The following is a 57,222-nucleotide window of genomic DNA, read 5'->3' on the forward strand; positions in this document are numbered from 1 at the left end:
TCCACGGCCGTGGTGAGCTGGCTGACCGCGGTCCCGCTCGCGGGGACCTCCAGCCGGACCGTCATCGAGTACGAGACGCTTGGCGCCGTTGCCATCGGGGTGGTACTTCCTTCTGCTTCAGGTGGTGGTGCTGATGTGGGGGGAGTGGGGCCGGGGCGGCCGGTGTTCAGGACGCGGTGGCCCGGGCGTGCGGGCGGGCGAGGCTGTCCGGGTGGAGGATCTGCTCGAGCCGCTCGGGGGTGAGCAGGCCCTTGGCCAGGACGAGGTCCTGCACGGAGGCACCGGTGGTCAGGGCCTCCTGGGCGACCGCGGTGGCCTGTTCGTAGCCGATGTGCGGGTTGAGCGCGGTGGCCAGGCCGATCGACTGGCCGATGAGCCGCGCCAGGTGCTCGCGGTTGGCGGTGATGCCGTCCACACACCGCTCGGCCAGCGTCAGGCAGCCCGCCCGCAGGTGTGTGAGGCTCTTGAGCAGGCTGTGCGCGATGACCGGTTCGAAGGCGTTGAGCTGGAGCTGGCCGGCCTCGGCAGCGAAGGTGACGGTCACGTCGTTGCCGATGACCTCGAAGGCGATCTGGTTGACCACCTCGGGGATCACCGGGTTCACCTTGCCGGGCATGATGCTCGAACCCGCCTGCACGGGCGGCAGGTTGATCTCGGCCAGGCCCGCGCGGGGGCCGCAGGAGAGCAGGCGCAGGTCGTTGCAGGTCTTGGAGAGCTTGACGGCGATCCGCTTGAGGACGCCGGAGAGCTGGACGAACGCGCCCACGTCCTGGGTGGCCTCGACGAGGTCGCCCGCCACGGTGAGCGGGATGCCGGTGATCGCGCCGAGGTGGGCGCAGGCCGCCTCGGCGTACTCCGGGTGGGAGTTGAGGCCGGTCCCGATGGCGGTGCCGCCGAGGTTGATCTCGCGCAGCAGCGCACGGGCCTCCTCCAGGCGCGCCCGGTCCTCGGCCAGCATGACGGCGTATGTGGCGAACTCCTGGCCGAGCGTCATGGGCACCGCGTCCTGGAGCTGCGTGCGGCCCATCTTGAGGACGTCCGCGAACTCCTCGGCCTTGGCCCCGAACGCCCGCCGCAGCACCTCCATGGCATCGAGCAGACGGTCGGCGGCGAGCTGGAGGGAGAGGCCGACGGCGGTGGGGTAGACGTCGTTGGTGCTCTGCCCGGCGTTGACGTCCTCCAGCGGGTGGAGGCGGTGGTAGTCGCCCTTCGCGTGGCCGAGGATCTCCAGCGCCCGGTTGGCGACGACCTCGTTGGCGTTCATGTTGGTGGACGTGCCGGCGCCGCCCTGGATGACGTCGACGACGAACTGGTCGTGCAGCCGCCCGGCGCGGATCTCCTCGCAGGCCCGCACGATGGCGTCCGCCTTGCGTCCGTCGAGCAGCCCGAGGTCGCGGTTGGCCTGCGCGGCGGCCTGCTTGACACAGGCCAGGGCGACGACGAGGTCGGGGTAGGCGGCGATCGGGGTGCCGGTGACGGGGAAGTTCTCCACGGCCCGCAGGGTGTGGACGCCGTAGTACGCGGCCGCGGGGACGTCCCTGTCGCCGAGCAGGTCGTGCTCGGTGCGGAACTCGGCGCGGTCGAGGGGCGAGGCGGGGGCGGGAACGGGTGCCGACATGGGAATCCGATCAGGGTGCGTGGGGGAGAGAGCGGGAGGAAGGGGGAAGTCAGACCTGCGCGGCGGCCACGGGCGGCGTGCCGAGCACATGGCGCAGCGTGCGGACGCGCTCCGCCGGGTCGGTGGAGGCGAGGGCCGCGGCGAGCACGGCGATCCGTGCCTGGCCGCCGCGCAGGGTGCCGGTCAGCACCGCTCCGGCGGCGGCGAGGTCCACCGCGCCGCCGTGGGTGTAGATCTCCGCGACCGGACCGGTGGACACGCGCGTGGTGACGGCGACGAGCACACCGCGGGCGGCCGCCGCTTCGACGGCGGCGCTGATCTCGGGGGTGGCGTTGCCCGCTCCGGTCGCCACCAGCACGATGCCCTGGGCGCCCGCCCGGACAGCGGTGTCGAGGAACAGTGTGTCCGCGTCGCAGTGGTGCATGACGACGTCGATCCGGGGCAGCGGCCCGTCGGCCGACGGCAGGGGGAGCGGCGCCGGGCGCTCGGGGCGCCGGTGGACGAGGACGCCGTCGGCGCCCACGTCGGCGACGCGGCTGCCGGAGGGGTCGGCGAACGCGTTCGCCGCCAGCGTCTGCACCTTCACGGTGCCGCGCGCGGCGTGCACCTGGCCGTCGAAGACTATGAGGACGCCGAGGTCCCGCACCGAGGCCGCCGTCAGCAGCGCGTCGTGGAGATTGCGCGGTCCGTCGCCGTCCGGGTCCTCGAGCGGGCGCTGGGCGCCGGTGAAGACCACCGGACGGGGGTCGTCGTGGTGGAGGTCGAGCAGGAAGGCGGACTCCTCCAGTGTGTCCGTGCCGTGCGTGACGACGATGCCGTCCACGCCCGGGTCGGCCAGCACCTCGCGCACGGTGCGCAGCAGCGTCAGCTGGTGGGCGGTGGTGAGCCGGGCGCTGTTCACGCTCATCAGGTCGACGACCCGCACGGTCACGCCCTCGGGCACGGCGGCCGTGGCCAGCACGTCCGCGCCCCCGGCCTCGGCGGCGAAACCGGCCCCCTGCCAGCGGCTGGCGATCGTCCCGCCGGTGCTGATGACGACGACCTGTCCCATGTCTGCCCGCTCCCTCTGCCGATGATCACTGCCTCGCGGGGCGACACGTCGCAGGGCGGATACCGCCGTGTGCCGTCCACCGCGGTCACGCTCCCGTACGTCGGTTGGTGCGACGCTCGGGGCGGGAGCAACCATAGGACGAATCGCGCGCAATCGGGTCGCCGATTCGGGCGGGCGGGCCGGGAGAGTGTGGTGGATAATTGCGCCGTGGACGAGATCGACAGAAATATCTTGCGTGAGCTCCAGGAGGACGGCCGGCTGACCATCCAGGAGCTGGCCCAGCGGGTGGGCCTCACCTCCTCCCCGTGCATGCGCCGCGTCCGCCAGCTCGAACAGGACGGGGTCATCCAGGGCTACCGCGCGGTCATCGACCCCGAGGCCGTCGGGAGGAGTTTCGAGGTGCTCGTCTCCGTCGAGGTCAGGCGCGACCGGGAGGCGGTCGAGGCGTTCGAGGCGGCGCTCCAGGACATTCCCGATGTCATCGAGGCGTACCGCCTCTTCGGCAGCCCCGGCTGTCTGCTGCGCATCGCGGTCGCCGACATCACCGCCTACGAGCGGCTGTGGATCGAGCGCCTCACCACGCTGTCGGGCATCACCGAGGTCAACTCGCAGATCATCATGAAGCGGGTCAAGGAGCCGCGGGGCCTGCCGGTCGGCTGAGCCCCGCGACCGCCCCCGTGGCACGGTCGCGGGGCCCGGGCACGTCAGCCGCGCAGCGGGCCCTCGCAGCTGTAGTCCGCCGTTCCCGCGGGGCGGTCGGACCAGAGGTCGACCTCGCCGAAGGAGCAGTTCATGTCGGCGAGGTTGTTGTCGCCCGCCTTCGCGCGGTCGAGGAGGAAGTAGTCGACCGTCCCGGACATGTCCTTGAAGACCAGGTCGGCGCTGCCGGGGTCCCTCAGGTTCGCGGTGACGCGGCCCGTGCAGACGAACCGCGGCCGGTCGGGCGACCCCGCCGCCGAGCAGTCGGGCGCCGCGCCGGTGGTGGCGGCGAAGGACGAGCGGGCCTCGGCGGCCGAGGAGTCCTGGAGCCGGTCCACGGGCGTGAAGGTGGTGCTGGGCACGTACAGGTCGTCCACCTTCGCGATCTGCTGGTCGAGGAAGGTGTCGTACGCGCTCTGGAGGCCGCTGTCCCGGCCGGTCCGGTCGCGCCAGGCGTCGAAGCCGGCCGGGTCGTTCGCCCGCTCGTAGCCGTACATCTCGCGCAGCAGTGAGGGGTGCTCGGCCCACAGGAACTCGAAGAACGTGCCCGCGTAGGAGTAGAAGCGGAAGCCGTCCCTTTCGTACTGCGCGTGCAGCAGCTGGTCCACGGTCATGCGCGGCTTGCCGCCGGCGGTGTCGTTGATGACGCTCTGCACCAGTGACTTGCGGACCTTGATGCCTTCGTCGCGGGTGGCGCCGTCGAAGAACTCCGCCGTCCCCTCGTCCATCGCGGTGGTGCGGTCGCCCTGGAACCAGGGACCCTCGCCGAAGAGGCCGGGCACCGCCCAGCGGCCGTTGAGGTAGTGGGTGTACTCGTGGCGGAACAGCTCCTCCAGCGTGAGCGTGGAGTCCTGCGGGACGCGGCGCTGGTACGTGTAGAAGGTGGCGCCCTTCTCGATGTAGACGCCGCCGTTGTTGGTGCCCATGCCCGTCAGCAGCGGGTGGTAGACCTCGTAGTCCGAGCGCGAGGCGTACAGCACGATGTTCAGCGACGTGTTGGTGTCGTCCGCCAGCGGCCGGTCGGTGCCGAGCACGCGGAAGAACTGCGTCTTGACCTGCTTGCTCGCGTAGTAGAGCTGGTCGACGGTGGCCCGGTCCAGCGCGGTGCGCACCTTGATGCCGCCGTTGTCGTACGTGTAGGTGTGCGGGAAGAGGCGGCGCTCGATGTCTTCCTTGCACACCCCGTACCGCTGACAGGCGCCGAACTCGTTCAGCCAGGTGACGACCTTCGCCCATGGCTCGCTGCCCTCACCGAAGGTGTGGGCCGTGGTGGTCAGCAGCTCGCCGAGGGCGCTGGTGACCTCGCTCTTGAGCGCGTCGATCTGGCCCATCCGCCCGTATTCGCCCACCGCGTCGCGGGCCACCCAGGCGTTGGCCGTCCCCTTGAGGTGGGTGTAGCCGGCGAACGCCTTGAAGGCGGCCCGGTAGGAGGTGTCGGCGGTGACGGCCGTGTGGAAGGCGTCGTCGTGGTTGCCGGGGTAGACGCCGAGGTAGTTCAGGGTCAGCGCGGCGAGCGCGGCGCCGCCCCACGAGGTGTCCGTGGCCGTCGCCGGGTGCGCGGCGTCCATGGTCGCGAGGACGCGCTTGATCAGCGGCAGTTGGTGCTGGCGCAGGCCCGGCGCGCTTCCCGCGTCCAGGGCCTCGCGCAGTGTCTCGGCGTTGGTGCGGGTGGTGTCGAAGGTGTGGGCGGCCGCGGCGAAGCCGTCGATCGCGCGGCGCATGGCCTCCACGGTCGGTGCGTCGGTGATGTCGATCTCGTCGTGCGAGAAGTCCTGATAGGCCACCGCGTGGAGATAGGTGAACATCTCCAGCAGGTGGCCGCCGTTCTTCCCGTCGTGTGCGGCGGCGAGGCTCTCGATCCGCCGGGAGACGGCCTGGACGTGGGCCCTCGACATGACGGGGACCAGCCGCTGATCCCAGTTCCACAGGACGGTCCGCAGGCATCCGTCGGCGGTGACGGCGGGGTCCGCGAGGAAGTCGGCGAACTGCTCGGGGGTGAGTCCCGTGATGCCGTCGAGCGTGCACGGCACGGCGGTGCCGCCGAGGTGGGCGGCCGGGGCCGAGCCCTTCGCGCCCTTCGGCTTGTCCGTACGGGGGCCGGGTACGCGCCCGCCGGTCAGGCCGTCCGGCGCGGTGGGTGAGGCGATCGCGGGCCGCGGGGCCTTCGCGAGGCGGGTGACCTCGTCGAAGGGGTTCGGTGTGGGGGTGTCCGGACGCGCGGCCGGTGCCGCGGCGGAGGGCCTGGCGGACCTGGGGGAGTCCGCGTGACCCGGCTGTACGACGGTGGCGCAGAGCGCCGTCGCTATGGCGGCGGTCAGCAGGGACGCGCGCAGGGATCTGGAGCGATACACGGATGGGCTCCTGTGGGGAGGTGTGGGGTAGCGCGCACGGGGAGGTGGTGTGCGCGTGGAACGGTGGCGTGAGCGGTGCGTCAACTGCCGTCGGGTGGGCGGCCGGTGGGGGCCACTCGGGTGCCACGTGATGTGTAACGTAGTAATGTGAAATGTTACTGACAACCCCTCAGGCGCCATGGATTGCGCGGGACATGAAGTGGAGGGACGCCCTCCGACCGATGGCGGCTGACGGGTTGTCGCTCCCGTGCCCCGCCCACTCGCGCCCCAGGAGGAAGTGCCGTGAAAGAACCCGCTGTTCGGACGGTGAGTCATGACCTGCCGGTGCCGGCGGAGCTCCAGGAGTCCATGGCGGGCGGCTGGGCCGCGACGCCGCTGTCCGGCGACATCCGGCTGCCGGTCGCCGGCCTCGCCGCGGTGCGCCGGGCGAAGCTGTCGGCACGCTTCCCCGGCGAGCGGCTGGTGGTGCCCGCGGGCGGGCTCACGGTCCGTTCCAACGACTGCGACCACCGCTTCCGCCCCCACAGCGCGTACGCCTGGCTCACCGGGCTGACCGGCGAGGAGCAGGCCGGGCACGTGCTGGTCCTGGAGCCGGACGGCCCGCACCGGCACGAGGCTGTGCTGTACGTCCGGCCGCGTTCCCCGCGGACCGGCGCGGAGTTCTACCGCGACCGCCGCTACGGCGAGTTCTGGGTCGGCAGGCGCCCCGACATCGCCGAGGCCGAGCGCGTGACCGGCATGCGCTGCGCGCACATCGGGGCCCTGGGGAAGATGCCGCCCGGCCGCGACGCCTCCCGCGACGAGGGACTCGCCACCGCGCTGAGCGAGCTGCGCCTGGTCAAGGACGCCTGGGAGGTCGAGCAGCTGCAACTGGCCGTGGACCACACCGCCGCCGGGTTCGAGGACGTCGTACGGGCGCTGCCGCGTGCCCTGGACCACCCGCGCGGCGAGCGCTGGATCGAGGGCGTCTTCGGCCTGCGCGCCCGCGCGGAGGGCAACGGCACCGGCTACGAGACCATCGCCGCCTCCGGAGCCCACGCGTGCGTCCTGCACTGGATCCGCAACGACGGCCGCCTGGACCCCCGTGAACTCCTCCTGCTGGACGCCGGGGTGGAGACCGACACCCTCTACACCGCCGACATCACCCGCACCCTCCCACTGTCGGGCCGCTTCTCGCCCGTCCAGCGGCAGGTCTACGAACTCGTCCTCGCCGCCCAGGAAGCGGGCATGGCCGCGCTGAAGCCGGGGGCGAGCTTCCGTGACTTCCACCGGGCCTGTATGCGGGTCATCGCCGAAGGGCTCACCGAATGGGGCGTCCTCAAGAGCGCCGAGGGCGACCTTCACCGCCGGTACACCCTGTGCAGCAGCGGCCACATGCTCGGCCTCGACGTCCACGACTGCGCCCAGGCGCGCGCGGACACCTACCTCGACGGCGTCCTGGAGGAGGGGCAGGTGCTCACCGTCGAGCCCGGCCTCTACCTCCAGCCCGACGACGAGACGCTGCCGGCCGGACTCCGCGGCATCGGCGTGCGGATCGAGGACGACCTGGTCATCACCGCCGAGGGGGCGCGCCTGATGTCGGGGGCGCTGCCGCGCACCCCCGACGCGGTCGAGGCGTGGATGGGCGAACTCCTCGGCGGTCGGCGGGACATGGGGGAGCGGTAAGTCCGGACCAGCTCTTGGCAGGCATAGTGCAATGTGAAATATTACTGATGTGCCCATGAGTAACCTCACGGACGTCATCGTCGTCGGAGCGGGTGTGACCGGCGCCGCGTGCGCCTATTACGCCGCCCGCTCCGGCCTCTCCGTCACCGTGCTCGACCGCGGCCCCGTCGCCGGCGGCACGACCGGATCCGGCGAGGGCAACCTCCTGGTCTCCGACAAGGAACCCGGCCCCGAGCTCGAACTGGCCCTGCTCTCCGCCCGCTTGTGGGGCGAGCTGGCCCAGTGCCTGCCGCCGGGCGTCGAGTACGAGGCCAAGGGCGGCCTCGTCGTCGCCTCCGACGCCACCGGCATGGCCGCGCTCCGGAAATTCGCCGAGTCCCAGACCGGCGCGGGCGTCACCGCCGAGGAGATCCCCGCCGACCGGCTCCACGACCTGGAGCCGCACCTCGCCCCCGCCCTCGGCGGCGGCTTCCACTACCCGCAGGACGCCCAGGTCCAGCCCGCCCTCGCCGCCGCCCACCTGCTGCGCGCCTCGGGCGCCCGGGTGCGCACCGGCGAGGAGGTCACCGCCGTCCTCACCGACGCGCACGGAAGGGTGCGGGGCGTCCGCACCGCGGCGGGTGAACTGCACGCCCCGCGCGTGGTCAACGCGGCCGGCACCTGGGGCGGCGAGGTGGCCCGGCTCGCCGGGGCCCACCTGCCCGTGCTGCCCCGCCGCGGCTTCGTGCTCGTCACCGAACCGCTGCCACGCCTCGTACGGCACAAGGTCTACGCCGCCGACTACGTCTCGGACGTCGCCAGCGACTCCGCCGCGCTGCGGACCTCCGCCGTCGTCGAGGGCACACCGGCCGGCCCGGTGCTCATCGGCGCCAGCCGCGAGCGGGTCGGCTTCGACCGCACCCTGTCGGTGGACGCGATCAGCGGCCTCGCCGCCCGGGCCACGGCACTCTTCCCCGTGCTGGCCGGGGTGCGGGTCATGCGGACGTACGCCGGATTCCGCCCCTACCTGCCCGACCACCTGCCCGCCATCGGCCCCGACCCCCATGTCCCCGGGCTGCTGCACGCCTGCGGGCACGAGGGGGCCGGCGTCGGACTCGCCCCGGCCACCGGCCTCCTCGTCGCCCGCCTGCTCACGGGTGGTCAACCACCGCTCGACGCGGGCCCGTTCCGCCCGGACCGCTTCGCCTGAACCGCTTCCGCCGCTCCCCGAAAGGAGGCCCGCAGTGGCCCGTACCCCCGCCGGCCTGGTCAGGGCGGAGCCCGGCCCGCCCTTCGAGATCACCTTCGACGGCCGCGTGGTCACCGCCCTGCCCGGCCAGTCCCTCGCCGCCGCGCTGTGGGGCGCGGGCATCCTCGCCTGGCGCACCACCCGGCACGGCGGCCGCCCGCGCGGCGCGTTCTGCGGCATCGGCCAGTGCTACGACTGCCTCGCCACCGTCAACGGAGAACCCAACCGCCGCGCCTGCCTGGTGCCCGCCCGGCCCGGGGACGCGATCACCACCCAGGAGGGACACGGCCGTGCCGACCTCGCCGTCTGAGCCGTACGACCTCGCGGTGATCGGCGCCGGCCCCGCCGGACTCGCCGGAGCCGCCACCGCCCGCGAACTCGGCCTGTCCGTCGCCCTCCTGGACGCCGCCGCGCAGACCGGCGGCCAGTTCTTCCGCCACCCCGCCCCCGGCCTGGGCGCCGGCCGGCCGCAGGCCCCGTACCACGACTGGGCCGCCTTCGCCGAACTGCGCCACCGCCTCGACGCGAGCGGTGTCACCCACCTCGCCCACCACCACGTGTGGACCCTCGCCCGGCAGGACGACCGCACGTGGACCGCGCACGCCCTCACCGGCGCCGACGGCGAGGCCCCCGCCCGCGTACGGGCCCGCGCGGTCCTCCTCGCCACCGGCGCCCACGAGCGGCAACTGCCCTTCCCCGGCTGGACCCTGCCCGGTGTCGTCGGCGCCGGAGGCGCCCAGGCCATGCTCAAGTCCGGGCTCGTCCTGCCCGGAGCCCGCGTCGTCGTCGCCGGCAGCGGTCCGCTGCTGCTCGCCGTCGCCTCCTCACTCGCGGCCGCGGGCGCCCACGTGCCCGCGGTGGTCGAGGCGTCCGGCTACGCCGGCTACGCACGCCGGCCGCTCACCCTCGCCGCCAACCCGCACAAGCTCCTCGAAGCCACCGTCCACGGCTCGGCCCTGCTGCGCCACCGCGTACCGCTGCGCACCCGCGGCGCGGTCACCGAAGTCCACGGCACCGACCGCGTCGAAGCCGTCACCGTCTCCCGGCTCGACCGCGACTGGCGGCCCCTGCCCGGCACCGGCCGCCGCGTGGCCTGCGACGCCCTCGCCGTCGGCCACGGACTCGTGCCCCAGACCGAACTCGCCACCGGCCTCGGCTGTGCCACCCGCCGCACGCCCGACGGTACGCACGCCCTCGCCCTGGACGCCCTCCAGGAGACCTCGGTGCCCGGGCTGTGGGCCGCGGGGGAGACCGGCGGCACCGGCGGCTGGCAACTGGCGCGCACCGAGGGCGAACTGGCCGGCATCGCCGTGGCCGCCCGGCTGCGCGCCCTGCCCGCCCTCACCACCACCCGGCGCGTACGTGACCTGGCCCGGCGCCGCGACCGCATGCGCGCCTTCGCCGCCACCATGGCCGCCGCACACGCGCCCGGCCCCGGCTGGACCGGCTGGCTCACCGACGACACCGAGGTGTGCCGCTGCGAAGAAGTGACCGCGGGCAGCATCCGCGAGGCGGTCACCGGCCTCGGCGCCCGGGACACCAGGACCGTCAAGCTCCTCACCCGGGCGGGCATGGGCTGGTGCCAGGGCCGGATGTGCGGGGCGGCCGTGGCCTGCCTGGCCGCCGGCGGTACGGCGCAGGGGACCGTACCGCCGGCGGCCGACCGCCGCCCGCTCGCCGTGCCCGTGCCCCTCGGGGCCCTGGCCGACCGGCCCGCCACCCCCTGACCCAGCCACTCAGCAGAAAGGTTCACCGACATGACCACGGACTCCTGGACCGCCGAACGCCCCTGGCGCGGCATCATGGTCGCCACCACGCTCCCGCTGCGCGCGGACCTCTCCGTCGACCACGACGCCTACGCCGAACACGTCCGCGGGCTCCTCGGCAACGGCTGCGACGGCGTCGTCCCCAACGGCTCCCTCGGCGAATACCAGACCCTCACCGCCGAGGAGCGCGCCCGGCTGGTGCGCACCGCCGTCGAGGCGGCCGGTGACGGGGCGCGGGTGATGCCCGGCGTCTCCGCCTACGGCAGCGCAGAGGCCCGCCGCTGGGCGGAACAGGCCGCCGAGGCCGGCTGCGGCTCCGTCCTGCTGCTGCCCCCCAACGCCTACCGCGCCGACGAACGGTCGGTCCGCGCCCACTACGCCGAGGTCGCGCGGGCAGGGATACCCGTCGTCGCCTACAACAACCCCACCGACACCAAGGTCGACCTGACCCCCGGCCTGCTGGCCCGGCTGCACGCCGACGGCAGCATCGTGGCCGTCAAGGAGTTCAGCGGCGACGTCCGCCGCGCCTACGAACTGGCCGAACTCGCACCCGGACTCGACCTGCTGGCCGGCGCCGACGACGTCCTCCTGGAGCTCGCCGCCGCCGGAGCCGTCGGCTGGGTCGCGGGCTACCCCAACGCCTTCCCCGCCGCCTGCGCCGAGCTCTATCACGCGGCCGTCGCCGGGGACCTGGAGACGGCGCTGCCCCTCTACCGTTCGCTGCACCCCCTGCTGCGCTGGGACTCCAGGACCGAGTTCGTGCAGGCCATCAAGCTCTCCATGGACATCGTCGGCCACCACGGCGGCCCCACTCGCCCCCCGCGCCTCACACTCACGGGCGAGGCCGAGGCCGCGGTGCGCGCCGCCACCGAGAAGGCCGTCGCCGACGGCCACCACTGACCACCCGACGGCACCGCCGAAAGGACGTCCGTGCGCACTCGCCATGTCTTCCACGCCGTCGACTCGCACACCGAGGGCATGCCCACCCGCGTCATCACCGGCGGCGTCGGCGTGATCCCCGGCGCCACCATGGCCGAGCGCCGGGCCCACTTCACCGAGCACCTGGACCACCTCCGCACGCTCCTGATGTACGAGCCGCGCGGCCACGCCTCCATGAGCGGCGCGATCCTCCAGCCCCCCACCCGGCCCGACGCCGACTACGGGGTCCTCTACATCGAGGTCTCCGGACTGCTGCCCATGTGCGGGCACGGCACCATCGGCGTCGCGACCGTCCTCGTGGAGACCGGCATGGTGCCGGTCACCGAACCCGTCACCACCGTGCGCCTCGACACCCCCGCCGGCCTCATCACTGTCGACGTCCAGGTCGAGGACGGAACGGCCAGGTCCGTCACGCTCACCAACGTGCCCGCCTTCTGCGCCGCACTCGACCGCAAGACCGACGTCCCCGGATTCGGCACCGTCACCTACGACCTCGCCTTCGGCGGCAACTTCTACGCCTTCGTCGAACTCGACGCCCTGGGGCTGCCCTTCGACCGGTCCCGCAAGGACGACCTGCTCGCCGCCGGGCTCGCCGTCATGGACGCGATCAACGCCTCGCCCGACCGCCCCGTCCACCCCGAGAACCCCGGGATCAGCGGACTCAAACACGTCCACCTCACCGCCCCCGGCTCCGACGCCCACCGCTCGCGGCACGCCATGGCCATCCACCCCGGCTGGTTCGACCGCTCCCCGTGCGGCACGGGAACCTCCGCCCGGATGGCCCAGCTGCACGCCCGCGGCGCGCTCCCGCTCGGCCGCGACTTCGTCAACGAGTCCTTCATCGGCACCCGGTTCACCGGCCGCCTGGTGGGGGAGACGCGGGTCGGCGGCCTCCCGGCGGTCGTGCCCACCGTCACCGGACGCGCCTGGATCACCGGCACCGCGCAGTACTTCCTCGACCCGGACGACCCCTTCCCCGGAGGCTTCCTCCTGTGACCGCCGACCAGACCCCCCTCCTCTCACGGAACCCGGCCGACCCCGACGACATCGTCACCGAGGTGCCCGCACCCGGCGCCTTTGCCGCCGTCGAGTCCGTCCAGCGGGCCCGCGCCGCCCAGCCCGGCTGGCTGCTCGGCGGCGCCGCCGCCCGCTCCTCGGCGCTCTCCGCCGTCGCCACGGCCGTCGAGACCGCGGCCGGGGAACTCGCCGCCCTGGCCGTACGCGAGGTGGGCAAGCCCCTCGCCGAGGCCCGGGCCGAGGTCGCCCGCACGGCCGCGATCTGGCGCTACTACGCCCAGGCGCCCTACGAACCGGTCGGCGCCGTCCACGAGACGGCGGGCGGCCCCGGACTGCTGCTCACCCGGCGCCGCCCCTACGGTGCCGCCGGCCTGATCACCCCCTGGAACTTCCCCTTCGCCATCCCCTCCTGGAAGGCCGCGCCCGCCCTCGCCACCGGCAACACCGTCGTCCTCAAACCCGCGCCCGAGGCCACCGCGTGCGCCCAGCGGCTCGTCGAGATCGTCCGACAGGCCGTGCCCGACGGTGTGTTCACCCTCGTGCCCGGCGGCGCGCCCGAGGGCAACGCCGTCCTCACGGCAGCCGACGTCGTCTCCTTCACCGGCTCCACCGCCGTCGGCGGCGCCGTCGCCCGCGCCGCCACCGCACGGGGCATCCCGGTCCAGACCGAGACGGGCGGGCTCAACGCCGCGATCGTCCTGCCCGACGCCGACATCGAGCGGGCCGCCGCCCATATCGCCGCCGCCGTCGCCGGATACGCCGGACAGAAGTGCACCGCCACCAGCCGCGTGATCGCCGTCGGCGCGGCCCTCGGCCCGCTGCGCGAGGCCCTCGCCGAGGCACTGCGCGCCCTGCCCGTCGGCGACCCCGCCGACCCGGTCACCGTGTGCGGGCCCCTCGTCTCGAGCCGGGCCCGCGACCGGTTCGAGGCAGCCCTGGGCGGTGTGTCCGTCCTCGCCGCGGGCACGGCTCCGGAGGCCCCCGGCTGGTACGCGGCCCCCACCGTGGTCGAAAAGGTGCCGACCGGCCACCAGTTGCTCACCGAGGAGGTCTTCGCCCCCGTCGCCGCCCTGCTGCCCGCGGACGATCTGGCGCACGCCGTGCGGATCAGCAACGCGGTCCCGTACGGGCTGGTCACCTCGGTCCACACCGCCGCGCTGGAGGCGGCGCTGCACGGTCTCGACCGGCTCGACACCGGAATGATCCGCGTCAACGCCCCGTCCACCGGCGTCGATTTCCACCTGCCGTTCGGCGGGACCAAGGCGTCGGGCCACGGGCCACGCGAACAGGGCCGTGCGGCACTGGACTTCTACACGTCCAGCCGGACCTACACCCTGGCTCCCTGAGAATGATGTGACATTGTACGCTCGTTGGACCGTCCAGGTACGGACCAGCCGGGCAGCATGGCCGCGACCGTGCCGAGGACGCGGCGGCCCCTGACAGGCCGCCGCACCACGACGACAGCGACACGGGGGAGACCATGGGCCACCTCAAGCAGCGCAACCTCATCACCGCGACCGAGCGGCTGCGCGACCAGGTCGCCCATGCCCTGCGGGCCGCGCTCATCTCCGGCGAACTCCGGCCCGGCGAGGTCTACTCCGCACCGCAGCTCGCGGAGGACTTCGGCATCTCCGCGACCCCGGTGCGCGAGGCCATGCTCGACCTCGCCCGCGAGGGCTTGGTCGAGCCGGTCCGCAACAAGGGATTCCGGGTGACCGAGGTCAACGAGCGCGACCTCGACCAGTACACCGAGATCCGCACCCTCATCGAGGTCCCCACGACCGGCCGCGTCGCGCGCACCGCCGCCCGGGAGGACCTCGAAGCGCTCCGTCCGGTCGCCGAGGAGATCGTGCGCGCCGCACGCGACCACGACCTCATCGGCTATCTCGAGGCCGACCGGCAGTTCCACCTCACCCTGCTGGCGCTCTCCGGCAACGAACGCCTCGTCGAGACCGTCGGCGACCTGCGCAAGCGCTCGCGCCTGTACGGGCTGACCGCCCTCGACCGGCGCGGCGAACTCATCCCCTCCGCCGAGGAGCACGTCGAGCTCCTGGACCTGATGCTCGCGGGGGACGCCAAGGGCGCCGAGAAGTGCATGGCCCGCCACCTCGGCCACGTGCGCTCGCTGTGGGCGAAGGGCGCCGAAGTCCGCTGACCCGGACGGTCCGCCGGGCGGGCCGAAGTGCGGACGGCGGGACCCGGGTTCGGCCCCGGCGACGTGACCCGCCGTAGCCGGATTTCGTCGAAGTCGGGTAGGTTCCCAGGTGGAGTGCCGGGAAGTCTGGTCGGCGACAGGGCTTCATCAGCCGCGCCTCGGCACACTCTCGGGGGAACGACCACATGACCGGCCTGACTGCTGTGCTCTTCCTCGTGGCGGTGGCCACCGCGGTCGCCACCGGGGCGCGCCACTGGCGCATACCGGCCCCTTCACTGCTGGTCGTCGCGGGAGTCGCCCTGGGGACGCTGCCCTGGATGCCGGGTGTCCACGTCGAGCCCGAAGTGATCAGCGTGCTGGTGCTGCCGCCCCTGCTGTACGCCTCCGCCGAGGAGATCCCCTGGCGGGACCTGCGCGAGGTGTGGCGGCCGGTCACGGTCCTCGCCCTCGGCCTGGTGCTGGCCTCGGCGGCGGCCGTGTGGGCGGTGGCCTCGCTGGCCACTCCGCTGACCGGACCCATGGCCTTCGTGCTCGGCGCGGTGCTCGCCAGCACCGACCCGGTCGCGGTGACCGCCCTCGGCCGCCGCCTGTCCCTGCCGCCGCGGGTGCAGGCCATGGTGCAGTCGGAGAGCCTGTTCAACGACGCGACGAGCCTGGTGCTCTTCAAGGTGGCCGTGGGGTCGGCGGTCGTCGGCGGCGCGGTCTCGCCCCCGGCCGCGGCGGGCGAGTTCGTGGCGCTGGGCGGTGGGGGCGCACTCGTCGGTGCCGCCGTCGCCGGCCTGGTGGTGCTGATACGCAAGCGGACCGAGGACCCGGTGCTGGAGACCGTGATAGCGCTGGTCACCCCGTACGCGGCCTACGTACTGGCCGAGGACCTGCACGCCTCCGGGGTGACAGCGGTCGTCTTCGCGGGCGTACTGCTCGGGAGTACGGGCCACAAGCTGGACAACGCCCCGATACGCCTCCAGGTGCACGCCGTCTACGCCACGGTGGTGTTCCTGCTGGAGAGCGTCGTCTTCGCGCTCATAGGGCTGGAGCTGCCGTCGCTGGTCCGTGCGCTGGAACCGGGCGAGCGGGGCTGGCCGCTCGGTGTCCTCGCGGTGGCCGGCACCGTCGTCGCCGTACGGCTGCTGTGGATCTTCCCGCTCTCGGCGGTGATGCAGCACCGGCGCGGCGCGGGCCGGATCTCCTGGCGGGTCCCCGTGGTGGCCTCCTGGGCCGGCACCCGCGGTGTCATGCCGCTGGCCGCCGCCCTGTCCATCCCGCTGGTGACGAGCGGGGGCGAGCCACTGCCGAACCGCTCGCTGGTCCTCACCCTCACCACCGGCGTCGTCGCCCTCACCCTGATCGCGCAGGGCTTCACCCTGGCACCCCTGGTCCGCTGGTCCGGCATCGCCCTGGAGCCCGAGCACACCGCACGCGAGGAGGCCCGCGCCCGCGGCAGCCTCGCCCGCGCGGCGCTGCTCCACCTCGACGAGCTCGTCGACCTCGAAGCGGTCCCCACCGCGGTCGCCGGCCGGCTGCGCCGCGACCTGGAGCACCGCCTCCGCGCCGAGGAGGAGGAAGGCGCGGACGACGACGCGCGCATGCCGTCCGCCCTCGCCGACCACCGCGCCCTGCGGCGCGCGCTGATCGATGTCGAGTCCGACGAGCTGCGGCGTCTCTACGACACGCATGAGATCAGCGACACCACCAGGCGGCGCATCCAACGGGCCCTGGATCTGGAGGACCTGGGACTCGCGGACTGAGGAGCCCTTTTCCGCCGACCGGTCCGGCCGGAGCCCCGGACCCGGCGCCGGGGCGGAACGCCGGATCGGAACGCCGGATCAGAACAAGGCATCGAGTGCCATAAAGGACGCGTCAAAGTCATGGGGCGGGGCATCAATGACGTGCCAAAATCCCGCTCCGGCAGGGCGGTTCGCGCTTTGCTGCGAACGCCGGTCATCCACATTCCTGACTCGACGAGGCCCCGGCGGCGTGCCGCCTCCATGAGAAGGAGCGATCGATGGCGCAGGGCAGTGCCCCGACCGGTGGCCCGGGCGCGGTTCCGGGCAAGCTCAAGGTCTTCCTCGGGGCGGCACCCGGGGTCGGAAAGACCTACCGGATGCTCGACGAAGGACGGCGGCGCACGGACCGCGGCAAGGACGTGGTGGTGGCCTTCGCCGAGAGCCACAGCCGCCCGCGCACCGACGCGCTCCTCGAAGGGCTCGAGGTCATGCCCCGCACGACACGCACCCACCGGGGCCTGGAGCTCACCGAACTCGACCTCGAAGCGGTGCTGGAGCGCCACCCCGAGGTCGTGCTCGTCGACGAACTCGCCCACACCAACGTCCCCGGCGGCCGCAACGCCAAGCGCTGGCAGGATGTCGAGGAGCTGCTCGCCGCCGGGATCGACGTGGTCACCACCGTCAACATCCAGCACCTGGAGTCCCTCAACGACGTCGTCGAGAAGATCACCGGGGTGCGGCAGCGCGAGACCGTGCCCGACACCTTCGTGCGCGGGGCCCACGAGATCGAACTGGTCGACATCCCGCCCGAAGGTCTGCGGCGGCGCATGGCACACGGCAACATCTACCCACCCGAGAAGGTCGACGCGGCCCTCTCGCACTACTTCCGGATCGGGAACCTCACGGCACTGCGGGAGCTGGCCCTGCTGTGGGTGGCGGGCAGGGTCGACGAGGCCCTGCAGAGCTACCGCTACGAGCACGGGATAGGAGGTGTCTGGGAGACCCGCGAGCGCGTCGTGGTCGCCATCACCGGCGGTCCCGAGAGCGAGGCCCTCATCCGCCGCGCCGCCCGGATCGCGGCCCGCTCCTCCGGCGGCGACCTGCTCGCCGTCCACATCGCCCGGAGCGACGGCCTGGTCGACGCCGCGCCCGCCGCCCTGGCCGGACAGCGACAGCTCGTGGAGAGCCTCGGCGGTACCTTCCACTCCATCGTCGGGGATCATGTGCCCACCGCGCTCATGGAGTTCGCCCGCGCGGAGAACGCCACCCAACTGGTCATCGGAACCCGGGTCCGCGGCTGGCTGCTGGGCTCGCTGACCGTCCGGGGAGCGGGCGAGACCATCGTCGAACTCTCCGGCGACATCGACGTGCACATGGTCACCCACGAACGCGCCAAGCGCGGACGCGTGCCGGCCACCCCGCCGAACCGCCTGCCACTCACCCGCCGGGTCGCGGGCCCCACGGCCGGTCTCGTGCTGCCCACGCTCCTGACCCTGCTGCTGCGCGGCCACTCCGGCCACCCCCAACTCAACCTCAGCAGCGAGATACTGCTCTTCCTGCTGACCGTGCTGGGGGTCGCCTGCATCGGCGGCGTCCTCTCCGCCCTGCTCGCCGCAGTGACGGCCGCCATGCTGATGAACTACTACTTCGTCCCGCCTGTCGGCCAGTTCACCTTCGACGAGGCCGACAACATCCTCCTGATCGCCTTCGCGACCGTGGCCGTCACCGTCGCGGCCATCGTGGACCGCTCCCTGCGCCTGGGCCGCCGCGCCGCCGGCGCCGCGGCGGAGGCCGAGACCCTGTCCTCGCTCGCGAGCAGCATCCTGCGCGGCGACAAGGCCGTGCCCGCGCTGCTGGAACGCACCCGTGAGACCTTCGGGATGGAGAGCGCCGAACTCTCCCACGGCACAGGACGGACAGGGCACCGGGCGGCGCCCGACAGCGACACGGATCCGGGCTACGAGACCAGGGTCCCGATCGGTACGGACAGCGTGCTGGTGCTGCGCGGCCGCCGGCTGCCCGCCTCCGAGCACCGCGTCCTCACCGCCTTCGCCGCCCATCTCACCGCCGCCGTCGAGCGCGCCAGGCTCGCCGAGGTCGCGGCCGAGGTCGAGCCCGTCAAGGCCGCCGACCGGATGCGCACCGCCCTCCTCGCCGCCGTCAGCCACGACCTGCGCACCCCACTGGCCGGCTGCTGGGCCGCCGTCAGCTCGCTGCGCAGCCGCGACGTGGACTTCTCGCCGGAGGACCGCGAAGAACTCCTCGCCGCCGCGGAGGAGTCCCTCGCCAAGCTCAACCGCCTCGTGGACAACCTGCTCGACATGAGCCGGCTACAGGCGGGCGCGCTGTCCCTGCGCCTGGAACCCACGACGCTCGCGGAAGTGCTGCCGCTCGCGCTCGACACCCTGCCCGAGCCGGCCGTGCCCGTGGTCACCCTGGATCTGGAGAGCGCGCCCCAGGTGCTCGCGGACCCACCGCTGCTGGAACGCGTGATCGCCAACCTCGTGGCCAACGCCGTACGCAACTCGCCCGCCGGGCATCCGGTGACCGTCAGCGCCAGCACCCTGGCCCCGTACGTCGAAGTGCGCGTCATCGACCGCGGTCCGGGGCTTCGGCCGGCCGACAAGGAACGCGCGTTCCTGCCCTTCCAACGCCTCAGCGACACCGACAACACCAGCGGTCTCGGTCTCGGGCTCGCCCTCTCCCGCGGCCTCACCGAGGCCATGGGCGGCACGCTCACCCCGGAGGACACCCCCGGAGGCGGGCTCACCATGGTCGTCTCCTTGCCCGCGGCACCCACCCCCGTGCCGGAGACCCCCACATGACCCGGTCCTCCGGTTCAGCGAATCAACCGGAGTTGCGTGTGAGCCCCCGCTTGACGGAAGATCGCGGCATGTCTACGCGAGAGGGCGACGTTCGCCCCGTTCTGTGAACCCCGTCGAGCCGGTGCACGGGCCGGCTGACGCTGTCGGTGCCTGGCTGCGCGAGGCACTGAGCGATGTCCACGGTTTTGCCTACGGTGCCGCGCGAAGCGCGATTTTCGACGCGGTACGAACGGACCGCGCCGGCCCGGTGGCACGCCGGTTGCTGGCCCTGACGAACGACACCGACGCCGCCGTCCGCCTGGCCGTCCTCCGGCTGCTGACCGACCTCTGCCGCGACGACAGCCCGTGGCCGGCCGCCGCGGAGGCCGCCCTCGTCCGGCTGCGCGACAGGGACGAGAAGGCGCGGCGCCGCGCCGCCTGGCTGCTGGCGTCGGCGGACCCCCGCCGAGCCGTCGAAGAGCTCAGCGCGACACGGCAACCGCCTCCAGCCGCCAGACTCGCTCTCGCCGAGGCGGTCTTCGAGCCGTCGGGCCGGGCGGGGAGCGCCGGACTCCTCCCGCTGGCCGTACGACTGCGGCAGGACCACGACCCGGCCGTCCGGCTGCGCGCCGCGCTGGGTGTCCTGCGGCACGGGCTCGCGGAGCACCGGGCTCCCTGGGAAGCGGCGGTGCTGGCGGATCTCGACGGGGGAGGGGAGCGGCTCGGCGGCCCCGGCGGGCTGATCGCATGGCGGCCGGGCACGCTGTGGGGGCTCGCGGTACGGGCCCATGGCGGGGAAGCCGCCTGCTACGCCTGGCTCGAGCGGCTCTCCGCCCGGCAGAGTCCGGTGGGGCGCCGGGCCGCGGTCGACATGGCCGAAGCCGCGCTGCGGCACTGGCGCGCGGCCCCGGCCTCCGTGGTCACGTGCCTGCGACCGATGCTCGCCGACGCCGTGCCGGAGCTGCGGGCCGCGGCGGCGGCCGTCATCGGGGCCTCGCTGGAAGCTGTCCGGCTCTGCGCCGACGAGCTGGCCGGCCTCCTCGGCGACCCGTGGGCGGGGGAAGCGGCGGTGCTGGCCCTCGCCAGGACCGGCGACGCCCGGGCCATGGCCGGGCTGTGCGCGCTGGTGGCTTCGGGTGCGGCCGGCCGGGAGGCGGGCGAGGCCGCCGAAGGGCTGGCCGCGGCAGGCGTGAACCTGGCGCCTCTCGTCGCGGCGGCCGTCGACGTCCTCGGCCGGCACGGCAAGCGGTGTCCGGGCGACCCCCTGCGCTGCGTGGTCCCGTCCGCCGTGGCGGTGCTGCGCGCCTGCGGTGCGGCGTCGGCCCCGGCGGTGGCGGAACTGACGCGCCGGCTCGACGGCTCGCTGGACACCGCGAGCTCTCACCGCTGGCTGCGGACACAGCTGTTGCTCACCCTCGGCGACATCGGCCCGGCCGCGGCCCCCGCGGTGCCGCTCCTGGAACGCGTCATCGCGGGGGAGACCGGCACCGGGGAGGCGGACCACGCGCTGATGACCGTGATCCGCCTCACCGGGGACCGGAGCCGGGCGGAGCGGTGCTTCGAGGACGCCGTCGGACAGCCACGCCGTCGCGCCTTCACCGCGCTCCTGCTGGAATGGCTCGCCGAGCACGGCGGCCTGTCGCCCCGGCAGGCCGCCCGTCTGCGCGAGTTGACGGACAGGCCGCGACGCCTGCACCCCCGCCTGCTGGGCGCCCTCTGGAAACACTCCGGGACCGCCGCGGCCGGTGTCCTTGTCGACATCCTCCCGCGTTACCTGGACGACGACGCGTACGGCGCCTACGCGTGCTCGGTCCTGACCGGCATGGGACGCGAGGCGGCCGCCGCCCTGCCCGCTCTGCGGGCGGTGACCGAACGCCGGACCCGGCTGCCCCTGTATCTCGGCGACTTCGACCGGGAGGTGCGTGCGGACGAGCGCCTGGCCGCGGCGGCACGGGACGCTCACGCACACATCGCCTCGCTCACCGATCCCGCCGGATGACCCGGCTCGCGTCAGGAAGCGGCCGGCGTCTCACGCCGGGAGAGCGCGTCGGAGGTCCTGACCGTGAGGTAGAGCGACGCCGCCAGGGTGAGGGTCAGTGCGGCGCCCGTGGCGAAGACACTGCCACTGGAGACAGGGGGCGAGCCGCCGGCCTCGGAGCGGGCGGAGCCGGTGAGGAAGGGGACGACGGCCAGGACGGCGATCGCGAGGGCGACCTCGGCCCAGACGACCTTCGGGAAGTGCCGCAGCGTCAGGTGCAGGAGGGAGGCCGTGGCGTCGGCACGACGGGCCCGGGCGATGCGGGGCACCAGCCAGAACTGGTTGACGGCCCCGGCGGCCACCATGCCGAGGACCAGCACGGTCTTGACGAGGAGGAAGAGGCCGAAGGTGGTCGTCCACAGCTGGCCGACGGAGCCGACGCGCTTCCAGCTCATCCACAGCCCGGATATCAGCACGGCGGCGACACAGACGAGGGCGACGAAACCGAAGCGGCGCCAGAGGCCGGCCCACAGGACGCCCGCGTTCTCGCTCAGCCGGCCGCGGGTGCCGGCGAGGACGGCGAGCAGGGCCAGACCGCCGGTCCATACCGTGCCGCTGATGATGTGGACCTGGCCGAAGACGAGGTCGAGGACCTTGTCCGCGTCCTTCGGCGTCACGGCGGGTATCGCCGAGACGATCGACACCGCGAGTGAGAGGGGCAGGGCGGTCAGCGCGAGCACGTCGAGGTGCCGCCGCGCCCGGGGGACGAACAGCGCGATCAGCGCGGCTGATGCCAGGACCAGGACGGCGTTCTGCACCAGATAGACCGTGCCCTGGGCCACCCAGGCCCCCTTGGCCGCCGGTGCCTGGAGGAAGTCCCCTATGTGCCCCGGTGCGAGAGCCTCACCGAACGGCATGCCCTTGCCCGCCCGGGCCACGCGGGCGGCGAGCTGGAAGTAGCCGGACACGAGCAGGGCGACCCCGGCCCAGGCGAGGTGACACGCCGTCCGACGGTGCATGACGGCGACGTCGCCGCGCTCGCTCTCCGGCGCGCGAAGCGCGGGGCGGAGGGCCGCCGCGTAGGTCACCGTGGCGCCGACGGCCCCGGAAAGGCCGAGGAAATAGCCCGATTTGGTGAGGATCCTCCAGAGCGGAGGCATGGGGTAACCGGCCGAGGCGGCCAGGTGGACGAGGGTCATAAAAGTAAGGTTAGCCTAAACTTACCGAAGGCGTGTCTTGGTGTGTGTAGGTAACGCCCAAGTGCTCGCTTCGGCGGTTCCCCGTCCCCGGCGATGGCATGCCGATCCGCTCGCGGCAGATTTACATCACAGTGGGAAGCTGTGCACGGTCCTTGCCCTCATAGAGGCAAATATGTCCCTTATCTTCTGGCTGGCTATACAGCCATACAGGTGCCAGGGTTTTCTTCAAGCAGGTGGCGCCACCTGTGCCCTGGCGGACTGACTTCGCACGGCCAACGCCCCTAGGCGGCGCGGCCTTTCGGGTGCCTTGCGCATGTCTCCGCAGCAATCGCTCGTGTTCCATGGAGAGTTCGTTGCACGCGTACCTGATGACAGCACCCGGTGAAATCGTCCGTTCGCAGGTCCCCGACCCCGTATGCCAGCCGGACGAGGTGCTGTTGGAGACCGAGGCCGTCTCCATCTGTTCCACCGATGTCTCCTACTTCAGGGGTCACCTGTTCCCCGACGCATGGCCGATCATTCCCGGGCACGAATACGTGGGCCGTGTCCTGGAGGTGGGTTCGCGCCTGAAGGGGTTCGTCGAGCCCGGCGCGCGCATGTGTTACTGGGGGCAGACCGACTTCGGCGGGATGGCCGACTACCGGGCCCTCCGCCCGCTCTTCCCGGGGCAGCGCGGCATGGAGACCACGTGGTACACCGAGCGGAACTTCTACGACGCCGACCAGGCCGCCGCCGTCGTCCTGCCGGACTCGATCCCCTCCGACCTGGCCACGATCATCGAGCCGCTCACCTCCGTCCTGCGCTCCCTGCTGCTCAACCCGCCCAAGCCGGGGGACAGTTGCGTCGTGCTCGGCTGTGGCCCCAGCGCCCTGCTCGCCGTCCAGGTGCTCGAGCGCTACCTCGGCGCGGGTTCCGTGACGGTGCTGGACCGCAACGACGCCCGTTTGGAGGTGGCCTGCCGCTACGGCGCCACGCGGTCGTTCAACACGGAGAGCCAGGCCGCCGAGCTCGACACCTTCGTGCACGAACACCACGACCAGTACGCCGACTACGTCTTCGACGCCCTGCCGCACATCGACGGCCCCGGTGACGGCCGGAAGGACATCCGGGAGTCGGCGATGGGCCTGCTGCGGCCGGGAGGCACATATGTCCTCTACGGCGCCACGGCCGTCCCGCAGATGTTCAACACCTGGATGATCCTCGCCAAGGGCCTCAAGCTCCGCTCCACCCCCTTCGACGTCCGGCAGTTCCCCATGACGCGCTCGGCGCACGTGGCCGGTGTCGCGCTGCGGCTGATCGAGACGGGGCTCGTGGACGCGCGGCCGCTGGTCACGACCCGGGTGCGGCTCGAGGACGAGGAGGGTGTCCGCCGGGGATTCACCACCTACGGACAGGGCGCCTCGATGAAGACCTCGATGCTGGGCAAGGGAATCCTGCCGGCTGCCCCGGAGGGCTGGGAGCCCGCGGAGGAGATCGGAGTTCCGGCCTGACGCACCGGTCCCGGATCCGCGGGCCCCCCCCGGCCGGCGGACGGCCTTCCGGGCCGGGTGCCGCCGGAGGGGCGGACGGCCCCTCCGGCGGCACCCGGCATCGCCAGGAAAACCACGGAGCTTCGATGAACGAGACGATTGCGGGCAAGGCGGCGCGGGCGGCAGCCGCGACGCTCGCGGCCAACCGGCGGACCGGCTGTTCCGCCGGCGCGCGGCACGCCTACGACTACACCTGCCCGTCGCCCGAGACCTACCCCTTCCAATGGGCCTGGGACAGCGGCTACCACGCCATAGCGCTCACCCACCTGAACCCGCGACGCGCACAGAAGGAACTCTCCTCGCTGCTGTCGGCCGTCACCGGCACGGGGTTCCTGCCGCACATGATCCTCTGGCAGGACGACCTGCGCCCGAAGGCGACCCAGGAGTTCAGGATCGACGTGTGGGAGGAATGGCGTTCGGTCACGATCGCGCCGCCCGTCGTCGCCAGGGCGATCGAGCACGTCTTCAAGACCACCGGCGATCACGCCTGGCTGCGGGACGTGCTCCCGGCCGCCCTCGGGTTCTTCTCCTGGCTGCGCGAGCACCGCACCAGCCCCGGCACCGGTCTCCTGGAGATCTACCAGCCGGACGAGTCGGGCCTCGACATGAGCCCGAAGTACGACCGGGCGCTGGGCATCCAGGACTCCTTGCCGAGCACCGTCGCGGCCGACTGGCACGGCGCCATGCGCACCCTGCTGGACGGCTACTCCGGCGGCCGGCACCCCGAGAGCCCGCTGCGTGACGCGCGGACCTTCGTCTGGAACGACGTCCTGGTCAACTCCATATACGCCGACGGCCTGATGGCGCTCTCCCGCCTCGCGGAGGCCGCCGGCCTGCCCGCCGCCACGTCGGCCGACCTGGCCCGCGGGTCCGAGGAGATCTGCCGGGCCCTGGTGCGGCACTGCTGGGACGACGACGCGGGCGCCTTCTTCGACCTCGATCTCGTGGCCGGGGAACGCGTTCCCGTGCTGACCGCGAGCTCCCTCTTCCCGGTCATCAACGACTTCATTCCCGACGACATCGCGAAGCGGATCGTCGAAGAACACCTCCTCGACGAGCGGGAATTCTGGCACCGTTACCCGGTCTCCAGCGTGTCCGCCACCGAGGTCACCTTCGACCCGGACTTCAGCACGGCGGCGATCTTCCGCGGTTCGAGCTGGATGAACCTCAACTGGTATCTCCACGGTGGTCTGCGCAAGCGCGGATACCACCACGAAGCGCGTGAGCTCGCGCTGCGGAGCGCCGAATGTGCGGCCGCGGCGGGCATGCGGGAGTGTTACGGCCCCCACGACGCCGGCGGCCACGGAGCCCGCTCGTTCGGGTGGAGCTCGCTGGTCCTCGACCTGCTGGCCACCGAGGGCCTGCCACTCACCGACGACAACGGCGACCAGCTCTTCCTGGAGGACTGACCATGGCGAACTGGGGCTTTCTCGGAGCGGGTTCCATCGCGGAGTCGAGCCTGGGACCGGCGGTGCGTGCCGGGCAGGGCGCACACCTTTACGCCGTCGCGTCCAGGAGCGCGCAGCGCGCCTGGACGCTCACACCGGAGAAGGTGTACACGAATTACCCGGATCTCCTGGCGGATCCCGCCGTCGACATCGTCTACATCGCCCTGCACAACGCCGCTCACCGCGCATGGGCCGAAGCGGCGCTGGCGGCCGGGAAGCACGTGCTGTGCGAGAAGCCGCTGGGCCTGTCGGCCACGGGAGTGGATTCGATGATCCGGTCGGCGCGGGCCGCCGACCGGCTGCTGGTGGAAGCCGCGTGGAACCGCTGGCACCCGCGCACCCAGGAGATGGAGAGCCTCGTCGGATCGGGGGCGATCGGACAGGCCGTCCACGTCACGTCCCGGTTCCACGGCCTGGCACCGGCGGCGGGAAACTACAGACTGGACAGCGCGCTCGGAGGCGGTGCGCTGTACGACGTCGGCTATTACGCGATATCCGCCACCCTCGCGGCGTTCGGCTGGCAGACGCCGCGCGTCGAACGGGTCAGGCACCGGAGGTGGACCCCCACCTCCGCGGATTCCTCCCTCTCGATGAGGCTGGCATTCCCCCGCGGGGGCACCGCGGACATCGAGTGCTCGCTCACCGGCACGCTCGCGGAAGAATTCACGGTCCGCGGAACCGACGGCGCGGTATCCCTCTCCTCCCCGGCCTTCACCGCCGGAGTCCAGCCCGCCCGCCTGGACATCACGAAGGAGGGGTGCACGACCGACATCAAGCACTATCCCGCGGTGGACCCGTACCGGCTGATGGTCGAGAACATCGAACGGTCCTTGGCGGGCGAGGCCGCCTACGTCATGCCCCTTGAGCAGACGCGGCTCATCGCCCAGGTCATCGACGCGGCACGAACGGTCATCGGATTTCCACCGGGCGGATGACGCCTGTGACGGATCCCGTCCCGACCGGCGGAGATCCCTGCCTGCCGGAAGTCCCGACCAAGGAAGGTTGCACACCCGATGAAAGCCGTTGTAATGGCGGGCGGCGAGGGCTCGCGCCTGCGCCCCATGACCTCCGATCTGCCGAAACCCCTGCTGCCCGTCGCCGGCCAGCCGATCATGGAGCACGTGCTGAGGCTGCTGGGCAGGCACGGCATGAACGACACCGTGGTGACGGTCCAATTCCTCGCCGCCCTCATCAAGAACCGCTTCGGGAACGGTGAGGAGCTCGGCATGCGGCTCCACTACGCGCACGAGACCACTCCGCTCGGCACGGCCGGCAGCGTCCTGAACGCCGAGGCGGAACTGCGCGACGACACGTTCCTCGTGATCTCCGGGGACGCGCTGACCGATATCGACCTCACCGAACTCATCGCGTTCCACCGGGCCGAGGGAGCCCTCGCCACCGTCTGCCTGACCAGGGTGCCCAACCCGCTGGAATTCGGCATCACGGTGACCGGCCAGGACGGCCGTGTCGAGAGGTTCCTGGAAAAGCCGACCTGGGGCCAGGTGTTCACGGACACCGTCAACACCGGCATCTACGTCATGGAACCCGAGATATTCGACTACGTCCCCAAGGACGGCCCCGCCGACTGGGCCGGTGACGTCTTCCCCCGGCTGCTCGCCGAGGGAAAGCCCGTGTACGGCTATGTGGCCGACGGCTACTGGGAGGACATCGGGACCCAGGAGAGCTACCTCAAGGCCCACACCGACATCCTCGAAGGCCGGGTCCGTGTCGACCTCCCCGGATTCGAGACGTCGCCCGGCATCCGGATCGCCCAGGGCGCCGAGGTCCATCCCGAGGCCCGGCTCCACGCCCCCTGCCACATCGGCGCCCGCACCAGGGTCGAGGCCGGCGCCGTCATCGGCGCCCACACCGTCCTCGGCCCGAACACGGTGGTGGCACCGCACACCGTCGTGGAAGGCGCCGTCGTCCACGAAGGCGTGTACCTCGGCCCCGCCACCCGGCTGCGCGGCTGTGTGATCGGCCAGGGCACCAGCGTCATGAGCGGCGCCAGCGTCGCCGAGGGCGCCGTCATCGGAGCGGCGTGCACCATCGGCGAGGACTCGATCGTCACGGGCGGAGTCCGTGTCTACCCCGGGAAGGCCGTCGAGGCGGGTGCCGTCGTCCACTCCTCCCTCATCCGGGAATCCCGCAACCAGGTCAGCCTGTTCGGCCCCGACGGGGTCTCGGGGATCCTCAACGTGGAGCTGACCGCCGAGTTGATGGCCAGGCTCGCCGGCGCGTACGCCACGACCCTGCCCCAGGGCGCCTCCGTCACGGTCGCCCGTGACGACTCCCCCGGCGGGCGGGCCCTGTCCCGCGCGTTCACCGCGGCCCTGCAGTGCGCCGCCGTGGACGTACGGGACATTGAGAGCGTGCCGCTGCCCGTTGCCCGGCAGCAGACCGCGCTGCACAGCGCGGGCGGTGTCGTGATCCGTACCGTGCCGGGCACGCCCGAGCGCGTCACGGTCCGCTTCCTCGACGAGCACGGCGGCGAACTCTCCCCGGCGACCCGGCGCAAGCTCGACCGGGTCTACGCGCGGCAGGAGTACCGCACCCACCCCAGCGCGGTGGGAAGTCTGCACAGCCCCGCGGGCGTCGTCGACGCCTACGCCGACACCCTGCTCGGCACCCTGGAGACGTCCCACCTCCGCGAAGCCCGGTTGAGGATCGTGGTGGACGCGGCCCACGGCAGCGCCGGGGCCCTGCTGCCCCAGCTCTTCGGCGCCCTGGGAATCGACGCTCTCGTCATCAACACCGCCTCGGACACGGCGGCTTACGCCGGAGCCACGGACTCCGACCGCCTCGCCGAGCTCGTCACCTCCGCGCGGGCCGCCTTCGGCGCCCGTATCGACCCGGCCGGTGAACGGCTGACCATCGTCGACGACCAGGGCCGGCGCGTGGCCGCCGACCGGGCGCCCCTGGTACTGGCGGACCTGGTCACCAGCCTGCGGCCGGGCGGGCGGATCGCGTTGCCCGGCACCGTCTCACGCGTCGCCGAACGCCTCGCCGCCGCGCGCGGCACCGAGGTGCTCCGGACGGCCGCCTCCGCGTACGCCCTCGCCCAGACCGTCCGCGAGGGGGACGTCCGCTGGGCCGCCGACGGACGCGGCGGCTTCGTCGTCCCCGCCGTGTCCGCCACCCCCGACGCCTTCGCCGCGCTCCTGCACCTGGCCGGCCTGCTGGCCCGTTCCCCCGAACCCCTCAGCGGCGTCGTCGACCGCACCCCCGTGCCCCATGTGCCGCACCGCACCGTGCCCACTCCGTGGGAGGCGAAGGGCGCCCTCATGCGCACGCTGACGCATGCCGCGCCGGGAAACCTGGACAGTTCGGTCACCGAGGGCGTCCGCGTCGTCGAAGGCCACGACCGCTGGGTCATGGTCGTGCCCGACCCCGCGGAAGCCGTCACCCACCTCTGGGCGGAGGCCCCGGACCAGGCCGCCGCCCGCGCCCTGCTGGAACGGTGGGCGCTGCGCGTCGGCGAGACGGTGGCCGCGCACACTCCACCGGGGACGGCCCCCGGCAAGGCCCCGCACCCCAGGGGGCGGACCACTCCCGCGTCCTCGCCGGCCGCGAAGACCGTTCTCGGGGACCTCGCCGTGCTGGACACCGTCCCGCGCTGAGGCCCGGTCAGCCACACACCAGCCCGTACCGACCACCCTGGAGGCACCGTGCCACCCCCAGCTCCCTACCCTCTGACGACGGAGATCGAGGCCATCGTCTTCGACTGCGACGGCCTGCTCGTGGACACCGAATCCTGCTGGACGCGGGCCGAGGCCGCGGTCTTCGCGGAGCACGGCCACGCGTTCGGCCTGGAGCAGAAGAAGCTGCTGATCGGAAGGACACCCACCGACCTGGGCTTCATCCTGGCCGAGCACTTCGGATGCCCCGGGCAGGAGAAGGCCCTCACCGCCGGCCTCCTGGACCGGGTCCGCCGGGAACTCGAGGAAGGCGTCTCCCCCCTCCCGGGCGCCCTGGAACTGGTGCGTACCTGCGCGGAGCGCGTACCCGTCGCCGTGGCCAGCAACAGCCCCCGGCCGCTGCTGGAGATCGCGCTGGACTCCACCGGGCTGGCCGGCTTGCTGCCCGTCTCCCTCGCGGTCGACGACGTGCCGAACCCCAAGCCCGCGCCCGACCTCTACCTCGCCGCCTGCGCGGCCCTGGGCGCCGCACCTTCCCGTTCCGTCGCCTTCGAGGACTCCCGCACGGGCGTCGCCGCCGCGCGCGCCGCCGGGCTGCGCCTCGTCGTGGTCCCCTCACTGCCGGACGCGGAACCGCGCACGGACACCGGTGCCGACTGGCTGCTGGAATCCCTGGCCGAGCCCGCGCTCCACCACTGGGCGGACGCGCTGGCCGTCTCGCCCGGCAGCACCGCCTTCCGGGGCTGAACCGGATCCGCCCGGTGGGAGCCCGCGACCCCGTGGGCTCCCACCGGGCCCTCCCGCATCACGGAGCTGGTCGCCCATCACAGGACGCCTGTACAACAGAGCGAAACCTTTTCCCCGGAGGCCCCAGTGAGACCGGACTTCACGCCCAGGTACTACCAGATCGAGCAGACGCTGCGCGGACGGATCGCCAAGCTGCGCCCCCATGACGTGCTGCCCTCGGAGTCGGAGCTGTGTTCCGAATTCAACGTGAGCCGCATGACGGCACGGGCCGCCGTCCAGAAGCTCGTCACCGAGGGCTTGGTCTACCGCGTCTCCGGGCGCGGTACGTTCGTGGCGGAGCCCCCGACCCACCGCCGGGCGGAGAACCTCGTCCGGTTCAGCGAGCACATGCGCCGGCAAGGCCACGAACCCACGTCGAGACTGCTCACGGCCACGCTGCGCCCTGCCACGGAGGAGGAGGCGAACCGGCTGTTCCTCCGGGTGCCGGTGGACGTGGTGGAGATCAGCCGGGTGCGGCTGGCCGACGATGTCCCGACCGCGCTCGAGCGGGCCGTCTTCCCTCCGGAGCTGTCCGGCCTCCTGAAGGCGGATTTCGTGGCCGGTTCCATGCACGAGGCGCTCACGGACCTCGGCAAGATCCCCACCCGGGGCCACTCGTCGGTCAGGGCAGGCGTGGCGGACGCGTACGAAGCCGAGCTGCTCGCCATCGCTCCCGGGACCGCCCTGCTCATCGAGGTGCGGCTGATCCTCGATCAGCACGACCAGCCGTGCGAACTCACCGAGTCACGCTACGTGGGCGACCGTTACGTCCTCGATGTCGCTTTCGAGGTCGACGCTTGCGGAGCCCGGGAGCGGGAATCGCCCGGTACGGACCGCTGACCCTCGCCGAGGCCACCCACACGAGTGAATCCCGTGCGTCCGCCATCCGATTGTCGGGACATATCGCTTCCATGGACCCCGCCGACGAGAAGCCGCGCGCACCTGGGGGAGCCGTATGGACCGCCGCACTTTTCAGAGTCGACTGCTCGCCCTGGGCGGTCTGACCTTGGCCGGGACGCTGCTCGAGGCGACCGGGGGAGTGGCGGCCGCTCTGGAACGTAAAGGTCCGGAACGTAAGGGCCCGGAACGTGAAGTACCGCACAGGCGACCGGTGATGGAATACGAGCTCCCGTTCGCCGAGGAGACGCACGAGATCGTCAAGTTGCCCGGCAGGCCGATGGCCCTGGTGTCCCAGATGTCCGACAGTCACCTGGTGAAGCTGCGACTCGACCCGCGCACCGAACGGGTCACGGGCGTCAAGGCGTTCCCCCTCGGACCGCCGGACGCGATGCTGCACGGCCTGGCGGTCTCCAGGCGCCACCCCGGAAGGATCTGGGCCACGCACGAGGGCGGGAACCGGCTGCTTCTGGTGAACCCGGGACCGGAGGCCCTCGATTCCGCGCCACGCGTGGAACGGGAGATCGACATCCCCGGCGGTGGCCGAGGGCCGCACTACGTCAGCGAGTACGGCGACACGCTGTGGGTGACGCTGAAGGAGGGCAACCAGGTGCTGGCCCTCGACCACACGCGCCCGGCGCGCCACCGGCTCTTCGACGCGGAACCCCAGCCCATCTTCGCCGCCCGGCACCCGGTCAGCGGCGACTTCTACGTCAGCCAGGACAGCACGAGTGCCCTGCTGCGGATCGACCCGCGCAGCGGACGCACAGCGCAGCTCCCGGTCCCCGCGGAGCGAGGCAGCACACCGGTAGGGCTGATCAGCGGGCCCGGCGGCCTCTGGGTGGTGCTGCTCGGCACGGCGCGGGCGGGCACGGGCACCTTCGGCCGGATCGACGGGAACGGCCGTATCGCGTGGCACCGGTTGAGTGACCCACAAGGACATTCGGCCGGCCTGCTGCACCTGGCCTTCGACCCGCCCGGCACGCGGCGAGGGCCCGGCCTGTGGCTCCTGGGGTCGTCGATCGTCTCCGACCAGGTGCGGGACGTCATCGTCCGGGTGCGGTTCGACGCGTCCTGGACGCGGATCGTGGGGGAGAGCTACGCACCGCTCCCGACGCAGCACTGCAAGGCACACCGCCTGCTGCCGTTGCGCCGCACTGTCCTCGCCACCGAACTGACGACGGCCAGGGTCGCCCAACTGATCGCGCCCGAAGAGCGCCCCTGAGCCGCACGGTCGGGCATGCTGGTGCTTCCCTGTCGTGGGGCTCGGGTGAACCAAGGGGGACGACCATGCGCATACGGATCGACGCGACGACGGACGAGGAACGCGGAGCGGTGGCGGACCTGTACGAGTGGCTGCGCCAGGACCCCGAGGTCCGGCGCGGCGCCACGGTGGAGCGGGTACGGCCGTTCCGGTCCGGCGGGGCCATGGGGACGGTCGAGATCATCAACGTGATCCTGGGCCAGGGCTTCACCGCCCTGAACCTGGCGCTCTCCTACGCCTCCTGGCGCACCGCCCGCCCAACCGCTCCCCCCATCGTCATCAACGTCGCGGGCCGCTCGATCGTCGCCCAGGACAGCTCCGACGAGACGGTGCGCCGCCTGGTGGAGGCGCTGGAGCGAGCGGCCGACGCCACGGACCCGGAATGACGCGACTTCCCCGAACCGGCGGGCAGGGCGCGGACCGCGCCGCGAGTGCACACGACGCCGTGAACTACTGGAACCACAACGTGCACTACCACCCGCTCGTCCTCCGTGCCGTGCCGCCCGGGTGCGGCTCGGCCCTGGACATCGGCTGCGGCGAGGGCCTGCTCGCCCGCGAACTGGCCCGGCGGGTCCCCGCCGTGACCGGCGTGGATGCCTCCGGCGAGATGATCCGCCTCGCCCGCGAACGCGGCGCGCGTGTGCGCAACGCGACCTTCGCGGAGGCGGACTTCCTCGATGACGCACACGGCCTGCTCGGCGAAGGGACCTACGACTTCGTCAGCGCGGTGGCGGTGGTCCACCACGTCGCATTCGCGTCGGCGATCGAGGCCATGGTCCGCCTGCTCGCCCCCGGCGGACGCCTGGTCGTCGTCGGCCTGGCCCGCGAGCGGACCCCGTTGGACTGGATCATCTCCGGCGCCGGCGTCCCCGCCGCCCGGCTCAACGCCCGCCGCCACGGCGGCAAGACCGACCCGGACGGCATGCCCGTCCGCATGCCCGCCATGACCTGGGGCCAGGTGCGCCGGGAGGCGAAGCGGCTGCTGTCCGGATGCCGCTTCCGCCGTCATCTGCTGTGGCGCTACTCCCTCGTCTGGGACAAACCCGCCGCCTAGGCGCCGGACGCCCGGACGAGCCCCAGATACCGGTCCCAGTCCCAGTGCGGCCCCGGATCGGTGTGGTCCGTGCCCGGCACCTCGGAGTGGGCGATGATGTGGGACCGGTCCACCGGGATCGCGTAGCGGGCGCAGATGTCCGCTGTGAGCCGGGCCGACGCCGCGTACATCGCCGCCGTGAAATCGCGGGGCCGGTCCACGTAGCCCTCGTGCTCGATCCCGACGCTGCGCTCGTTGAACTCCCGGTTCCCGGAGTGGAAGGCCACGTCGAGCTCGCGTACGGTCTGCGCGATGTGGCCGTCCTTGCGTACGACGTAGTGGGCGGCGGCCCGGTGCAGGGGATCGCGGAAGACCCGGAGGGCGTCGCCGTAACTGCCCTGGACCACATGGATGACGACCCGGTCCACGGCGTAGTCGGCCGGCCGCGCCGCCCGCCGCCAGTTCGCCGACGACGCGGCGACCCACTCGGCGCCCGCGTGGTCGAGCACGCCGTCCCGGCGCGGTCTCTCCTGCCCCGAGGCGCGCCACCACCATCTCTGGAACCCGTCCTGCCCGGCATACACCCCCACGGCCGCCGCGGCGCTGCCGCCCCCGATCAGCAACCCACGTCTGCTGATGCGCGACCCGTCCCATTCCCGCTCCACCTGCGCCCCCCGGGCTCATCCGTCCTGACCGGAGAACGCGCGCACCGCCCTCACCGGTTCCGGAAAGGCGGAAGGCTTCACCTTTCAGGTGATTGCCGATAATTGTCGCGATGAGACTATTTTCCGCCGCTACGATGATCGGGTCGTGAGCGGCCGGGGCCGGGGGTGCGTCTCTGCCCATCCCTCCCGCGAAGCCACCGTGTACCGACGGCGGCATCCCTTCGTCCCGGCCCGGAGCGCGTCCGGCGCATGACGCGGAAGCCGGCGACGAGCCGCAGCACGATGTCCGCGGGCGGCGCGGGGGCCCGTCAACATGCCCTGGCGCCAAGTCTTATGGAGGGACAGCTCATCCGGGACCGGCGAATCGATGGTCTCTTCGGCCCGGCGTGGTCACACCGTGCGAATGGTCCGGCCGGTCACTTCGTCCGGGACGACGCGGATCCACAGGTCCCGGTTGCCCCCGGCCCATGGGCGCGCCCCGGGCCGTTCCATAAGGGCCTGGACCGTGTCGGGGTCGGTGACGTGCTGCGCGGTGCCCGCGACGAGGACGCTCCAGCCGCGGCTGAGCTGTTCGTCGATGTGGTCGGCTTCGAACGCGATCGGGGTTCCCGCGGCGACGGCCGTGGAGTCGCCGTGTTCCGTGCGGTAGACGACGGTGTGCCCGTCCACGAGGAAGTTGACCGGGAGCACCACGGCCCGGGTGCCGGTCGACAGCCCCAGGCGGCCGATGCCGTGCGTACCGAGCCTTTCCCAGCACTCGTGTTCCGCCAGCCGCATCAGGACGGGGTGGGACGCCGGAGCCCCCTGGCCGGGAGGAGCGTCCCGGCGGCCCGTCAGGAGTTCCTCGTAGGGCATCTCCAGGACGGCGGCGAGCCGCATGAGGGCGCCGGGGTCGAAGTCCTTGCCGAGCTTCCCCAGCTGGTCGAGGTAGGCGACGGACATCCCGGCGCGGCTCGCCACCTCTTCCCGGGTCAGCCCCAGCTGTTCGCGCCGGACCGTGGCGCGGACGACCACGGCGTCGCCGCGGTTCGTGGCATCGGCCGGGTTGCCTGCCGGCGTTCCTTCGCCTTTCACGGCCGCTCCTCCGTAGGCGCACCCTCGCCGGGCCGCGCTCGATGGCGGCCCGGCGACCAGGCTTCCAGGGGAACAGACGGCCCGGCGGCCTGCCAGCGCTGATCGGCCGCTCGGCGGGCGCCCGAACCGCGGACGGGTGCTGTCGGGCACCGTCGCGGCGGCGACGTCAGGACTTCCGGGGCGCGTGAAGCACGCACGCCCGGCCCGGCGTTCGCCCACAGATCGATCGTCTACAGTGCCGTAGACATTCACGGGCGCCGTGCGGCGCCGGAGGAGCGGAGCGGCTATGGCGATACCCGGTGGCTGGGCGGTCGAGGAGCGGACGGAGCGGGCGCCCGGGGGGCGGCGGCGGGTGAACCTGAGCAAGGTGCCGCAGGTCACGGCCTTGTTCTGGGCAGTGAAGGTGCTCACCACCGGCATGGGCGAGACGGCGTCGGACTACCTCGGCCGCACGCTCGGGCCGATACCCGCCGGGGCCCTCGGATTCGCCGGATTCGCCGTCCTGTTGGTCCTGCAGTTCCTCTCGGACCGGTACCGGCCCTGGATCTACTGGTCGGCGATCGTCATGGTCAGCGTCTTCGGCACGATGGCCGCCGATGTCGTCCACGTCGTGGCCGGGATCCCCTACACCGCCTCGGCGGTGGGCTTCGCCGCCGCACTCGCGGCCGTCCTGACCGCCTGGTACGTCTCCGAGCGGACGCTGTCCATCCACAGCGTCCGCACCTTCCGCCGCGAGGTCTTCTACTGGGCGACGGTCCTCGCCACCTTCGCCCTGGGCACGGCGGTCGGCGACCTCACCGCCGGCACCCTTCGCCTGGGCTATCTGGAGTCGGGTCTCCTCTTCGCCGCCGCCATCGCCGTGCCGGCGCTGTCCGGACGGCTGGCCTGGATGGGCCCGGTCGCGGCCTTCTGGTCGGCCTACGTCCTGACCCGTCCGCTCGGCGCCTCGTTCGCGGACTGGATGGGTGCCCCCGCCGGCCGCGGGGGCCTGGGCTGGGGGACGGGCCCGGTGACGCTGTCCCTGCTGGTGCCGATCCTCGCGCTCGTCGGCTTTCTGGCGGTCAGCCGCAAGGACACACCGCCGGATGTGGTCCGGCGCCGCAGAGTGGCCTGAGCCCGAGAACGGCCGGCAGCGGCTCGCGACCTCGTCGGGCGCCTGGTGCGCGTCGAGTTCGTGCCGGAGCCGTCCAGCGAAGCCGGTCAGCGGGCGATCTCCCCCTGGGCGACTTCGACCTCGTGGTGGAAGTCGGACATGCCCGTCGCCGCAGTGCAGACGGAGGCCGTGGCGCAGGTGGCGAGCAGCAGGGCGGTCCACGGGGTGGCCCGGCCCCGCCGGGGCGCGGGGCTCGTGAGGAGGGCGGCGACGCGGCGCGGGACGGGCCCGGTCGTCGCCCCCGGTGCGACGGCCGGCCGGTCGCGGCGGGCGCCGGCGGCGAGGGCGGCGCGGGCGATGGCGCGGGCGGTCAGGCGCCGGTCGCCGACGGCGGTGGCGGCGGCTTCGTCGGCCGCGCGCTCCACGGCGTACCGGATGGCGTCACGGGCGGGACGCAGGGCCGGGTGGCAGTGCGCGGCGAGTTCGGCGGCCGCCAGGAAGTAGTGGTGGCGGTAGGCGTTGTGGGCGCGTTCGTGGGCGAAGAGGGCCTCGCGTTCGGCCGCGTCGAGGCTGCGGATCATGGCGGTGGTGATCACGACGCGGCTGGGCCTGCCGGGCAGGGCGTAGGCGTCCGGGTGTGGTGACTCGACGATGCACAGGTCTCCTGCCGCAGGGCGGCGGCCGGCCTCGGCGTGGGCGGCCCGCAGCCCTCTGACCTGGTGGACGGCGGTGCGGATCAGGGCCCAGGCGCCGATGGCGAGCAGGCCGACCGCGGCGGTGGCCGCCGGCGCGGCGACGGCGTCCCACGGCGTGTGCAGGGGGTGGACGAGCTCCTCGAGGGATGCGAAGAAGGGCAGTTTCAGCAGACCCGTGAGGACGAGGGCGCCCAGGGCGGTCAGTGAGCCGCCGGCCAGGGCGAGCGCGGCGAGGGTCAGGACCCACACCGCGGGCACCGGAGCGAGCCGCCGCGCGGTCCGCTGCGCCAGCACGGGCGCGATGAAGGGGAGCAGCAGCGGGAGCAGCAGGAGGGCGGTCACCGGTCCTCCGCGTCCAGCAGACCCCGCAGGAGCTGTTCGTCGTCGGGGCTGAGGCGGGCGACGAAGCGGGCCAGAACGGTTTCGCGGTCGGCGTCGCGTTCGAGTTCGCTGTGCATGCGCAGGGCCGTGAGGCCCGGAGCGTCCTGGACGGGGTAGTAGGCGTAGCCGCGACCCTGTCGCCGGCGTGCGGCGATTCCCTTTTCGTGCAGGCGGGTCAGGGTCGTGGTCACGGTCGTGCGGGCCGGGTCGTGGGAGAGGGCCGCTTGCACCTGGGCGGGGGTCAGGGGGGTGCCCGCGGCCCACAGGACGGCCAGGACACCGGCCTCCAGTTCGCCCGCCGACCGGCGTTCGTCCTTCGCGTTCGTCATGGGAACGTTCCTCACCCTGCCGTCGTCTACACACCAGTAGACCGTCTATATGCTTGTAGTCAGTCGGGGTGCCGCGCAGGCCGCCCGCTCCTCATTATGAAAGGGCACGCGACGATGTCCGCACCCCTGCTCGCCACCGCGTCACCGCTCGCCGTCAACGTCCTGGACGCCCAGTCGCTCCTCGCGGCCTTCGGCGTGCTCGGGGTCGGTGTCGTGCTGTTCGCCGAGACGGGCCTGCTGGTCGGGTTCTTCCTGCCCGGTGACTCCCTGCTCTTCACCGCCGGTCTGCTGTGCACCGGCTCCTCTGCCACCGGCGTGCACCTGTCGCTGGCGCCCTTGCTGGTCACGGCCGTCGCGGGCACGCTGGCGGGTTCGCAGTGCGGCTATCTGATCGGCAGGAAGGCCGGCGGTGCCCTGCTCGCCCGCAGCCGCTCGGCCCGGCTGCGTGAAGGAGCGCGGCGGGCGGAGGAGTTGCTGGAGCGGTACGGCATCGCCAAGGCGATCGTGCTGGCCCGTTTCGTACCCGTGGTGCGTACGGTGCTCAACCCCATGGCCGGAGCCCTGGGCGTACCGGCGCGTTCGTTCACGCTCTGGCAGGTGACCGGTGGAGTGCTGTGGGCGGCTGGGCTGACCCTGGCCGGCTATGCGCTGGGCTCGTCCATCCCCGACGTCGACCACTACCTCCTTCCCGTCGTCGCGCTGATCGTCGCCGTCTCGCTCCTGCCGCTGCTGGCCGAGATCCTGCGCTCGCGCCGCGCCGCGGCCGGGCGGCGAGCCGGCAAGGGCGGGTGACCGGGCGCGGTGCGGCGGCTGTGGCGGGCGGGACCCCTGCGCGGCCTTGCCCTCGCCGCAGTCCCTCCCCGGCCGGGTGGCAGGACCAGACCCGGGCCACCGCTTCCGTGCCCGGCACCTCACAGCCCGTGTCCGGACGGCCGGTGGACGGCGAACTCGGCGTGGCCGCCTGCGCGTTCCGCACCTCAGGCTCCACAAGCCCCCCAAGGCGCGCAGATCACCCACCACAACCTCGTGGCCGGATCTCCGCCCCCGGGTGGCGGGCCGGTCGGCCCGGGAGCGGGGGACCCCCGGCCCAGCCCGCGACGGGGTGGAGCGGAGCGACCATGGAAGAGGGCCTGGCCGTGGGCCCACCGCTTCCGGGAGGGAGATTCCGGTGACTGCTTCACCCCTGCTGGACGACACGCTGGTGACGGAGCTGGTGCGGGACGCCACCGCGGCCCCCTCCATGCACAACGCGCAGCCCTGGCGGTTCCGCTACGCGCGGCAGAGCCGTACGTTCCGGCTGTCCGCCGACTTCGACCGGGGCATGCCGCACTCCGACCCGGACGCCCGGGGCCTGCACCTGGGCTGCGGTGCGGCCCTCCTCAACCTCCGCGTAGCCGTCGCGCACCTCGGCCACCACCCGGACGTCACGCCGCTGCCGGATCCCGGTGACCCGGCGCTGCTCGCGACCGTACGGCTCACGCCCTTCGGCGCCGGCGACGCCGCTCTCGCGCTGCTTCACCCGGCGGTGCGCCGCAGGCACACCAGCCGCTACCCGTTCTCGGAGACCGCCCTCCCCGAGGGCCTGCGCGAGGCACTCACCGCCGCCGCGCGGGACGAGGGCGCGACGCTGGCCTTCCCCGCCTCGTGGCACCTGCAATGGATCGAGGAGCTCACGGAGGAGGCCGAGGCCCGCAACCTCACCGACAGCGGCAGCGGCGAGGACCTGGCCCGCTGGACGCGCATCGGGGCCGCGGAGTCCGGCACGGCCGGCGACGGCGTCCCGGACTACGCCTTCGGGCCGCGGAAACACGGAGGCAAGGCGCCCATGCGTGACTTCTCGGGCGGCAGGCCCACGGCCGACTTCGGGACCACGGCCTTCGAGAAGGATCCGTGCCTGGCCCTGCTGAGCACCGGCGGCGACCGGCCCCGGGACTGGCTCGCGGCGGGTCAGGCGATGGAGCGCGTCCTGCTGCTGGCCACCCTGGAGGGACTGGCCACCTCCTTCTCCGCGCAGGCCCTCGAGTGGCCCGACCTGCGCTGGCCCCTGCGCGACCCGGTCTCCGGGACGGACCACGTGCAGATGATGCTGCGCCTCGGGTACGGGCCGACGGGCCCGAGCACCCCGCGCCGGCCGGTACGGGAGGTCCTGGCCATGGACGACTGACGAGGCGGGGGCGGGCCAGGGCGGCGGTCGCCGGCTCCCCGGGCGTGTTCCCGCCGGTACCCCCCGCCCCTTACGGTGGTGCCGGGCGGCAGGTCGTCCGGCTGCCCCAGGCGTCGGCGAGGGGACACGGTGGAGAGCAGCGAGCGCGAACCGGTGCGCGTGCCGCAGCTGAGACTCGACGAACTGCTGGAGGAGCTCCAGGCCCGCCTGGACGTGGCCCGCGGCACTCGCGACAGGGTGCACAGCCTGCTGGAAGCGGTGCTGGCGGTGGGCCGGGATCTGGACCTCGAACAGGTGCTGCGGCACATCGTGGACGCCGCCGTACTGCTCGTCGACGCGCAGTACGGAGCGCTCGGCGTGATCGGCGCGGACGGCCGGACCCTCGCGCAATTCCTCACCGTGGGGCTGACGGAGGGGCAGATCAGCGCCATCGGGCCCTACCCCTCGGGCCACGGCATCCTCGGTGAGCTGATCCGGCACCCCGAGCCACTGCGTCTGACCAAGCTCTCCGAGCACCCCGCCTCCTACGGGTTCCCGCCGAACCACCCGCCGATGCACAGCTTCATGGGTGTGCCGATCCGGGTGCGCGACCAGGTCTTCGGCAATCTCTACCTGACCGAGAAGAGGACGGACACGGACTTCGACGACGAGGACGAGGCCGTGCTCTCCACGCTCGCCGTCGCCGCCGGTGTCGCGATCGACAACGCGCGGCTGTACGAGGAGTCGACCCGGCGCGAACGCTGGCTGAGGGCGAGCGCGACCGTCACCACCAGCTTGATGTCCGGCAGCTCCCGGCCCGAGGTCATGACTCTGATCGCCGAGCTGGCCAAGGAGATCACCGGCGCCGGGCTCGCGACCTTTTCCGTGCCGCTGGACGACGGCACGGCGCTGACCGTCGAGGTCGCCGTCGGAACGCACGGCGACGAGCTGCGCGGCCGCGCGCTTCCGGCCGCGGGAACCCTGATCGGCGCGGCGTGGGCGGAACGGGCGCCCGTGCGCAGCGGTGATGTCACCGCGGATCCGCGCAGCACGGTGGAGCCACGACGGCTGGCCGGCCTGGAAGCGGCCGTCGCGGTGCCCGTCACCTCGGACGATCTGGTGCGCGGGGTCCTCTTCCTCGCCCGCGACGGCGGACAGCCCGCGTTCTCGGACGAGGAACTCGAACCGCTGCTCGCCTTCGCGGGGCAGGCGGCCCTGGCGATGGAACTGTCCGACCGGCGCGCGGACGCCGAACAGCTCGCCGTGCTGGAGGATCGCGACCGCATCGCCCGCGACCTGCACGACCTGGCCATTCAGCGCCTCTTCGCCACCGGCATGACCCTGCAGAGCGCCAGCCGGTTCATCGATCACCCCAGGGCGGCGGAGCGGGTTCAGCGGGCGGTCGACGACCTGGACGAGACCGTCAAGATCATCCGGTCCGCGATCTTCGGACTCCGGTCGCGCGAGACCGCCTCCCAGCAAGGGCTGCGTACCCGGGTGGTCCAGGCCGTCGGCGAGGCCGTGCCCGTGCTGGGGTTCGCCCCGAGCCTGCGCATGGAGGGGCTGCTGGACACCCAGGTGCCGCGCTCGGCCGTCGACGACGTCGTCGCCGTCCTCGGCGAGGCGCTGACCAATGTCGCCCGGCACGCCCACGCCGGTGCTGTCGACATCTCCGTGGTCAACGACGGCCGCTATCTGGTGCTCACGGTCAGCGACAACGGTATCGGCATGGCACGTGCCGAAGGCCGCCGCAGCGGCCTCGCCAACCTGGCGGAACGGGCGGAGCAGCACGGCGGCCTGCTGGAGATCGACGGGCCGCCCGGCGGGGGCACCGTGCTCACCTGGCGCGTTCCGCTGGTCGGCTAGCCGGGACCGGGCGGAGCCCGGACAGCTGATGATGTCCGTGGTGACGCACAGCCGGTTCTGCCCCCGGGCCTCGAGAATCAGTGCTGGTCCGCGAGGAGCAGGCGGTGCCGTCCGGTCAGCGGCGGTCCCGGGGGCGCTCCGCCGCGTCCTGCCGGGGCGCCCGGGTGGCGATGACGGCTGCCTGGACGCGTCGTTCGACGCCGAGTTTCGCGAGCATGCGCGAGATGTGGTTCTTGACGGTCTTCTCGGACAGGAAGAGCCGCTTGCCGATCTCGCGGTTGGTGAGTCCTTCCCCGATGAGGGCGAGGATGTCGCGTTCGCGCGGGGAGAGGCCGGCCAGGCGCTCGTCCCCGGGCTCGTCGTCCTGCTCGCCCCGGAGGCTGTTCATCAGCCGGGTGGTGGTGGCGGGGTCGAGCATGGACTGGCCGGAGGCCACGGTGCGGATCGCCGTGACGAGGTCGGAGCCTTTGATCTGTTTGAGGACGTAACCCGCCGCACCGGCCATGATCGCGTCGAGGAGGGCGTCGTCATCGTCGAACGACGTCAGCATCAGGCAGGCGAGTTCGGGCATACGGGAGCGCAGCTCCCGGCAGACGGTGATGCCGTCGCCGTCGGGCAGCCGGACGTCCAGCACCGCCACGTCGGGACGGAGCGCCGGCCCCCGGGCCAGGGCGTGAGCGATGCTTCCCGCCTCGCCGACCACACAGATGTCGTCCTCGGCTTCCAACAGGTCATGAATGCCCCGCCGTACGACCTCGTGGTCATCCAGCAGGAACACCCGGACCGGCCGCTCCCGGGAAAACGTCCTCGTCTGTTCCATGACCGGCTCCCTGTCGGCAGTGGGCATCGCGGTGCTCTCGCGAGCCTGATCCTTCCCGGGCCGATCCGCCAGGGGACGAACGGCCCTGGCGCGGGCGGCACCGGCGTGCGGGGACCGCCGGGCCCCGGTCCGGGGGCCCTTCGGGTCGCGGTACCGGCCGCTTCGGCCCTGGGGGCGGGCGGGCCGGCGAACGCATGCTGACAGCACGACAGAAAGCCGGTGCCGGGCCTCCCCGCCTCCCCGCCGACGTCCCGGCACCGGCTGCGCCCCCGTCCGAGTCCGAGGAGGACATCATGACCGAGGCCGGCACGCTCCGTCCGGGCCGCGTACTGCTCGGCTTCGACGGCTCCGGGCCCGCGCTGCGCGCACTCGACCACGCGGTGGACGAGGCACGCAGACGCGGCACCGGACTCGCGGTGCTGTGCGGCCGGCCATGGGTCAGGCAGCCGGCCGTGGAGACCGCCATGGGGAGCGGCGACGGCCGGACCGTGTGCGACGTGGCACGCGAGATGCTGGACGCGGCCGTATCGCGAGCGCGGAGACGGGCGGACGGGCTCAGCGTCACTCCGGTCCTGACCGCGCAACCCGCGGAGGCCGCCCTCCTGAACTACGGGCGCACCGCGTCCCTCATCGTGCTCGGGCCCCGGGGCCACGGCGGCTTCGCCCGCCCGCCGCTGGGCTCCGTGACCTTACGGGTCGTCACGCACAGCCCGGTGCCCGTCCTGATCGTCCGCGGCGACCAGCGACCCCCGCGGGGCTGCGTGCTCGTCGGTCTCGCCTCGGACGCGGACACCGCCGCGCTGCGTTTCGGCTTCGAGGAGGCGGTCCGGCGCGGCGCGGATCTGCGCGTGCTGCACGCCTGGAAGTACCCGCCCGCGACGCACGCCCGGGCACCGCGGGACCGGTGGTGGGACGACCTCGAAATGCTGGCGAAGTCCGCCGAAGCCGTACCCCGGTTCGCCGTCGCACCGCTTCGCGACGAGTTCCCCGGCGTAGCGGTCCGCACCGAGGCGGTGTGCCTGAGCGCGGGACACGCCTTGACCGAGGCGAGCCGTGAGGCGGAGGCCGTCGTCCTCGCCTCGCACCGGCACGGCACGCGGTTCGATCTCCGGCCGGGCCCGGTCACCCACGTGCTCCTGCGGCACGCGCGCTGCCCGGTGACCGTCGTCCCCACCGACTGACACCCCGTCACCAGGAAGGCCCTGCCGTGGAACACCGGCACATCGAGCAGCCCATGACCCGTGGCGTCGTCACGGTACCCCCGACCGCGTCCTTCAAGACCGTGGCGGACACCCTCGACGGAGTGGTCGCCGTCGTGGACAACCTCCGCTCCCAGGTGGACGATTCCCACGCGAGGCCGGTGGACAAGGCCGCGCGCGAGTTGTCGGAGGAGTGGCTGCGCGGCTTGTGAGGCCGTGACGTCGCCGTGAGCGGGCGGGGCCTCGTAGCTTGCCGGTCCGTACGACGGCCCTGGGGCGGTGGCTCGGGTGAGCCACCGCCCCAGGGCGTGTCCCCGCGTCGGCGGGAGCGGCCGGTGCGGTCACGCGGACCAGGTCCAGTCCGTGACCTCGGGCAGGTCCGTGCCGTGCTCGCGGATCCACGCCGCGTGGCGGGTGCGGGCGTCCGCCATGGCCTGCCGGACGGCGGCCGCGCGTACGGCGAGGCCGGGGACGCGGTCGATCACGTCCATGACCAGGCGGTAGCGGTCCAGGTCGTTGCGGACGACCATGTCGAACGGTGTCGTCGTGGTCCCGTTCTCCTTGTAGCCGCGGACGTGCAGATGGGCGTGGCCCGCGCGGCGGTAGGCGAGCCGGTGGATGAGCCAGGGGTAGCCGTGGTAGGCGAAGACGACCGGCTTGTCGTGGGTGAACAGCGCGTCGTACTCGCTGTCGGGCATGCCGTGGGGGTGTTCCTCCGCGGGCGGCAGCCTGGTCAGGTCCACGACGTTGACCACGCGCAGGGACACCTCCGGCAGGTGGTGGCGGATGATCCGGGCCGCGGCCAGCACCTCCTGGGTGGGAACGTCCCCGGCGCAGGCGAGGACGGCATCGGGCGCGCGGCTCCCGTCCTCGGTGCCGGCCCACGGCCAGATCCCGGCTCCGCGGGCGCAGTGGGACCGGGCCTGCTCCAGACTCAGCCAGTCGAAGCAGGGCTGCTTCCCGGCGACGATCACGTTCACGTGGTCACGGCTGCGGAGCGCGTGATCGGCCACCGACAGCAGGGTGTTGGTGTCCGGGGGCAGATAGACCCGGACGACCTCGGGGCTCTTGCTGAGGACGTGGTCGACGAAGCCGGGGTCCTGGTGGGAGAAGCCGTTGTGGTCCTGGCGCCAGACGTGGGAGGTGAGCAGGTAGTTGAGGGAGGCGATGGGGCGCCGCCAGGGCAGCCGGCGGGTGACCCGCAGCCATTTGATGTGCTGGTTGACCATGGAGTCGACGATGTGCGTGAAGGCTTCGTAGCAGGAGAACAGGCCGTGCCTGCCGGTGAGGAGGTAGCCCTCCAGCCAGCCCTGGCAGGTGTGTTCGGACAGGATCTCCATGACGCGGCCGTGCCGGTCCAGATGCTCGTCCGTCGGCAGGGTCGCCGCCTGCCACGCCTTGCCGCTGGCGTCGTACACGGCCTGGAGCCGGTTGGACGCGGTCTCGTCGGGGCCGACCAGCCGGAAGTCGCGGCGCGCGCTGGTGGCCTCCATGACCTCTTCGAGCAGGTCGCCGAGGACGCGCGTCGGCTCGTGCAGGGTCGAGCCGGGTTTGTCGACCGGCACGGCGAAGCGTTCCAGCGGTGGCAGCGGCAGCTCGCGCAGCAGCAGGCCGCCGTTGGCGTGGGGTGTCGCGCCGAGGCGGCGGGTGCCCTCCGGCACCTGGGCCAGCACGGCGGGCCGCGGCCGCCCGTGCTCGTCGAAGAGTTCCTCCGGCCGGTAGGAGCGCAGCCACCCCTCCAACTGCCGCAGGTGGTCCGGGTTGTCACGGACCTTTGCCAAGGGCACCTGGTGGGCACGCCACGTGCCCTCCACCGGGAGACCGTCGACCTGGGCGGGGCCGGTCCAGCCCTTGGGCGTACGCAGCACGATCATGGGCCAGCGAGGCCGCTCGGTGATTCCCTCCTCCCGGGCCGTGCGCTGGAGAAGGGCGATCCGGTCCAGTGCCGTGTCCATGGCCGTGGCCATGGCGCGGTGGACGGTCGCCGGGTCGTCCCCGGTCACGTGCAGCGGTTCGTGCCCGTAGCCGCGCAGCAGCTCGTCCAGTTCGGACTCGGGGAGGCGGGCGAGCACGGCCGGGTTGGCGATCTTGTAGCCGTTGAGGTGCAGGACGGGGAGCACCGCGCCGTCGTGGACCGGGTCGAGGAACTTGTCGGAGTGCCAGGAGGCGGCGAGCGGCCCCGTCTCCGCCTCGCCGTCGCCGACGACGCACACGACGACCAGGTCCGGGTTGTCGAAGGCGGCGCCGTAGGCGTGGGAGAGGGAATAGCCCAGCTCCCCGCCCTCGTGGACGGACCCCGGTGTCTCGGGGGCGACGTGGCTGGGCACGCCGCCGGGGAAGGAGAACTGCCGGAACAGCCGCGCCATGCCGGCCGCGTCCCGGCTCACGTCGGGATATGTCTCCGAATACGTGCCCTCCAGCCAGGAGTTGGCCAGCACCGCGGGCCCGCCGTGCCCCGGCCCCCACACGCACAGGGCATCGAGGCCGCGTGCCCGGATGACCCGGTTGAGGTGGGTGTGCACGAGGTTCAGCCCGGGGGAGGTGCCCCAGTGGCCGAGCAGGTGTGGCTTGACGTGCTCAGGCCGCAGCGGCTCCTTCAGCAGGGGATTGTCCATCAGGTAGATCTGCCCGGCGGCCAGGTAGTTCGCCGCACGCCAGTGGAGGTCCAGGGCCTGGACCTCCGCGTCGGTGATGCCGGCCGGGGTGGGCGTCGGGACGTCCCGCATGGCTGTCTCCAGGAGGTCGATGGGGTGCGTGCGCTGCCGCTCAGCCTGCTCGCCGGCCGACGATGGTCACCAGGGCCGGCCGGAGTCCGCCCGGGACCGTCCGGCCCTGTGATGCCGGGCCCCGGCGTGGCGCCCGCCGTGCGTGGCGCTCCACCGTGCGGGGAGGAGCGGGCCACGACCGGCGGCAGCCGGCCCCGGCGCTCGGCGTGCCCCGTCCACGAGGGGAAGCGCCATCGCCCCGGTTCACCGGATCCCCGCCGCGCGCCTCGGCCGGCGCGCGGCCCGCGGCCCCCCGGAAGCCGGGGCCGGATGGCGTCCCCACGGGCCGGGCGGCCCGTCGTGCCCGGTGGTGAGCGATGCGATGGTGGAAGGGAGGAGCGGCCCGGCCGCGTGCCGTGACGAAGACGCTCGTGACGAAGACGTTCATGAGGAACGTCGCCATGAGAAACAGGGAGGCGGTCGCCATGGAGGCGGCACCCATCACCGTAGGACTCGACGGCTCCCCCGAGAGCCTGGCCGCCGCCCACTGGGCGGCCGCCGAAGCGGACCGGCGCGGGGCGGACCTGTGCCTGCTGCACGCCTGGGTCATGTTGGCCCCCGATTCGCCGGGCGGCCTGGCCGGGAACGACCAGAACTACTGGGCCAAGCGCATCGTGCACGCCGCCGAAAGGGAGATCCACCAGCGCTACCCCGGACTTCCCGTCGTCGAGGAGCTGGTCGCGGAGGAACCGGTCACCGCGCTGCTGCGCGCCTCGGAGGACTCGTCCGTGGTCGTGCTCGGCTCGCGCGGGCTGGGGGCGATCGGGGGCTTCTTCCTCGGTGACGTCAGCCTGCGGGTCGCCGGGACGGCCGGGCGGCCGGTGGTCCTGGTACGCGCCGGCGAGCGGGCGGCCTCGCCGCGGAACACAGGCGTCGTGGCCGCCGTCAGCCTCCACGGGTCCAGCCGGAACCTGCTGGAATTCGCCTTCGGCAGCGCCTCCGAGCGCGGTGTGCCCCTCACCGTTCTGCACGGGCTCAGCCTGCCGGTCCAGGCATACGCCCCCTGGGGCATCGACCCCGACATGGGCACGGCGGTCTCCCAGGACGCCGAACGAGAACTGCGCGAGACGCTGCGCCCGTGGCGCGACAAGTACCCGGACGTACAAGTGACCGGGACCGTCCGGCTGGAGAGCCCCGCGCAAGCGGTCGTACGGGCAGCGGAAGGCGCCGATCTGCTGGTGATCGGCCGGCGCGGGCACCGGCACCGCTCGCCTCGCCTCGGCCCCGTCGCCCACGCCTGCGCCCACCACGCCGCCTGCCCCGTGGCACTGGTCCCGCAGAGTTGAGCGCGGCCGGCCCGGGTCCGGTCGGCACCCGTCAGGGCTGGTCGGCCTCTCCTTCCCCGGCCGCCGCCGACGGAGCATGGGAGCAGAGAGCCCCGCAGCGGAGCCGGCCGAGGCCCGCGCGACGGAGACGGAGGCGACACCATGACGGCCAAGACCCGGATGCCGACCATGACGGGGCGGCTCGGTGCTCTGTCGGACGAGCACCGCGGCACACTCATGGCACTGGCACACGAGGTGTCCTTCCCCGGGCAGGCCCGGATCTTCGAGGAACACCGCGAGGCCGACCGGTTCTGGATCCTCCGCAGTGGCGGGGTCGCCCTGGACCTGCATGTGCCCGGCCGGCGCTCGGCGGTCGTCGAGACCCTGGGGGAGGGCGCGCTGCTCGGCTGGTCGTGGATGTTCCCGCCCCGCTGCTGGCACATGGGCGCCGAGGCCGTCGGCCCCGTGCGGGCCTGGGAGTTCGACGCGCGGGCCGTACGGCGGCTGTGCGCCGCGGAACCACAGTTCGGCTACACCTTCACGCTGGCCTGCGCCGAGGTGATCGGCCACCGCCTGGAGCGGGCCCGCACCCGCTTGCTCGACCTGTACGGACCCTACGGCAGCGGCGTCCGATGACGCCTGGACCGCCGGCGCACCCCGGCACCTCGGCGAAGGAGCACGAGATGAAGGACACCCCGCACACGGTCAGTGACGTGATGACGCAGACGGTCGTGGCCGTCAGCCGTGGCGCCGCCTTCAAGGAGATCGCGAAGACGCTCGCGCAGTGGCACGTCAGCGCCGTACCGGTACTGGAGGGCGAAGGCCGCGTCATCGGAGTGGTTTCCGAGGCCGACCTGCTGTCCAAGCAGGAGTACAAGGACCGCGACCCCTCCCGCGTCGAGCAGCTGCGCCACTTGGACGAACTCGTCAAAGCGGGAGCCGCGACGGCCGGGGAGCTGATGAGCACCCCCGCCGTGACCGTGCACGGAAGCGCGACGCTCGCCGAGGCCGCTCGCGTGATGGCCCACAAGGGCGTCAAGCAGCTGCCCGTCGTCGACGAGCAGGGCATGCTGGCCGGCATCGTCAGCCGCGGCGACCTGCTCAAGGTCTACCTCCGCGACGACGAGGACATCGCCCGGGAAGTGCGCGAGGAGGTCGTCGCGCACTTCTTCCGCAACACCGAACCCACGGTCGGGATCTCGGTGGTGGAGGGCGTCGTCGTGCTCTCCGGCAGGCTTCCCGACGCGGCGATGGTGCCGCTCGTGGCACGGCTCGTACGGGCTGTGGAAGGCGTCGTGAACGTCGACCTGCGGCTCGACACGCCCCCCGCCAGGTTCAGGATCCCCGAACCGCCCGTCGTCGGACCGCAGTTCTGACGGAGGGTGCCGCACGGCGGGGCCGGGCCCGATGGAGCGGACGAGGAGGCGGACATGCACGGAACGCTGGTTGTCGGAGTGGACGGCTCCCCGGCGTCGCTCGCCGCCCTGCGCTGGTCGGCGGAACTGGCAGGGCGACTGGACCTGAAGGTCGAGGTGGTGCACGCCTGGATACCGGTGGCGCGGTTCCACGCGCCGTACGCGCGCGGCGCGCACCGGCCCACCGCCGAGGAGGAGCGGCGGCGGGCGGGCCGGCTGCTCGACGAGAGCGTGGCCGGCCTGCTGGCGCTCCAGCCTGATGCCGACGTCCGGGCGGTCCTGGTGGAGGGGCCCGCCGTCCCGGCCCTGCTCCACTGCGCGGAGCACGCCGCGGCCCTCGCCCTGGGCCGCGGGCCGCGACGGGGGCCGGGGCAGCCCGCGTTGGGGCCGGTCGCGCGCGAGTGCGCACGCGCGGCGCGCTGCCCCGTGATCACCGTGCCGGAACCGACGACGACGGAAACGGCCGCCGGGACCGGGCGCGGAGCCGGCTGCCGGTGAGTCACTGCTGTCGCGCGGGCCGAGGAGGGCACGTCGGCGGGCATCGTCGCCCGCGGCGACATGCTGAGCGACTTCCGGTGCCCGGACCCGGACATCCGCGCCGAAACGACCGACGAGGTCTTCGTCAACACACCGTGGCCCGACCGCACATGACGACTCGGCTACCGCCGGGACCACGCCCACAGCAGCCGACGGAACAAGCCCCGCCCGGAAGCTCCCGGGGACCGGCTCCGCGAACTCCGACACCCGCCCGGCGCCCCGGCCACAAGGGGCGGTCCTGGGTTCGGGTGGACACTCTCCACTCGGACCCAGGACCGCCGTGGGATCGCGACCCGTGGGTGTGGACTCACCGGAGGGTCGTCACCGGCTCGTGGCTTCGTGTATGTCGGAGATCCGCAGGGTGGCCAGGTCCGACTGCACCTCCAGGCGGGTGCGGGTGGAGTGCCCATGGGCATCGCAGGTGAGCACGACGTGGGTCCAGGTGTGGCCCATGCCGCTGTCGCCGTACGTGACGGTCCAGGACGACGGTGTCCCCTCCGTGCGCAGCACGCCGTCGCCGCCGTGCTCCTTCTCCCAGAGTTCCAGCCGGGTTCGCAGGTCAGCCGTGAGGTAGTGCTCCCGCAGACTGTCGGACAGGCGGCCGCGCCCCTGGTCGTGGAGGACGTCGGAGTACGCCCCGAAGAAGTCCGCGACCCGGTCGACCGCGGACGCGGGGCTGCCACCGCGCGAGGGAGCCGGTTCCGCGGTCGCCGGGTGGCCGGGAGCGGAGACGGCCAGGAGCAGGGCCGGCAGCGCGACGGCCAGCGCCGCGTGGCGTGGGATTCGGATGGCGGACATGGCGGTCTTCCCTTCTTCGGGGCTGTCGGACTGTGCACAGTGCACTCCCGTGGGGCGGTCCCGGACAGTGCCCGAGCGGCCCGTACAGCGGGGCCGTCCGGCCCCTCGGGCAGGGGCTCCGGCAGGTGCGTCGTCCAGGACGCCGTGTCCGGTCCGCTCGTCCCCTTCGGCCTCGGCGGCACCGCCACCGAGCCCCTCTCGGTTCAGTCCTGCCGGCGTCCCGACATGGCGGGTTCCTTCACCGCCCACTCCGCTTCCCACTGGGCGTACCGCCTGCGGTTCGCGAGCAGGGCGAAGCAGTGCCGGACGCCCCAGGCGAGGAACGGCACCACGGCGCCGGTGAGCAGGGCGGTCAGCCAGGCGGAGGACGTGGCCCGCGCGGCCGTTCGTGGCTCCTTCGTCGTCGCGGAAGCGCCCTTGACCCACACCCGCACCCTGGCGTTCGCGGGACGGCCGACGCCGGCCAGTACTGTCGCTGTCCGGACCGTGCCGTCGGCCTCGGTCCAGCGGACGGGCGTATCGACCCGGCCGATCTCCAGAGCGTCAGCCGTCCCCCGGACCAGGCGGGCCTCGACGGCATGCGTGCCCTTGGCCGCGTCCACGGCCCGCATCTGCGCGTGGTAGGTGAGCGTGCCCGCCTCGAAGGCGGCGGCTGGCGTGACGACGAGTGCCCCGGCCATGAGACACCGGCCGACCCACTTCTGGACCCGGTCCGACGTGCGCATGAGGGGATTGACGGCGCGAGACCGTTGCGTGCGAGGCGTGAACCGGATCCCGGGGTCCGGATCCGGAGGCACGTACGTGGCCATGGCCCTGCCCTTCTGCCCGACCGGCTGTGCGGCGGTGGTGCGCCGTCGCACACCACCATGCGCCCGGATGCTGACCCTCCGTCATGGGCCGGCCTTCCCCGCGGCCTGCCGTCCGGCCCCAAGTGCCCTGGTCCTGTCGAAGGCCGTCGGGGACCGCATGGCCCTTTCACCCCGCGCCGCCCGGATCGCCGCACTGCTGTTCCTCCCGGCCGAACGGGATCGCGGACAGCGGTACTTCCAGCGCTATGGCGCGCACGTCATGGGCCTTCTCGTGCACCGCGTACGGGAGATGTGGGCGTGGCACACCGACGACAACTCCTGGTCCTGAGGGCTCCGTCATCGGTGCGGCATGGGTATGCCCGCAGCGCGGAGCTTGGCCTCGGTGAGTGCGGTCAGCCGGGCCGCGACCGGCGCCTGGTCCTCCCGGTGATTGTTGATCAGCTTGTACTGGGCCGAAGCCCTGGACCACGCCCGCAGGCTGGCGGCATCCCCCCGCAGCGCGGGGTTGGCGAGGTAGCGGTCGGCCATGGCGGTCGCGAGTTCCTCGATCCTCGGGTCGTCCGGTTCCCAGGTCTCCGCCTCCTGGCCACGCCTGGCCAGGTCGACGTACTCGGGGTCGTCGAGCCCGTGCTCGAGCTGGGCCAGGAAGCCGTCGAACCCTTGAGGCACCAGCGCCCGGGTGAGCACCAGGGCCTCGCGTTGCGCGGCCACGTAGTCGGGGCTGAAGCCGAGGCCGGGCATCCGGTCCAGAATCGCGCAGGCGCGGTCGGGGAGCAGGGCCCGGTCGCCGTCGGCGAGCCGGTGGAGCATGTCGCGGCGGGCGACCAGCTCGTCGATGCGTTCGGTGAGTTGCCGCTCCACGTCGGTGAGCGCGGCGCCGAACCGCGTGGCGTCGGCGTCGAGCATGGGTCCGATCCCGGACAGCGGCACGCCTGCGGCGGCTAGCGTCCGTACCTGCACCAGCCGCAGCAGCTCGCCGGATCCATAGCGCCGGTAGCCGGAGCTGTCGCGCTCCGGCTCCGCGACCAGGCCGAGCTTGTGGTAGTGCCGCACCGTCTTCACCGTGACGCCGACGAACGCCGCCGCCTGCCCGATCGTGACTCCGTTTCTCATCGGCTCAGCTTGCCGCAGAACACCTCGTCGACCAAACGCTGTTGGGCCGCCCCGAATGCCGGTGCTATCGCCAGACCGGCGTCGTCCACCCAGGTCAGCCCCGCGGTCAGGGTCCTGACGCCGTCGGGTGTGCCGTACATCAGCGCCGCCGAGCCCATGGTGGCGCCGTTGTGGTGGAAGACGGTGCCGCTGTCCGTTTCCTGGACGAAGATGCCCAGGCCGTAGCCGACCGTCGCCTCCGGCGTGCGCATCTCGGCCAGCATGTCGGCCGGCAGGAGCCTGCCGCCCATCAGCGCGGAGAAGTACGTGTGCAGATCCTTGGTGGTCGAGATCATGTCACCGCCGGCCCCGACCCAGGACGGGTTCTGGCGGGTGACATCGATCGTCCGCTCCTGCCCGGCGTCCTCGTAGCGGTAGTAGCCGTGGTTGTGCGGCTCGGGGATCTCCGGCGAGGTGCCGGGCGCCACGGTGCCCGTCATCCCCAGCGGCCCCAGGATCAGCCGCCGCAGCTCCTCGGCGAACGAACGGCCGGTGACCTTCTCGATCACCATCCGGGCCAGCACGTAGTTGGTGTTGGCGTAGCTCCAGCCCGTACCCGGCGCGAACCGCGCGGGCTTGGACAGCGACAGCCGGACCAGCTCTTCGGGCTGGTAGGTCTTGAACCGGTTCTCCACCCACTCCTTGCCCTGCCAGGGGACGCCCAGCACGATCGTGCCGTCCTCGTAGAGCTCGCCGGTGTGGTTGAAGATCCCGCTGGTGTGCTGCAGCAGCATCCGCACCGTGCTCCGCCGGTCGAGCCCGAATCCCGGCAGGTAGTCATCGGCCGGGGTGTCCAGGCCGATCCTGCCCTCGGCCACCAGCATGAGCGCCACTGTCGCGACGAAGTTCTTGGTGGTGCTGCCGGTGCGGAAGTGCCCGTCGGTCAGCGGCTTGGCGCTCTGCCCCAGCTCGCGCACGCCGGCGCTGCCGACCCATTCGCCCTGCTCGTCGTTCACCCGGAGCTGTACCCCGATGAAACCGGACTCGACGAGCTCCTCGATCGCCTCTCGCAACTTCGGGCGGTCCTGTCCCTGGCCGGAAACCGTGATGGACATGGTGGTTGGCTCCTTCGCATCGTTGTGCCCAGGTCGGCGTCGTGCCGATGCGATGAGCCTCCACCCTGACCCAAGGTCAACCTCAACAGTGATCCGGCCCACAGTGCCTTGCCCGGGGGTCGGCCTGGCGGCGCCGACCGAGCGCGGTGCGCGGCCAGGACCGCGTCACACGTGGGGAAAACGTGTGGAAAAGGGGTCTCACGGCTGGGGTGCGCAGAAGGCGACCGGGCTGTGCAGGCCGGAGCGGTTGAGGGCGCGGATGCCGAAGAAGACGTTGTCCTTGGACAGGTTGACGGTGTGCCGGGTCGTGTTCCCGGCCGGGATGACGTGGGTCCACTCCGGCGCGGTGCTCTCGCGCCACACCACCTCGTATCCGGCGAGGTCCGGTTCCGGGCCGCGTTCCCACACCAGCTCGGTGGAGTTGCCGAGGGCGGCGGTGCGGATCTTCGCGCCGCGCGGGGTGCCGGGGGCCTGGGCGAGCGACCACAGGGCGGCCGCGTTCACCCGGGCCACCCGGGTGATGAAGCCGAAGTCGCAGAACTCGGGCAGGTCGCCGTACTGCTTGCCGTCCACGACCCGGACGTCCTGGTGCTGGTGCGCGTAGTTCTCGGCGGGCTCGGTGAACCGGGCCGCCGGATAACCCTGTTGGAGGTACGGGATGTGGTCGCCGCTGCGCAGGTAGCGGTCGCGGCGGTACACCATCCGCACGCGCATCCCCGTCGCGTCGTTCTCGGCGGTGTCCCGGACGAAGCGGGCCAGCTGGCGCGAGGGTGAGTCGTTCTCGCCGCCCACCGAGCGCCGCGTCTCGGCCTGCTCAGGCGTCTCCGAGGTGGGCACTCCCTCGGCGAACAGCCGGATGGTGCGCGGGTCGCGCGAACCGTCCTCGGCGGTCGGGCTCCCGACGATGTCGTTGGTGAACATACCCTGTATGTCGGCCTGTCGGCCCCGGTACGTCTGGGCCATGTGCCCGGACCCGTACAGTCCCTGTTCCTCGCCCGCCACCGCCGCGAACACCACGGTCGCGGCCGGCCGCCTGGTCGCGAAGACCCGGGCCAGCTCCAGGGCGACGGCCACCCCGGAGGCGTCGTCGTCGGCGCCGGGCGCGTCGTCGGTGGCGTTCATCGGGTCACTGTTCCGCGAGTCGTAGTGCCCCGAGACCACATAGATCCGGTCAGGCGTGACCGAACCCCGCAGTGTGGCCACGACGTTGGTGATCCTGGTCGCCACCGGGACACGGGGCGCCGGCTGCTGTATGTACGACTGGAGCTCCACGGTCATCCGGCCACCGGATGCCTGTGCGCGGCGGCGCAGCTCGGCGAGGAGCCAGTCGCGGGCCGCGCCGACACCGCGCGCGGGGTCGTCCTGGGCGGACAGGGTGTGCCGGGTGCCGAAGGACGCCAGTTTGCGGACGGTCGCCTCGATGCGGTGCGGGTCGATCTCCCGCAGCAGCGCACGGAGTTCGGGCGGAGGGGGCTGGACGGTGGGCCGGTGGCGGGCGGGCCCTCCCGGCTGCGCCGGTCCGGGCTGTGCGGCCGCCGCCGAGGGCAGCCCGAGGGCCGCCGCACCGACCGTGGCCGCGCCGAGCACCGTACGCCGCGTCGTGCCCCGTCCGCTGTGCTCGCCGTTCCCGTCGTGACCGCTGCGTCTGCCGCCCGCGTCCTCGCCCGGCTGCGTCATGCCGCCATCGTCACGCCCGCCTCAGCATCCCCGCAAGGTCCGGTTTCGGACCGCCAAGGAACAGCGGGCCCTTGGCACCGGAAGGGCCGGCCGCGCCGTGCACGCCGGGCCCCGGCCAGCGCGGTGCGCCTCCCGCCTCGCCATGTCGGAGGACGCTCAGTCGAGGCAGAACTCGTTGCCCTCGATGTCCTGCATCACGATGCACGATTCATTGTCGCCGTCGGCGGACAGCAGGCGTACGCGCACCGCGCCGAGAGCGATCAGCCGTGCGCACTCGGCTTCGAGCGCGGCGAGGCGCTCTTCGCCCACGAGCCCGGTGCCGGCCCGCACGTCGAGATGCAGCCGGTTCTTGACGACTTTCCCTTCGGGAACGCGCTGGAAGTACAGCCGCGGCCCCACGCCGGAGGGATCAGTGCAGGCGAACGCCGCACCCTGCCGCTCAGGCGGCAGCGAGCGATCGAAATCGTCCCACGTGGCAAACCCCTCCGGTGGCGGCGGCACGACGTACCCCAACACCTCGCACCAGAAGCGGGCGACGCGCTCAGGTTCCGCGCAGTCGAAGGTGACCTGGAACTTCTTGACCGGTGACATCGGCGCACCATAGCAGGGGACTCCGCTGCTCATCTCCCGGTACTGACGGGTTCTTCTCCCGCGTCGGTGAGTCTTGATTCGGCATGATGTGGAGCTCTTGCCTGTTCCACCTGTTCGACGGAATCCGGCGTTGCGACCGTTCGCACCGGGGCGCGACATCTGGTACTGGACGGAGCTCGACAACGGCGCGTGGGGCAACGTGCTTCGTATGAAGCCGAGGCGCCGTGCAGTTGAGAATGACCGCTTCCACCGTGCCTGGGCCGGGGCGGCCGCGCAGGGTGCTCACCGAGGTGAACCCGCCGCGCCACACGTGGGTGAGCTCGCCGCCCCCGAGAGGGTGCGGACAGCTCATGGGATGCGGCGAGAACCTGTTGCGGTCGGGCGCGCTCCTCCGGCTGGCGGCGGTGAGCGGTTCCGCCGCCGTCTACGCGCCCACCGGCTCCAGCCCCGCTCCCCGGGACATCGCGCTTGGGTTTTCCGCCGAGACCGCCCACGCGACCGCCGTCGCGCTGTACCCGCTCACCGACATGGTCCGCGACGGCGGCCCGGTGCGGGGTGAGGTCGAATTCGACGTCTACGGACGGAGTCCGCTTCTCTGCGTGAGCTGAGCCCGGGGGGCCGGATGGGGTGAGCCTTCCTCGCCCTGCCGGAGCCGGCCCCTGGCCGTTTCGAAGGCGCCCTTGCGGGCTGGCGTCTAAGAACCGAAGGCAATATGGGGAATTCGCTGTTGTTTTGACGGGTCGTGAGGGGGGCTCGCAGCGGCCGACGCCGGGCGGTCTCCACCCGTCGGCCTCCTCGTCGCCGGGCAGCGGAGACGGGCCGCCTGGTGTCACGAGGCGGTGGGGGGGCACGTATGTGCCGGGAATAGCCCCGTCCGATGGGGTGGTTGAGCACGGCATGAGAGCTGTGGGATTCAAGGAATTCGGCGGGCCCGAGGTGCTGCGCGTTCTGGACCTCCCGGAGCCCGAGGCCGGGCCGGGCGAGGTGCGGATCCGGGTCCACGCGGCGGCGGTCAACCCGACCGACACGCTCCGCCGCAGCGACGCCTCGCGCTACAAGAAGGATGTGCCACCGCCGTACGTGCCGGGCATGGACGCCGCCGGGGTGCTGGACCAGATAGGCGACGGCGTTTCGACCGACCTGCGGATCGGCGAGCGTGTGATGGCCATCGTGGTCCCGGACGGCAGCCACGGCGCTTACGCGGAACGCATCGTCGTCCCGGCCGAATCCGTCGTCAGGGTCCCTGCCGGCGCGAGCGATGCCGAGGCGGCGTCCCTGCCGATGAACGGCCTGACCGTGCGCCTGGCGCTCGATCTGCTCGGCCTCTCCGAGGGCCGGACCGTCGCGATCACCGGCGCGGCCGGCGCGGTCGGCGGCTATGCCATCCAACTGGCCAAGGCCGACGGCCTCCGCGTGATCGCCGACGCGGCGCCACGCGACGAACAACTCGTCAAGGAACTGGGCGCGGACGTCGTGCTGGAGCGCGGGGACGACTTCCCCCAGCGAGTCCGTGCGGCCGTGCCCGACGGCGTCGACGGGCTCATCGACGGCGCGCTCTTCGACCGGCGCGCGCTCCCGGCGGTCCGCGACGCCGGCCGGATCGCGACGCTGCGGAGCTACTCCGAGCCGGGGGAACGCGGCATCACCTTCCACCCGGTCATGGTCACCGACTACGCCCGTCGGCGGGCGGAGCTCGACCGTCTCCGGCAGCAGGTCGAAGACGGCCTGCTGACCCTGCGCGTCGCCCGGACCCTGCCCGCGGAGCAAGCCGCCGAGGCCCACCGCCTCCTGGAAGCGGGCGGCGTCCGGGGGCGGCTGATCCTTCGGTTCTGACCGTGGTGAGCGCGCGGACGCGGCCCGAGACCCCGTCGTGCGAAGGTCAGGCTCCTGGCCGGACCGGGCCGATCGCGGTGCCCGCGTCCACGGTGAGCGGGCCGTAGGCGGAGGATTCGCCGGGGATCAACCCGTCGGGGGCCTTGAGCGTGAAGGTCACCTCGTCGGCGCGAGCCCCGGCGGTGCGGTGGGGAACCTGGATGTCGAAGTGCACCGGGTGGCCGGGGCCGAAGGTCACCGCCATGTGCTGCGGGCCGTATCGGCTGGC

At 72.8% G+C, this 57,222-nt stretch carries 50 protein-coding genes and 1 pseudogene (1 of these 51 only partly in view); 34 read left to right on the plus strand and 17 right to left on the minus strand.

Going from position 1 to position 57,222, the window contains the following annotated elements; all coding sequences use genetic code 11:
- Positions 1-166: 166 nt before the first annotated feature.
- On the minus strand, positions 167-1,618 hold the full coding sequence (gene aspA, locus ACH427_RS15435; protein WP_398869954.1) for an aspartate ammonia-lyase: 1,452 nt from the start codon (positions 1,616-1,618) through the stop codon (positions 167-169).
- A 49-nt stretch (positions 1,619-1,667) separates the two neighbouring features.
- Positions 1,668-2,669 carry an asparaginase gene (locus ACH427_RS15440; protein WP_398869955.1) on the minus strand — a complete coding sequence of 334 codons (1,002 nt, stop codon included), beginning with the start codon at positions 2,667-2,669 and terminating at the stop codon, positions 1,668-1,670.
- A 207-nt stretch (positions 2,670-2,876) separates the two neighbouring features.
- Between ACH427_RS15440 and ACH427_RS15445 the strand changes: the two genes are divergently transcribed.
- On the plus strand, positions 2,877-3,329 hold the full coding sequence (locus ACH427_RS15445; RefSeq protein ID WP_398869956.1) for an Lrp/AsnC family transcriptional regulator: 453 nt from the start codon (positions 2,877-2,879) through the stop codon (positions 3,327-3,329).
- A gap of 44 nt (positions 3,330-3,373) precedes the next feature.
- Here the strand turns inward: ACH427_RS15445 and ACH427_RS15450 are convergent, their stop codons facing one another.
- Positions 3,374-5,719 carry a collagenase gene (locus ACH427_RS15450; protein WP_398869957.1) on the minus strand — a complete coding sequence of 782 codons (2,346 nt, stop codon included), beginning with the start codon at positions 5,717-5,719 and terminating at the stop codon, positions 3,374-3,376.
- Positions 5,720-6,001: 282 nt separating this feature from the next.
- Between ACH427_RS15450 and ACH427_RS15455 the strand changes: the two genes are divergently transcribed.
- From ACH427_RS15455 to ACH427_RS15505, 11 genes are all read left to right on the plus strand, one after another.
- A complete protein-coding gene (locus tag ACH427_RS15455) occupies positions 6,002-7,384 on the plus strand; it encodes an aminopeptidase P family protein (protein WP_398869958.1) in 1,383 nt (460 codons plus the stop codon).
- Between the two features lie 55 nt (positions 7,385-7,439).
- Positions 7,440-8,573 carry an NAD(P)/FAD-dependent oxidoreductase gene (locus ACH427_RS15460; protein ID WP_398869959.1) on the plus strand — a complete coding sequence of 378 codons (1,134 nt, stop codon included), beginning with the start codon at positions 7,440-7,442 and terminating at the stop codon, positions 8,571-8,573.
- Positions 8,574-8,607: 34 nt separating this feature from the next.
- The gene (locus ACH427_RS15465) at positions 8,608-8,922 is read left to right on the plus strand and encodes a (2Fe-2S)-binding protein (protein WP_398869960.1); all 315 of its coding nucleotides are present in this window, start codon (positions 8,608-8,610) and stop codon (positions 8,920-8,922) included.
- Positions 8,903-10,339 (plus strand): FAD-dependent oxidoreductase, encoded by a 1,437-nt coding sequence (locus ACH427_RS15470; RefSeq protein ID WP_398869961.1) that lies wholly within the window; start codon positions 8,903-8,905, stop codon positions 10,337-10,339. Before ACH427_RS15465 ends, ACH427_RS15470 begins: the two co-directional genes overlap by 20 nt.
- Before the next feature lie 30 nt (positions 10,340-10,369).
- On the plus strand, positions 10,370-11,278 hold the full coding sequence (locus ACH427_RS15475; protein ID WP_398869962.1) for a dihydrodipicolinate synthase family protein: 909 nt from the start codon (positions 10,370-10,372) through the stop codon (positions 11,276-11,278).
- A gap of 30 nt (positions 11,279-11,308) precedes the next feature.
- A complete protein-coding gene (locus ACH427_RS15480; RefSeq protein WP_398869963.1) occupies positions 11,309-12,313 on the plus strand; it encodes a proline racemase family protein in 1,005 nt (334 codons plus the stop codon).
- Entirely contained in the window at positions 12,310-13,680 is a 1,371-nt protein-coding gene (locus ACH427_RS15485; RefSeq protein ID WP_398869964.1) for an aldehyde dehydrogenase family protein, read from the plus strand. The genes ACH427_RS15480 and ACH427_RS15485 overlap by 4 nt, the downstream gene beginning before the upstream one ends.
- A 134-nt stretch (positions 13,681-13,814) precedes the next feature.
- Positions 13,815-14,489 (plus strand): GntR family transcriptional regulator, encoded by a 675-nt coding sequence (locus tag ACH427_RS15490; protein WP_398869965.1) that lies wholly within the window; start codon positions 13,815-13,817, stop codon positions 14,487-14,489.
- Between the two features lie 185 nt (positions 14,490-14,674).
- Complete coding sequence (locus ACH427_RS15495) at positions 14,675-16,237, plus strand: Na+/H+ antiporter (RefSeq protein ID WP_398869966.1); 1,563 nt, start codon at positions 14,675-14,677, stop codon at positions 16,235-16,237.
- A gap of 257 nt (positions 16,238-16,494) precedes the next feature.
- On the plus strand, positions 16,495-19,041 hold the full coding sequence (locus tag ACH427_RS15500) for an ATP-binding protein (protein ID WP_398869967.1): 2,547 nt from the start codon (positions 16,495-16,497) through the stop codon (positions 19,039-19,041).
- Positions 19,042-19,144: 103 nt separating this feature from the next.
- Positions 19,145-21,019 (plus strand): hypothetical protein, encoded by a 1,875-nt coding sequence (locus ACH427_RS15505; protein WP_398869968.1) that lies wholly within the window; start codon positions 19,145-19,147, stop codon positions 21,017-21,019.
- A gap of 11 nt (positions 21,020-21,030) precedes the next feature.
- On the opposite strand, the gene ACH427_RS15510 is transcribed toward ACH427_RS15505, so the two are convergent.
- Entirely contained in the window at positions 21,031-22,197 is a 1,167-nt protein-coding gene (locus ACH427_RS15510) for a copper resistance D family protein (RefSeq protein ID WP_398869969.1), read from the minus strand.
- 353 nt (positions 22,198-22,550) lie between these two features.
- Here ACH427_RS15510 and ACH427_RS15515 point away from each other — a divergent pair, with 353 nt between their 5' ends.
- From ACH427_RS15515 to ACH427_RS15555, 9 genes and pseudogenes are all read left to right on the plus strand, one after another.
- Positions 22,551-23,687, plus strand: a complete 1,137-nt coding sequence (locus ACH427_RS15515) for a zinc-binding dehydrogenase (protein WP_398869970.1) — start codon at positions 22,551-22,553, stop codon at positions 23,685-23,687.
- A gap of 125 nt (positions 23,688-23,812) precedes the next feature.
- Positions 23,813-25,135 carry an MGH1-like glycoside hydrolase domain-containing protein gene (locus ACH427_RS15520; protein ID WP_398869971.1) on the plus strand — a complete coding sequence of 441 codons (1,323 nt, stop codon included), beginning with the start codon at positions 23,813-23,815 and terminating at the stop codon, positions 25,133-25,135.
- Positions 25,136-25,137: 2 nt separating this feature from the next.
- Entirely contained in the window at positions 25,138-26,109 is a 972-nt protein-coding gene (locus ACH427_RS15525; RefSeq protein ID WP_398869972.1) for a Gfo/Idh/MocA family protein, read from the plus strand.
- Between the two features lie 78 nt (positions 26,110-26,187).
- Positions 26,188-28,641: pseudogene (locus ACH427_RS15530) on the plus strand (sugar phosphate nucleotidyltransferase); the annotation flags it as partial.
- A 201-nt stretch (positions 28,642-28,842) separates the two neighbouring features.
- A complete protein-coding gene (locus tag ACH427_RS15535) occupies positions 28,843-29,559 on the plus strand; it encodes an HAD family hydrolase (protein WP_398869973.1) in 717 nt (238 codons plus the stop codon).
- A gap of 126 nt (positions 29,560-29,685) precedes the next feature.
- On the plus strand, positions 29,686-30,438 hold the full coding sequence (locus tag ACH427_RS15540; protein WP_398869975.1) for a GntR family transcriptional regulator: 753 nt from the start codon (positions 29,686-29,688) through the stop codon (positions 30,436-30,438).
- Between the two features lie 274 nt (positions 30,439-30,712).
- Positions 30,713-31,720, plus strand: coding sequence for a hypothetical protein (locus ACH427_RS15545; protein ID WP_398869976.1), 1,008 nt, complete (start codon positions 30,713-30,715; stop codon positions 31,718-31,720).
- A gap of 65 nt (positions 31,721-31,785) precedes the next feature.
- Positions 31,786-32,145, plus strand: a complete 360-nt coding sequence (locus ACH427_RS15550) for a hypothetical protein (RefSeq protein ID WP_398869977.1) — start codon at positions 31,786-31,788, stop codon at positions 32,143-32,145.
- Positions 32,142-32,813 carry a class I SAM-dependent methyltransferase gene (locus tag ACH427_RS15555; protein WP_398869978.1) on the plus strand — a complete coding sequence of 224 codons (672 nt, stop codon included), beginning with the start codon at positions 32,142-32,144 and terminating at the stop codon, positions 32,811-32,813. Before ACH427_RS15550 ends, ACH427_RS15555 begins: the two co-directional genes overlap by 4 nt.
- On the opposite strand, the gene ACH427_RS15560 is transcribed toward ACH427_RS15555, so the two are convergent.
- Together ACH427_RS15560 and ACH427_RS15565 are read right to left on the minus strand one after the other, a co-directional pair.
- Complete coding sequence (locus ACH427_RS15560; RefSeq protein WP_398869979.1) at positions 32,810-33,457, minus strand: N-acetylmuramoyl-L-alanine amidase; 648 nt, start codon at positions 33,455-33,457, stop codon at positions 32,810-32,812. The genes ACH427_RS15555 and ACH427_RS15560 overlap by 4 nt on opposite strands.
- A 390-nt stretch (positions 33,458-33,847) precedes the next feature.
- Positions 33,848-34,531: a helix-turn-helix domain-containing protein gene (locus ACH427_RS15565; protein ID WP_398869980.1), complete on the minus strand. Its 684-nt coding sequence runs from the start codon at positions 34,529-34,531 to the stop codon at positions 33,848-33,850.
- 286 nt (positions 34,532-34,817) lie between these two features.
- On the opposite strand from ACH427_RS15565, the gene ACH427_RS15570 reads away from it, so the two are divergent.
- Positions 34,818-35,645 (plus strand): hypothetical protein, encoded by an 828-nt coding sequence (locus ACH427_RS15570; protein WP_398869981.1) that lies wholly within the window; start codon positions 34,818-34,820, stop codon positions 35,643-35,645.
- A gap of 86 nt (positions 35,646-35,731) precedes the next feature.
- Here ACH427_RS15570 and ACH427_RS15575 read toward each other — a convergent pair whose 3' ends face one another.
- A complete protein-coding gene (locus ACH427_RS15575) occupies positions 35,732-36,661 on the minus strand; it encodes a M48 family metalloprotease (protein ID WP_398869982.1) in 930 nt (309 codons plus the stop codon).
- Entirely contained in the window at positions 36,658-37,029 is a 372-nt protein-coding gene (locus ACH427_RS15580) for a BlaI/MecI/CopY family transcriptional regulator (RefSeq protein WP_398869983.1), read from the minus strand. Before ACH427_RS15580 ends, ACH427_RS15575 begins: the two co-directional genes overlap by 4 nt.
- Positions 37,030-37,143: 114 nt before the next feature.
- On the opposite strand from ACH427_RS15580, the gene ACH427_RS15585 reads away from it, so the two are divergent.
- The 3 genes from ACH427_RS15585 (at position 37,144) to ACH427_RS15595 (ending at position 41,038) form a co-directional block, all read left to right on the plus strand.
- Complete coding sequence (locus ACH427_RS15585) at positions 37,144-37,821, plus strand: DedA family protein (RefSeq protein WP_398869984.1); 678 nt, start codon at positions 37,144-37,146, stop codon at positions 37,819-37,821.
- A gap of 376 nt (positions 37,822-38,197) precedes the next feature.
- On the plus strand, positions 38,198-39,193 hold the full coding sequence (locus ACH427_RS15590; RefSeq protein ID WP_398869985.1) for an Acg family FMN-binding oxidoreductase: 996 nt from the start codon (positions 38,198-38,200) through the stop codon (positions 39,191-39,193).
- 129 nt (positions 39,194-39,322) lie between these two features.
- Positions 39,323-41,038: a GAF domain-containing protein gene (locus tag ACH427_RS15595; RefSeq protein ID WP_398869986.1), complete on the plus strand. Its 1,716-nt coding sequence runs from the start codon at positions 39,323-39,325 to the stop codon at positions 41,036-41,038.
- Between the two features lie 115 nt (positions 41,039-41,153).
- Here ACH427_RS15595 and ACH427_RS15600 read toward each other — a convergent pair whose 3' ends face one another.
- Positions 41,154-41,858, minus strand: a complete 705-nt coding sequence (locus ACH427_RS15600; RefSeq protein ID WP_398869987.1) for a response regulator — start codon at positions 41,856-41,858, stop codon at positions 41,154-41,156.
- A gap of 293 nt (positions 41,859-42,151) precedes the next feature.
- On the opposite strand from ACH427_RS15600, the gene ACH427_RS15605 reads away from it, so the two are divergent.
- Both ACH427_RS15605 and ACH427_RS15610 read left to right on the plus strand, forming a co-directional pair.
- The gene (locus tag ACH427_RS15605) at positions 42,152-43,039 is read left to right on the plus strand and encodes a universal stress protein (RefSeq protein WP_398869988.1); all 888 of its coding nucleotides are present in this window, start codon (positions 42,152-42,154) and stop codon (positions 43,037-43,039) included.
- Between the two features lie 26 nt (positions 43,040-43,065).
- Positions 43,066-43,269: a hypothetical protein gene (locus ACH427_RS15610; RefSeq protein ID WP_398869989.1), complete on the plus strand. Its 204-nt coding sequence runs from the start codon at positions 43,066-43,068 to the stop codon at positions 43,267-43,269.
- 129 nt (positions 43,270-43,398) lie between these two features.
- Here the strand turns inward: ACH427_RS15610 and ACH427_RS15615 are convergent, their stop codons facing one another.
- Positions 43,399-45,783: a phosphoketolase gene (locus ACH427_RS15615; RefSeq protein WP_398869990.1), complete on the minus strand. Its 2,385-nt coding sequence runs from the start codon at positions 45,781-45,783 to the stop codon at positions 43,399-43,401.
- A gap of 440 nt (positions 45,784-46,223) precedes the next feature.
- On the opposite strand from ACH427_RS15615, the gene ACH427_RS15620 reads away from it, so the two are divergent.
- The 4 genes from ACH427_RS15620 (at position 46,224) to ACH427_RS15635 (ending at position 49,000) form a co-directional block, all read left to right on the plus strand.
- The gene (locus ACH427_RS15620; RefSeq protein WP_398869991.1) at positions 46,224-47,108 is read left to right on the plus strand and encodes a universal stress protein; all 885 of its coding nucleotides are present in this window, start codon (positions 46,224-46,226) and stop codon (positions 47,106-47,108) included.
- A gap of 141 nt (positions 47,109-47,249) precedes the next feature.
- Positions 47,250-47,723 carry a cyclic nucleotide-binding domain-containing protein gene (locus ACH427_RS15625; protein WP_398869992.1) on the plus strand — a complete coding sequence of 158 codons (474 nt, stop codon included), beginning with the start codon at positions 47,250-47,252 and terminating at the stop codon, positions 47,721-47,723.
- A 47-nt stretch (positions 47,724-47,770) separates the two neighbouring features.
- On the plus strand, positions 47,771-48,463 hold the full coding sequence (locus ACH427_RS15630; protein ID WP_398869993.1) for a CBS domain-containing protein: 693 nt from the start codon (positions 47,771-47,773) through the stop codon (positions 48,461-48,463).
- Between the two features lie 54 nt (positions 48,464-48,517).
- A complete protein-coding gene (locus tag ACH427_RS15635; RefSeq protein ID WP_398869994.1) occupies positions 48,518-49,000 on the plus strand; it encodes a universal stress protein in 483 nt (160 codons plus the stop codon).
- A gap of 360 nt (positions 49,001-49,360) precedes the next feature.
- Here the strand turns inward: ACH427_RS15635 and ACH427_RS15640 are convergent, their stop codons facing one another.
- Positions 49,361-49,837 carry a hypothetical protein gene (locus tag ACH427_RS15640; RefSeq protein ID WP_398869995.1) on the minus strand — a complete coding sequence of 159 codons (477 nt, stop codon included), beginning with the start codon at positions 49,835-49,837 and terminating at the stop codon, positions 49,361-49,363.
- 203 nt (positions 49,838-50,040) lie between these two features.
- On the minus strand, positions 50,041-50,562 hold the full coding sequence (locus ACH427_RS15645) for a hypothetical protein (RefSeq protein WP_398869996.1): 522 nt from the start codon (positions 50,560-50,562) through the stop codon (positions 50,041-50,043).
- A gap of 241 nt (positions 50,563-50,803) precedes the next feature.
- Here ACH427_RS15645 and ACH427_RS15650 point away from each other — a divergent pair, with 241 nt between their 5' ends.
- Positions 50,804-50,974, plus strand: a complete 171-nt coding sequence (locus ACH427_RS15650; RefSeq protein WP_398869997.1) for a hypothetical protein — start codon at positions 50,804-50,806, stop codon at positions 50,972-50,974.
- A gap of 8 nt (positions 50,975-50,982) precedes the next feature.
- Here ACH427_RS15650 and ACH427_RS15655 read toward each other — a convergent pair whose 3' ends face one another.
- The 4 genes from ACH427_RS15655 to ACH427_RS15670 form a co-directional block, all read right to left on the minus strand.
- Entirely contained in the window at positions 50,983-51,759 is a 777-nt protein-coding gene (locus ACH427_RS15655) for a MerR family transcriptional regulator (protein ID WP_398869998.1), read from the minus strand.
- Complete coding sequence (locus ACH427_RS15660) at positions 51,756-52,853, minus strand: serine hydrolase domain-containing protein (RefSeq protein ID WP_398869999.1); 1,098 nt, start codon at positions 52,851-52,853, stop codon at positions 51,756-51,758. Before ACH427_RS15660 ends, ACH427_RS15655 begins: the two co-directional genes overlap by 4 nt.
- A 198-nt stretch (positions 52,854-53,051) precedes the next feature.
- Positions 53,052-54,530 (minus strand): M20/M25/M40 family metallo-hydrolase, encoded by a 1,479-nt coding sequence (locus ACH427_RS15665; protein WP_398870000.1) that lies wholly within the window; start codon positions 54,528-54,530, stop codon positions 53,052-53,054.
- 156 nt (positions 54,531-54,686) lie between these two features.
- On the minus strand, positions 54,687-55,121 hold the full coding sequence (locus tag ACH427_RS15670; RefSeq protein WP_398870001.1) for a VOC family protein: 435 nt from the start codon (positions 55,119-55,121) through the stop codon (positions 54,687-54,689).
- 350 nt (positions 55,122-55,471) lie between these two features.
- Here ACH427_RS15670 and ACH427_RS15675 point away from each other — a divergent pair, with 350 nt between their 5' ends.
- Both ACH427_RS15675 and ACH427_RS15680 read left to right on the plus strand, forming a co-directional pair.
- Positions 55,472-55,729: a hypothetical protein gene (locus ACH427_RS15675; RefSeq protein ID WP_398870002.1), complete on the plus strand. Its 258-nt coding sequence runs from the start codon at positions 55,472-55,474 to the stop codon at positions 55,727-55,729.
- Between the two features lie 289 nt (positions 55,730-56,018).
- On the plus strand, positions 56,019-56,954 hold the full coding sequence (locus ACH427_RS15680) for an NADP-dependent oxidoreductase (RefSeq protein WP_398870003.1): 936 nt from the start codon (positions 56,019-56,021) through the stop codon (positions 56,952-56,954).
- Between the two features lie 46 nt (positions 56,955-57,000).
- Here ACH427_RS15680 and ACH427_RS15685 read toward each other — a convergent pair whose 3' ends face one another.
- Positions 57,001-57,222: the end of a DUF4232 domain-containing protein gene (locus tag ACH427_RS15685; RefSeq protein WP_398870106.1), read on the minus strand. The gene runs 294 nt beyond the window's last position; only the last 222 of its 516 coding nucleotides appear in the window; its start codon lies off the right edge, out of view; the stop codon is at positions 57,001-57,003.

The organism is Streptomyces sp. NPDC020379 (assembly GCF_044387105.1).
Classification (GTDB): Bacteria; Actinomycetota; Actinomycetes; order Streptomycetales; family Streptomycetaceae; genus Streptomyces.

Excerpts from the sequence above, each read along its gene's own strand:
- ACH427_RS15655 (WP_398869998.1), bottom strand. The coding sequence starts at position 51,759 with ATGAGAAACGGAGTCACGATCGGGCAGGCGGCGGCGTTCGTCGGCGTC.
- aspA (WP_398869954.1), bottom strand. The coding sequence starts at position 1,618 with ATGTCGGCACCCGTTCCCGCCCCCGCCTCGCCCCTCGACCGCGCCGAG.
- ACH427_RS15670 (WP_398870001.1), bottom strand. The coding sequence starts at position 55,121 with ATGTCACCGGTCAAGAAGTTCCAGGTCACCTTCGACTGCGCGGAACCT.
- ACH427_RS15545 (WP_398869976.1), top strand. The coding sequence starts at position 30,713 with ATGGAATACGAGCTCCCGTTCGCCGAGGAGACGCACGAGATCGTCAAG.
- ACH427_RS15675 (WP_398870002.1), top strand. The coding sequence starts at position 55,472 with ATGGGATGCGGCGAGAACCTGTTGCGGTCGGGCGCGCTCCTCCGGCTG.
- ACH427_RS15625 (WP_398869992.1), top strand. The coding sequence starts at position 47,250 with ATGACGGCCAAGACCCGGATGCCGACCATGACGGGGCGGCTCGGTGCT.
- ACH427_RS15600 (WP_398869987.1), bottom strand. The coding sequence starts at position 41,858 with ATGGAACAGACGAGGACGTTTTCCCGGGAGCGGCCGGTCCGGGTGTTC.
- ACH427_RS15555 (WP_398869978.1), top strand. The coding sequence starts at position 32,142 with ATGACGCGACTTCCCCGAACCGGCGGGCAGGGCGCGGACCGCGCCGCG.
- ACH427_RS15475 (WP_398869962.1), top strand. The coding sequence starts at position 10,370 with ATGACCACGGACTCCTGGACCGCCGAACGCCCCTGGCGCGGCATCATG.
- ACH427_RS15640 (WP_398869995.1), bottom strand. The coding sequence starts at position 49,837 with ATGTCCGCCATCCGAATCCCACGCCACGCGGCGCTGGCCGTCGCGCTG.
- ACH427_RS15550 (WP_398869977.1), top strand. The coding sequence starts at position 31,786 with ATGCGCATACGGATCGACGCGACGACGGACGAGGAACGCGGAGCGGTG.
- ACH427_RS15645 (WP_398869996.1), bottom strand. The coding sequence starts at position 50,562 with ATGCGCACGTCGGACCGGGTCCAGAAGTGGGTCGGCCGGTGTCTCATG.
- ACH427_RS15615 (WP_398869990.1), bottom strand. The coding sequence starts at position 45,783 with ATGCGGGACGTCCCGACGCCCACCCCGGCCGGCATCACCGACGCGGAG.
- ACH427_RS15495 (WP_398869966.1), top strand. The coding sequence starts at position 14,675 with ATGACCGGCCTGACTGCTGTGCTCTTCCTCGTGGCGGTGGCCACCGCG.
- ACH427_RS15525 (WP_398869972.1), top strand. The coding sequence starts at position 25,138 with ATGGCGAACTGGGGCTTTCTCGGAGCGGGTTCCATCGCGGAGTCGAGC.
- ACH427_RS15570 (WP_398869981.1), top strand. The coding sequence starts at position 34,818 with ATGGCGATACCCGGTGGCTGGGCGGTCGAGGAGCGGACGGAGCGGGCG.
- ACH427_RS15680 (WP_398870003.1), top strand. The coding sequence starts at position 56,019 with ATGAGAGCTGTGGGATTCAAGGAATTCGGCGGGCCCGAGGTGCTGCGC.
- ACH427_RS15630 (WP_398869993.1), top strand. The coding sequence starts at position 47,771 with ATGAAGGACACCCCGCACACGGTCAGTGACGTGATGACGCAGACGGTC.
- ACH427_RS15440 (WP_398869955.1), bottom strand. The coding sequence starts at position 2,669 with ATGGGACAGGTCGTCGTCATCAGCACCGGCGGGACGATCGCCAGCCGC.
- ACH427_RS15665 (WP_398870000.1), bottom strand. The coding sequence starts at position 54,530 with ATGACGCAGCCGGGCGAGGACGCGGGCGGCAGACGCAGCGGTCACGAC.
- ACH427_RS15635 (WP_398869994.1), top strand. The coding sequence starts at position 48,518 with ATGCACGGAACGCTGGTTGTCGGAGTGGACGGCTCCCCGGCGTCGCTC.
- ACH427_RS15580 (WP_398869983.1), bottom strand. The coding sequence starts at position 37,029 with ATGACGAACGCGAAGGACGAACGCCGGTCGGCGGGCGAACTGGAGGCC.
- ACH427_RS15520 (WP_398869971.1), top strand. The coding sequence starts at position 23,813 with ATGAACGAGACGATTGCGGGCAAGGCGGCGCGGGCGGCAGCCGCGACG.
- ACH427_RS15510 (WP_398869969.1), bottom strand. The coding sequence starts at position 22,197 with ATGACCCTCGTCCACCTGGCCGCCTCGGCCGGTTACCCCATGCCTCCG.
- ACH427_RS15500 (WP_398869967.1), top strand. The coding sequence starts at position 16,495 with ATGGCGCAGGGCAGTGCCCCGACCGGTGGCCCGGGCGCGGTTCCGGGC.
- ACH427_RS15660 (WP_398869999.1), bottom strand. The coding sequence starts at position 52,853 with ATGTCCATCACGGTTTCCGGCCAGGGACAGGACCGCCCGAAGTTGCGA.
- ACH427_RS15490 (WP_398869965.1), top strand. The coding sequence starts at position 13,815 with ATGGGCCACCTCAAGCAGCGCAACCTCATCACCGCGACCGAGCGGCTG.
- ACH427_RS15650 (WP_398869997.1), top strand. The coding sequence starts at position 50,804 with ATGGCCCTTTCACCCCGCGCCGCCCGGATCGCCGCACTGCTGTTCCTC.
- ACH427_RS15605 (WP_398869988.1), top strand. The coding sequence starts at position 42,152 with ATGACCGAGGCCGGCACGCTCCGTCCGGGCCGCGTACTGCTCGGCTTC.
- ACH427_RS15460 (WP_398869959.1), top strand. The coding sequence starts at position 7,440 with ATGAGTAACCTCACGGACGTCATCGTCGTCGGAGCGGGTGTGACCGGC.
- ACH427_RS15585 (WP_398869984.1), top strand. The coding sequence starts at position 37,144 with ATGTCCGCACCCCTGCTCGCCACCGCGTCACCGCTCGCCGTCAACGTC.
- ACH427_RS15620 (WP_398869991.1), top strand. The coding sequence starts at position 46,224 with ATGAGAAACAGGGAGGCGGTCGCCATGGAGGCGGCACCCATCACCGTA.